Source organism: Nocardioidaceae bacterium (genome assembly GCA_018672315.1).
Classification (GTDB): domain Bacteria; phylum Actinomycetota; class Actinomycetes; order Propionibacteriales; family Nocardioidaceae; genus TYQ2.
Genome location: CP076053.1, coordinates 2,627,185 through 2,684,242, shown reverse-complemented (window position 1 = coordinate 2,684,242; position 57,058 = coordinate 2,627,185). Strand labels below are relative to the sequence as shown.

Annotated in this window: 54 protein-coding genes and 1 tRNA gene (2 of these 55 running past the window's edge); 18 read left to right on the top strand and 37 right to left on the bottom strand. The window is 71.9% G+C overall.

Annotation, left to right across the window (positions count from 1 at the left end; genetic code table 11):
* Both KLP28_12980 and KLP28_12975 read right to left on the bottom strand, forming a co-directional pair.
* Positions 1-77, bottom strand: the 5' end (the start) of a protein-coding gene (locus KLP28_12980; GenBank protein ID QWC84472.1) for a GntR family transcriptional regulator. 580 nt of this gene lie to the left of the window's left edge; 77 of the gene's 657 nt are visible here — the first part of the coding sequence; its start codon is at positions 75-77; its stop codon lies off the left edge, out of view.
* A 178-nt stretch (positions 78-255) separates the two neighbouring features.
* Positions 256-774, bottom strand: coding sequence for an SRPBCC family protein (locus KLP28_12975; protein QWC84471.1), 519 nt, complete (start codon positions 772-774; stop codon positions 256-258).
* Positions 775-869: 95 nt separating this feature from the next.
* On the opposite strand from KLP28_12975, the gene KLP28_12970 reads away from it, so the two are divergent.
* The 4 genes from KLP28_12970 to KLP28_12955 all read left to right on the top strand — a co-directional run bounded on the left by KLP28_12970 (position 870) and on the right by KLP28_12955 (position 4,175).
* Positions 870-1,103: a hypothetical protein gene (locus KLP28_12970; protein ID QWC84470.1), complete on the top strand. Its 234-nt coding sequence runs from the start codon at positions 870-872 to the stop codon at positions 1,101-1,103.
* Between the two features lie 81 nt (positions 1,104-1,184).
* The gene (locus tag KLP28_12965; GenBank protein ID QWC84469.1) at positions 1,185-1,847 is read left to right on the top strand and encodes a response regulator transcription factor; all 663 of its coding nucleotides are present in this window, start codon (positions 1,185-1,187) and stop codon (positions 1,845-1,847) included.
* A 3-nt stretch (positions 1,848-1,850) separates the two neighbouring features.
* Positions 1,851-3,548 carry a GAF domain-containing protein gene (locus KLP28_12960; protein QWC84468.1) on the top strand — a complete coding sequence of 566 codons (1,698 nt, stop codon included), beginning with the start codon at positions 1,851-1,853 and terminating at the stop codon, positions 3,546-3,548.
* A gap of 183 nt (positions 3,549-3,731) precedes the next feature.
* Positions 3,732-4,175 (top strand): pyridoxamine 5'-phosphate oxidase family protein, encoded by a 444-nt coding sequence (locus KLP28_12955; protein QWC84467.1) that lies wholly within the window; start codon positions 3,732-3,734, stop codon positions 4,173-4,175.
* Between the two features lie 35 nt (positions 4,176-4,210).
* Here the strand turns inward: KLP28_12955 and KLP28_12950 are convergent, their stop codons facing one another.
* The 4 genes from KLP28_12950 to KLP28_12935 all read right to left on the bottom strand — a co-directional run bounded on the left by KLP28_12950 (position 4,211) and on the right by KLP28_12935 (position 8,062).
* Positions 4,211-5,146, bottom strand: a complete 936-nt coding sequence (locus KLP28_12950; GenBank protein QWC84466.1) for a universal stress protein — start codon at positions 5,144-5,146, stop codon at positions 4,211-4,213.
* Between the two features lie 675 nt (positions 5,147-5,821).
* The gene (locus KLP28_12945; GenBank protein ID QWC84465.1) at positions 5,822-7,057 is read right to left on the bottom strand and encodes a PLP-dependent transferase; all 1,236 of its coding nucleotides are present in this window, start codon (positions 7,055-7,057) and stop codon (positions 5,822-5,824) included.
* 5 nt (positions 7,058-7,062) lie between these two features.
* The gene (locus tag KLP28_12940) at positions 7,063-7,368 is read right to left on the bottom strand and encodes a hypothetical protein (protein QWC84464.1); all 306 of its coding nucleotides are present in this window, start codon (positions 7,366-7,368) and stop codon (positions 7,063-7,065) included.
* 82 nt (positions 7,369-7,450) lie between these two features.
* On the bottom strand, positions 7,451-8,062 hold the full coding sequence (locus KLP28_12935) for an XRE family transcriptional regulator (GenBank protein QWC84463.1): 612 nt from the start codon (positions 8,060-8,062) through the stop codon (positions 7,451-7,453).
* A 246-nt stretch (positions 8,063-8,308) separates the two neighbouring features.
* Between KLP28_12935 and KLP28_12930 the strand changes: the two genes are divergently transcribed.
* Positions 8,309-9,895, top strand: coding sequence for an Lsr2 family protein (locus KLP28_12930; GenBank protein QWC84462.1), 1,587 nt, complete (start codon positions 8,309-8,311; stop codon positions 9,893-9,895).
* Between the two features lie 206 nt (positions 9,896-10,101).
* Here the strand turns inward: KLP28_12930 and KLP28_12925 are convergent, their stop codons facing one another.
* From KLP28_12925 to KLP28_12915, 3 genes are all read right to left on the bottom strand, one after another.
* Positions 10,102-11,337: a hypothetical protein gene (locus tag KLP28_12925; GenBank protein QWC84461.1), complete on the bottom strand. Its 1,236-nt coding sequence runs from the start codon at positions 11,335-11,337 to the stop codon at positions 10,102-10,104.
* A 134-nt stretch (positions 11,338-11,471) separates the two neighbouring features.
* Positions 11,472-11,948, bottom strand: a complete 477-nt coding sequence (locus KLP28_12920; GenBank protein ID QWC84460.1) for a hypothetical protein — start codon at positions 11,946-11,948, stop codon at positions 11,472-11,474.
* Between the two features lie 297 nt (positions 11,949-12,245).
* Positions 12,246-12,319 (bottom strand) — tRNA-Met (locus tag KLP28_12915).
* A 152-nt stretch (positions 12,320-12,471) separates the two neighbouring features.
* Here KLP28_12915 and KLP28_12910 point away from each other — a divergent pair.
* The gene (locus KLP28_12910) at positions 12,472-13,410 is read left to right on the top strand and encodes a helix-turn-helix domain-containing protein (GenBank protein ID QWC84459.1); all 939 of its coding nucleotides are present in this window, start codon (positions 12,472-12,474) and stop codon (positions 13,408-13,410) included.
* 10 nt (positions 13,411-13,420) lie between these two features.
* Here KLP28_12910 and KLP28_12905 read toward each other — a convergent pair whose 3' ends face one another.
* Positions 13,421-13,948, bottom strand: coding sequence for a hypothetical protein (locus tag KLP28_12905; GenBank protein ID QWC84458.1), 528 nt, complete (start codon positions 13,946-13,948; stop codon positions 13,421-13,423).
* 90 nt (positions 13,949-14,038) lie between these two features.
* On the opposite strand from KLP28_12905, the gene KLP28_12900 reads away from it, so the two are divergent.
* The gene (locus tag KLP28_12900; GenBank protein ID QWC84457.1) at positions 14,039-15,271 is read left to right on the top strand and encodes an NAD(P)/FAD-dependent oxidoreductase; all 1,233 of its coding nucleotides are present in this window, start codon (positions 14,039-14,041) and stop codon (positions 15,269-15,271) included.
* Positions 15,272-15,392: 121 nt separating this feature from the next.
* Here KLP28_12900 and KLP28_12895 read toward each other — a convergent pair whose 3' ends face one another.
* From KLP28_12895 to KLP28_12875, 5 genes are all read right to left on the bottom strand, one after another.
* Complete coding sequence (locus KLP28_12895) at positions 15,393-16,004, bottom strand: YitT family protein (protein ID QWC86979.1); 612 nt, start codon at positions 16,002-16,004, stop codon at positions 15,393-15,395.
* A gap of 90 nt (positions 16,005-16,094) precedes the next feature.
* Positions 16,095-16,409, bottom strand: coding sequence for a hypothetical protein (locus tag KLP28_12890; GenBank protein ID QWC84456.1), 315 nt, complete (start codon positions 16,407-16,409; stop codon positions 16,095-16,097).
* Positions 16,410-16,531: 122 nt separating this feature from the next.
* Entirely contained in the window at positions 16,532-18,019 is a 1,488-nt protein-coding gene (locus tag KLP28_12885) for an amidase (GenBank protein QWC84455.1), read from the bottom strand.
* Positions 18,020-18,076: 57 nt separating this feature from the next.
* Positions 18,077-19,279 (bottom strand): VWA domain-containing protein, encoded by a 1,203-nt coding sequence (locus KLP28_12880; GenBank protein QWC86978.1) that lies wholly within the window; start codon positions 19,277-19,279, stop codon positions 18,077-18,079.
* A gap of 29 nt (positions 19,280-19,308) precedes the next feature.
* Positions 19,309-21,825: a hypothetical protein gene (locus KLP28_12875; protein ID QWC84454.1), complete on the bottom strand. Its 2,517-nt coding sequence runs from the start codon at positions 21,823-21,825 to the stop codon at positions 19,309-19,311.
* A gap of 135 nt (positions 21,826-21,960) precedes the next feature.
* Between KLP28_12875 and KLP28_12870 the strand changes: the two genes are divergently transcribed.
* Positions 21,961-22,677 (top strand): hypothetical protein, encoded by a 717-nt coding sequence (locus tag KLP28_12870; protein ID QWC84453.1) that lies wholly within the window; start codon positions 21,961-21,963, stop codon positions 22,675-22,677.
* A gap of 34 nt (positions 22,678-22,711) precedes the next feature.
* On the opposite strand, the gene KLP28_12865 is transcribed toward KLP28_12870, so the two are convergent.
* The 9 genes from KLP28_12865 to KLP28_12825 form a co-directional block, all read right to left on the bottom strand.
* Positions 22,712-23,842: an AAA family ATPase gene (locus tag KLP28_12865; protein ID QWC84452.1), complete on the bottom strand. Its 1,131-nt coding sequence runs from the start codon at positions 23,840-23,842 to the stop codon at positions 22,712-22,714.
* Between the two features lie 4 nt (positions 23,843-23,846).
* Positions 23,847-24,398, bottom strand: coding sequence for a hypothetical protein (locus KLP28_12860; protein QWC84451.1), 552 nt, complete (start codon positions 24,396-24,398; stop codon positions 23,847-23,849).
* Positions 24,395-25,894 carry a hypothetical protein gene (locus KLP28_12855; protein ID QWC84450.1) on the bottom strand — a complete coding sequence of 500 codons (1,500 nt, stop codon included), beginning with the start codon at positions 25,892-25,894 and terminating at the stop codon, positions 24,395-24,397. Before KLP28_12855 ends, KLP28_12860 begins: the two co-directional genes overlap by 4 nt.
* Positions 25,891-27,258: an SWIM zinc finger domain-containing protein gene (locus KLP28_12850; protein ID QWC84449.1), complete on the bottom strand. Its 1,368-nt coding sequence runs from the start codon at positions 27,256-27,258 to the stop codon at positions 25,891-25,893. Before KLP28_12850 ends, KLP28_12855 begins: the two co-directional genes overlap by 4 nt.
* Positions 27,259-27,313: 55 nt before the next feature.
* Positions 27,314-28,618: an MFS transporter gene (locus tag KLP28_12845; protein ID QWC86977.1), complete on the bottom strand. Its 1,305-nt coding sequence runs from the start codon at positions 28,616-28,618 to the stop codon at positions 27,314-27,316.
* Between the two features lie 123 nt (positions 28,619-28,741).
* Positions 28,742-30,094 (bottom strand): FAD-binding oxidoreductase, encoded by a 1,353-nt coding sequence (locus KLP28_12840; GenBank protein QWC84448.1) that lies wholly within the window; start codon positions 30,092-30,094, stop codon positions 28,742-28,744.
* Positions 30,095-30,115: 21 nt separating this feature from the next.
* Positions 30,116-31,312, bottom strand: a complete 1,197-nt coding sequence (locus KLP28_12835; GenBank protein ID QWC84447.1) for a hybrid-cluster NAD(P)-dependent oxidoreductase — start codon at positions 31,310-31,312, stop codon at positions 30,116-30,118.
* Complete coding sequence (locus KLP28_12830; protein ID QWC84446.1) at positions 31,309-32,640, bottom strand: aromatic ring-hydroxylating dioxygenase subunit alpha; 1,332 nt, start codon at positions 32,638-32,640, stop codon at positions 31,309-31,311. The genes KLP28_12835 and KLP28_12830 overlap by 4 nt, the downstream gene beginning before the upstream one ends.
* A gap of 24 nt (positions 32,641-32,664) precedes the next feature.
* Complete coding sequence (locus tag KLP28_12825; protein QWC84445.1) at positions 32,665-34,737, bottom strand: NADH:flavin oxidoreductase; 2,073 nt, start codon at positions 34,735-34,737, stop codon at positions 32,665-32,667.
* Between the two features lie 73 nt (positions 34,738-34,810).
* Between KLP28_12825 and KLP28_12820 the strand changes: the two genes are divergently transcribed.
* The gene (locus KLP28_12820) at positions 34,811-35,731 is read left to right on the top strand and encodes a LysR family transcriptional regulator (protein ID QWC84444.1); all 921 of its coding nucleotides are present in this window, start codon (positions 34,811-34,813) and stop codon (positions 35,729-35,731) included.
* Between the two features lie 206 nt (positions 35,732-35,937).
* On the top strand, positions 35,938-36,114 hold the full coding sequence (locus KLP28_12815) for a hypothetical protein (protein QWC84443.1): 177 nt from the start codon (positions 35,938-35,940) through the stop codon (positions 36,112-36,114).
* Between the two features lie 615 nt (positions 36,115-36,729).
* Here KLP28_12815 and KLP28_12810 read toward each other — a convergent pair.
* Positions 36,730-38,214, bottom strand: a complete 1,485-nt coding sequence (locus KLP28_12810) for an NAD(P)/FAD-dependent oxidoreductase (protein QWC84442.1) — start codon at positions 38,212-38,214, stop codon at positions 36,730-36,732.
* Entirely contained in the window at positions 38,211-38,942 is a 732-nt protein-coding gene (locus KLP28_12805; GenBank protein ID QWC84441.1) for a TVP38/TMEM64 family protein, read from the bottom strand. Before KLP28_12805 ends, KLP28_12810 begins: the two co-directional genes overlap by 4 nt.
* A gap of 171 nt (positions 38,943-39,113) precedes the next feature.
* Here KLP28_12805 and KLP28_12800 point away from each other — a divergent pair, with 171 nt between their 5' ends.
* Entirely contained in the window at positions 39,114-39,680 is a 567-nt protein-coding gene (locus KLP28_12800; GenBank protein ID QWC84440.1) for a type 1 glutamine amidotransferase, read from the top strand.
* Positions 39,681-39,721: 41 nt separating this feature from the next.
* Here KLP28_12800 and KLP28_12795 read toward each other — a convergent pair whose 3' ends face one another.
* Positions 39,722-40,933, bottom strand: a complete 1,212-nt coding sequence (locus KLP28_12795) for a RimK family alpha-L-glutamate ligase (protein QWC84439.1) — start codon at positions 40,931-40,933, stop codon at positions 39,722-39,724.
* A 50-nt stretch (positions 40,934-40,983) separates the two neighbouring features.
* Between KLP28_12795 and KLP28_12790 the strand changes: the two genes are divergently transcribed.
* The 5 genes from KLP28_12790 (at position 40,984) to KLP28_12770 (ending at position 46,009) form a co-directional block, all read left to right on the top strand.
* Positions 40,984-41,514 carry a RimK/LysX family protein gene (locus KLP28_12790; GenBank protein QWC86976.1) on the top strand — a complete coding sequence of 177 codons (531 nt, stop codon included), beginning with the start codon at positions 40,984-40,986 and terminating at the stop codon, positions 41,512-41,514.
* Between the two features lie 33 nt (positions 41,515-41,547).
* Positions 41,548-42,585, top strand: a complete 1,038-nt coding sequence (locus KLP28_12785) for a succinylglutamate desuccinylase/aspartoacylase family protein (GenBank protein ID QWC84438.1) — start codon at positions 41,548-41,550, stop codon at positions 42,583-42,585.
* A 127-nt stretch (positions 42,586-42,712) separates the two neighbouring features.
* Complete coding sequence (locus KLP28_12780; protein ID QWC84437.1) at positions 42,713-43,780, top strand: hypothetical protein; 1,068 nt, start codon at positions 42,713-42,715, stop codon at positions 43,778-43,780.
* Between the two features lie 129 nt (positions 43,781-43,909).
* Entirely contained in the window at positions 43,910-44,593 is a 684-nt protein-coding gene (locus KLP28_12775; protein ID QWC84436.1) for a response regulator transcription factor, read from the top strand.
* Between the two features lie 66 nt (positions 44,594-44,659).
* Positions 44,660-46,009, top strand: a complete 1,350-nt coding sequence (locus KLP28_12770) for a threonine/serine exporter family protein (GenBank protein ID QWC84435.1) — start codon at positions 44,660-44,662, stop codon at positions 46,007-46,009.
* A gap of 96 nt (positions 46,010-46,105) precedes the next feature.
* Here KLP28_12770 and smpB read toward each other — a convergent pair whose 3' ends face one another.
* From smpB to KLP28_12735, 7 genes are all read right to left on the bottom strand, one after another.
* Positions 46,106-46,606 carry an SsrA-binding protein SmpB gene (gene smpB, locus KLP28_12765; GenBank protein QWC84434.1) on the bottom strand — a complete coding sequence of 167 codons (501 nt, stop codon included), beginning with the start codon at positions 46,604-46,606 and terminating at the stop codon, positions 46,106-46,108.
* 4 nt (positions 46,607-46,610) lie between these two features.
* Positions 46,611-46,943 carry a thiamine-binding protein gene (locus KLP28_12760; protein ID QWC84433.1) on the bottom strand — a complete coding sequence of 111 codons (333 nt, stop codon included), beginning with the start codon at positions 46,941-46,943 and terminating at the stop codon, positions 46,611-46,613.
* Between the two features lie 10 nt (positions 46,944-46,953).
* Positions 46,954-50,085, bottom strand: a complete 3,132-nt coding sequence (locus KLP28_12755) for a UPF0182 family protein (protein QWC84432.1) — start codon at positions 50,083-50,085, stop codon at positions 46,954-46,956.
* A 90-nt stretch (positions 50,086-50,175) separates the two neighbouring features.
* Entirely contained in the window at positions 50,176-50,733 is a 558-nt protein-coding gene (locus tag KLP28_12750) for a hypothetical protein (GenBank protein QWC84431.1), read from the bottom strand.
* Positions 50,724-51,776 (bottom strand): PDZ domain-containing protein, encoded by a 1,053-nt coding sequence (locus tag KLP28_12745; protein QWC84430.1) that lies wholly within the window; start codon positions 51,774-51,776, stop codon positions 50,724-50,726. The genes KLP28_12750 and KLP28_12745 overlap by 10 nt, the downstream gene beginning before the upstream one ends.
* A 74-nt stretch (positions 51,777-51,850) precedes the next feature.
* Positions 51,851-52,060 carry a hypothetical protein gene (locus KLP28_12740; GenBank protein ID QWC86975.1) on the bottom strand — a complete coding sequence of 70 codons (210 nt, stop codon included), beginning with the start codon at positions 52,058-52,060 and terminating at the stop codon, positions 51,851-51,853.
* Positions 52,061-52,177: 117 nt separating this feature from the next.
* Positions 52,178-52,591: a molybdenum cofactor biosynthesis protein MoaE gene (locus tag KLP28_12735; protein QWC84429.1), complete on the bottom strand. Its 414-nt coding sequence runs from the start codon at positions 52,589-52,591 to the stop codon at positions 52,178-52,180.
* Positions 52,592-52,650: 59 nt separating this feature from the next.
* Between KLP28_12735 and KLP28_12730 the strand changes: the two genes are divergently transcribed.
* Both KLP28_12730 and KLP28_12725 read left to right on the top strand, forming a co-directional pair.
* Positions 52,651-54,072: a zinc-dependent metalloprotease gene (locus KLP28_12730; GenBank protein QWC84428.1), complete on the top strand. Its 1,422-nt coding sequence runs from the start codon at positions 52,651-52,653 to the stop codon at positions 54,070-54,072.
* Complete coding sequence (locus KLP28_12725) at positions 54,069-54,629, top strand: NUDIX domain-containing protein (GenBank protein ID QWC86974.1); 561 nt, start codon at positions 54,069-54,071, stop codon at positions 54,627-54,629. The genes KLP28_12730 and KLP28_12725 overlap by 4 nt, the downstream gene beginning before the upstream one ends.
* On the opposite strand, the gene KLP28_12720 is transcribed toward KLP28_12725, so the two are convergent.
* From KLP28_12720 to KLP28_12710, 3 genes are all read right to left on the bottom strand, one after another.
* The gene (locus KLP28_12720) at positions 54,619-55,191 is read right to left on the bottom strand and encodes a M48 family metallopeptidase (GenBank protein ID QWC84427.1); all 573 of its coding nucleotides are present in this window, start codon (positions 55,189-55,191) and stop codon (positions 54,619-54,621) included. The genes KLP28_12725 and KLP28_12720 overlap by 11 nt on opposite strands.
* Positions 55,192-55,251: 60 nt before the next feature.
* Entirely contained in the window at positions 55,252-56,310 is a 1,059-nt protein-coding gene (locus KLP28_12715; GenBank protein QWC84426.1) for a PHP domain-containing protein, read from the bottom strand.
* A 154-nt stretch (positions 56,311-56,464) separates the two neighbouring features.
* Positions 56,465-57,058: the 3' portion of an enoyl-CoA hydratase/isomerase family protein gene (locus KLP28_12710; GenBank protein ID QWC84425.1), read on the bottom strand. It continues 210 nt past the right edge of the window; only the last 594 of its 804 coding nucleotides appear in the window; its start codon lies off the right edge, out of view; the stop codon is at positions 56,465-56,467.

The following is a 57,058-nucleotide window of genomic DNA, read 5'->3' as shown; positions in this document are numbered from 1 at the left end:
CCCTCGAGGATCATCTGCCGCAGGACCGAGACCGTCCGGTCCGCGTACGTCACCTCGCCGCCGAGCGGGGACGGCATCGTCCGATCGCCCACTGCCGCTCCTCCGGTCGGGACCGCCGCTCGCGGCGGATCTGCGCTTCGTCGCCGCCAGGCGACTCCGCGGGAAAGGTACCCGATCCCCTCGGTCTCACGACGCATCTGCGCCGCCCGGATAGGTACGGAATCGGTCGGAGATCGCGGCCCCGGGACGACGGCGTCAGCTCGGGGATCGCTCGCCGTTCTCGAGCTCGCGCTTGAAGCGCGCGAGCGTACGAGCGATGTTGCCGCGCTGGAACCGCGCGAACGTCGTGCCGGTCGCGACCTTGTCGAAGGCCCGCGCGGCCCAGTCGGGCCACGAGGTGCGCTCGTCGATCCACGTCTGCTGCACCCGGACGCCGGTCTCGGTGGGCTCGAAGCGGTAGTCCCAGGTCGCCACGGGAGCCTTCAGCCACGGCTTGCGTACGCCCCAGGTGTCGACGGTGAACGCGAAGTGGTGCGGGGCGTCGGCGGCCGTCACCACACAGCTGGTCTGCCAGCTGACACGGCCACGGCGGTTGCGGCCGGTGAACCGGTCCCCGACGGTCAGCGCCTTGCCCGGCTCGGCGTCGGCCCCGCGGTTCTCGGGACTCCAGCGTCCCATCTGGGAGACGTCGCTGAAGGCTGCGTACGCGACCCCGGGTGCGACGGCGACCTCGACGGAGTCGCTGACGGTCATGGGTCGAGAGGTGCGAGACATGCGGTGACCATAGACGTGGAGCGCCCGGCGCCCGTGTCCCCCGCCGTCGACCCCAGGGGCACGACGCGGTCGATGAGATCGAGACCGGCCTCTGCGTGGGTCGACCTCAGGATCGACCGGTCGCGCGGCCCGGTGAGCAGCTCGTGCGCCACGGCACTCGCCGTGGCGTGGTCGAGGTGAGCGGTGGGGGTGGTGGCGCAGTGGTGCGGGTCGTCGTCGACGAGACCGACCTGACCGCGTACGTCGTCGAGCCGGAGCCGACCACGGCGACCCCACGCTCCTCCGAGGATGTGCCGGTGGCTGACGACCGGCTTCTCCAGGGACGGTAGGAAGCCAGGAGGGCGCCGCCCATGGTCATCGGTCCCGATCACGATGGACGGAGGTCCCACGAGCGCTACTACGATGACCGCATGGTCGAGCCGTCGGCGCCGGAGGAACGCCTCGTGCGCGTCTTCCTCCTGGACGACCACGAGGTCGTGCGCCGCGGCATCCGGGAGATGTTGGCCGATGAGCAAGGGATCGTCGTGGTCGGGGAGGCAGGCTCCGCGGCCGAGGCCGTGCCCCGCATCCTCGCGCTCCGTCCCGACGTCGCCGTCCTCGACAACCGGCTTCGCGACGGGACCGGGATCGACGTGTGTCGGGAGGTGCGTTCGCGTGACCCCGAGATCCGAGCGCTCATCCTGACCTCGTACGACGACGACGACGCGGTCTTCGCCGCGATCATGGCCGGCGCCGCCGGGTACGTCCTCAAGCACGTGCGGGGAGTGGACCTCGTGCACGACATCCGTCGGGTCGCCGCGGGGCACTCGACCCTCGACCCCGATCTCACCGCACGGGTCTTCGACCGGGTCCGTCACGGTCCGCCGGTGGACGAGGAGCTCGAGCGTCTCACCGAGCAGGAGCAGCGTCTGCTCGAGCTGATCGGCCGCGGACTGACGAACCGGGAGATCGCCTCCGAGCTCTTCCTCGCCGAGAAGACCGTACGCAACTACGTCTCGACCATGCTGGCGAAGCTCGGGCTGGGCAGTCGCACCCAGGCGGCGATCTTCGCCCAGAAGCATCCACGCCGCTGACGCATGAGTGACCGCCCCGACCCCAGTCTGCGACGCGTCGACATCGACGAGCGGCTGGACGGACTGTTGGGTCGTACGGGCGGCCCGCTCTCGGAGCGGGAGCGCATGCGTCTCCTGCTCGACGCCGCCGTGGCCACGACGAGCGACCTGTCGCTCGACGGAGTCCTGGCCCGCATCGTCCGACTGGCGGGAGCGATCGTCGAGGCGCGGTACGCGGCGCTGGGCGTGCTGGCGGAGGGGGGCGACCGCCCGCTGCGTACCTTCGTCCACCACGGCCTCGCGGTGAGCGTGGCCTCCGACATCGGGGACGCACCCCACGGACTCGGTCTCCTGGGTCTGCTGATCGATCGACCGGAGCCGCTGCGGCTGCACGAGATCGCCGAGCACCCGGCATCCTTCGGATTTCCTGCGCACCACCCTCCGATGCGCTCGTTCCTCGGCGTCCCGGTCCGCAGCCGAGGACGCGTGTTCGGCAATCTCTACCTGACCGAGAAGGCGGGGGGAGGCGAATTCACGGCGGAGGACGAGGAGATGGTGGTGGCGCTAGCGGCCGCCGCCGGTGTCGCGATCGAGAACGCACGGCTCTACCAGGAAGCACGCCACCGGCAGCACTGGTTGGAGGCCACGGCCCTCGGCACCAGTGCGCTCGCCGGTGACGGGGCGACCTCGGAGGTCCTCGACGCGCTGGCGCACCGCGCGATGCTCGCGGCCGACGCCGACAGCGCCTGGTTGGTGCTCCGGAGCAGCCACGGGCCCTCGCGCGTGGCGGCGCTCGCAGGGGCCCTCCCCGGCGACCTCGACGACCTGACGCGCCCTGGCACGTCGACTGCGCAGATCCTCTCCGAGGCCGACGCAGAGGCCGACGCCGGCGGACTCGCCGGATCCCTGGAGCCGAGGGGGCCTCTGGGCGGTCCCCAGCTGGTCGTCCCCCTGCGGACCGATGGTGCCGCGCTCGGCGTCCTGGGCATCGCCTGGGCGCACGAGCGTGCGGGGGCCGGTCACGACCTCGACCCGGACCTACCACGGCAGCACGCGCACCAGCTGGGGCTGGCTCTGGAGGTCGCCCGGGCGCGCGACAACCAGCAACGGCTCGCCGTGCTCGAGGAGCGTGACCGGATCGCGCGAGACCTCCATGACGTGGTGATCCAGCGGCTGTTCGCCGTGTCCCTCGGCCTGGACTCCTTGACGCGCAGGCTCGAGGACCCTCAGACCGCGGGCAGGGTGTCCCGCGCGGTCGACGAGCTCGACCAGACGGTCAAGGACATCCGTCGCACCATCTTCGCCTTGAACGTCCCAGCTCATGCCGGTGACGTGCAGTCACGGATCTCGCTTTTGGTGGAGCGCGCCCGAGCCACGCTGAAGTTCCGTCCCTCGCTCACCTTCGAGGGGCCCGTACGCAGCGTCGTCGTCGGGGAGGTGGCTGAGGACGTCCTCGCAGTCCTTGCCGAGGCTCTTTCGAACGCCGGCAGGCACGCCAGTGCGGACACCGTCGAGGTCACGGTCGCGGCCGGCCGCCAGATCTGTCTGACGGTGACAGATGACGGCGCCGGCTTCGACGACACGCGGGTCGCTCACAGCGGGCTCGAGAACTTGCGACGGCGAGCCGAGGACCGTGGCGGGACTCTCGAGGTCCGGTCTACCCCCGGTCGGGGCACGCAGGTGGTGTGGACCGTGCCGGCCCCGCCGAGACACGGGCGCTGAGTCCGGCCCCGCTCCACCCACTCCGGATGGCTGCGGTCACGGGACGCCGGTCCCTGTCGGTGAGGACCCACGTCACTACCGCCGGGCCGCGGGCGCGGACAGCCTGAGGGCATGGGCGCAGGTGTCTGCGCAGACCACCCGCGGACGGCATCCACCGTCGCGCGGAACCGCAGAGGAGTCGTCATGACCCGCCAGCACCAGTTCGTACGTCACGGAGGGTGGCCCGAGGAGCTCACCGAGACCACGTGTCGCCAGCTCTTGGCAAGCGGATCCGTGGGCAGACTCATCTGGCGGGGCGCCGAGGGGCTCAGCGCCCAGCCGGTGAACTACGTTATGGACCAAGGAGACATCACCGTCCGTCTCTCCCCGTACTCGCTGGCAGGACGCGAGTGCGGCTCCGCCCCCGTCGCCTTCGAGGTCGACCACGTGGATCCCGAGCTGCGTCTCGGCTGGAGCGTGCTGGCTCGTGGTCGCGGCAGGCGCGAGCACCTTTCCGTCCCGAGCAGGCAGGTGGACGTGTGGCCGGCCGGTGTCAGGCTGATGTTGTTGCGGATCGAGATCGATCGCCTGACCGGTCGCAACCTGAACGCTCCCGCGACAGCGGGAACCCGGACGCAGTGGCCGTGACCAGCAATGCGGCTACCGAGGCGAAACCGCCGGGGTCAGGGAGTGGGGACGATCGCCACCGTGGTGTTCGCGTGCTCGAGGACCGTGGTGGCAAGGCCGACGCGCAGCGCGGCCAACGGACCTGAGTGACGAGACCGACCCACCACCACGAGCGAGGCCTCGGGGTCCGTCGACAGCAAGGCCGACGCGGCTTCCTCACCGCGAACCGTACGAGTCACCTGCACGTCGGGGAACTTCTCCTGGTATCCCGCGACGACTTCGGCGAGAAGTCGCGTGGCGTCCTCGGTGTCACGTGCGTCCCCGAGGGTGTGGAGTCCGACGGCGAGTGCCACCTTGTCGACGTGGGTGTGCAGGACCGTGAGAGGGAGGCGTTGCACCGAGGCCTCGCTGAATGCGAAGTCGAGGACGGAGCTCGCTGAGGAACCCGCGTCCACGCCGGCCACGATCCCACCTCGATGGCCAGCGCCACCCGGGCGCACGACCACCACCGGACACTCGGCCCGCCGGCTGACCGTCGCCCCGACCGAACCGAGGAGCATCGACCTGACCGGACCACGCCCTCGCGACCCGAGCACGACCATCCAGGCATCGTGAGCGGCCCTCAGCAGAGCGTTCCTGGCGTCGTCGCGCGAGATCAGGGCGCGCACGTCGAGGTCAGGCTGCAAGGCAGCAGCGCGCTCGGCCGCCTCGTCGGCGACCCTCTGCGCGTTCGACTCGAATCGTCGTACCAACGTGTCCCGGTCGATGCCGTCGGCGTAGACGAGCGCCTGCGAATAGGCGGCAGCCAGGTTGACCGCGTGGAGCACGACCAGGACCCGGCGCTCCTTGGCGGCGCGACCCGCGGCCCAGACCAGGGCATTCTCGGAATCGGACGAGCCATCCACGCCCACCACCACCGCGCCGGTCATGATGTCGCGGAGGTCGTCGTTGTCGGCGAAGGTCACGTGGCCCGGGGCAGAGTCGAAGTCCATGCTCGAATGCTCCCGGCGATCGCTCGACCTCGACAGGGACACGGGTCACCGACAGGAGGGACATCTGCCCCACGGAGATGCCTACGACGGCCAACCCTGTCCGCCTCGGCACTCGCCTCCTGGGCTCATAACCCAGAGGTCGAGAAACAGCTGGCAGTGCGCTGTGCCGACGGCGCCTCGCACAGGACGACACCACCTCAACGACGCGAACGAGGCCCTCTCCGTTGCCGGAAAGGGCCTCTTGGCTGCGCCGATGCGCTGAGTAGCGGGGGGACCTCGCAGGTCTCCGATTGCTGTGTTCGTCGTTGCTGCCGGCACGCTCCCCCTGGCGCGTGCACTGGCAGATGCCACCCTCCGGTCATGCCCGGATCCAACCACGCGGAGCCGGACCAGAGCGCAGGCAAGACGTTGGACGGACATCCGAACGTGAAACGACGTCTCGAGCCGGTCTCTGCTCAGCCGCGCGGCTCACCTAGCTATCCTCGCCCGATTCTCGCGTACGAGGTCAAGCCGCGCGACCGCAACGTCACCTGTGCCGGTACCAGCCATTTCAGCTGCACCTCCCGGGCCGGGCTCCACTGGCGCTGTAGACGCGGTGGAGCAGTCGCTCGCCATGGCGGCCGCCCGACCATTGCGACGCGTGGGGAGACGTAGAGCCCTCGCGGTGAGCCTTCGTCATCGCGGCGGACCGTAGACCGCGGTCAGTGCCGCGTCGAGGTCAGCGATGAGGTCGTCCTTGGCCTCCAGTCCGATCGCGAGCCGGATGAGGCCATTGGCCTGGTAGACGGGGTCGAAGGAAGCAGCCGGGCCGTCCGGGTACTCCTCGTAGACGATGAGAGTTTCGTCGTGACCTAGCGAGACGGCCGAGGTGATGATGCGTAGGTCGTTGACGAACCGGACGCGTTCCTCATGGTTGCCGGCCAGGGCGAAGCTGACGACGCCGCCGTAGCCATGCCGTAGCTGAGCCGCGGCGATCTCGTGCTGAGGATGGTGTTGCAGGCCTGGGTAGCTGACGTGGGCGACGCGGGGGTCGTTGTGAAGGAAATCAGCAACAGCCTGGGCGTTGGCGCAGTGCCGCTCCAGGCGCAGCGGGAGGGTGGTGGACCCGCGCATGATGAGCCAAGCGTTGAACGGGGAGATGGCGCCGCCCGCGTGCCAGAGGGCCCCGCGGCGGACTTCCTCGACGAGGTCCGCGGCGCCGATGACAGCCCCGCCCATGGCGTCGCCGTGCCCGTTGTAGTACTTGGTGAGGGAGTGCATGACGAGGTCGGCGCCGAGGTCGAGCGGACGCAAGAGCGGCGGCGGGGTGAAGGTGGAGTCGACCGTCAACCGGGCGCCGGCGAGGTGGGCGATCTCGGCCAGGGCGGCGATGTCGGCGACGCGCAGATCGGGATTGGCGATGGCTTCGGTGTGGATGACTCGGGTGTTGGGACGGACGAGGCGGCGGACGGCCTCGAGATCGGTGATGTCGACGAAGTCGACGTCGATGCCTAGCTTGGCCGGGAAGAGGGTGGCAAAGAGCCCTTCGACGCGCATGTAGACGACGTTGGAGATGAGCGCGTGGTCACCGGGGTTGAGGAGGGTGAAGAACGCGGCGTGCAGGGCGGCCATGCCGGTGCCGAAGACGGCTGCTGCCTCGCCGTGCTCGAGTTTGGCGAGCTTGATCTCCAGCCCGAGCTGGTTGGCGCCGTGCTCGCGGGTGTAGACGAGACCCTTGAAGTCAGGGGTGTCGATCGTGGTCGGATCGTCGGGCAGCAGGTACGAGTTGGCCATGACGATCGGGGTGCGGATCGCGCCCGTGGTCCCGTCGGGTCGGTTGCCTCCGTGCACGGCCCAGGTGTCACCTGCGACGCTGTCGTAGTCGTGCTTGTCAGGCCGGCGGCCGTCTCCGGCGCTATGCGTGGTGGTCATCGTCGTCACGCCTTCAGTCGTCCGTCGCCGTAGGTGGCGCTGATCTCGCTGATGACAATGCGGTAGCCGTCGTACCAACGCGAGGCTTCATTCTTGGCCCTTCGGTGCGGGGCGAATTGGGCGAGCTGGGCTAGCGATGTCGTGTCCGCGAAGTAGTAGACGGCGTTGACGAGGTCGCGCTCGGGCGAGAGCCAGGTCTCGGTGCGGTCGAACCCCTGAAGGTTGCGCGCGAAGTCGTCGATCTGGGCGTCGAGTCGATAGAACTCCTCGTCGTAGGCTCCAGGCTTGAAGATGAACTGGGCGCAGATCAAGGCGTTCTCCTTGCTGATCGGTGGCTCGGGAAGGTGGGCTTCGGGGGGCAGGGAGCGGACCTGCTGGCCCGGCTAGGGCCTGTCAGGGCTGGCTGTCGCCCCGGCCGGCGGGTCCGACGCCGGGTTCGTAGACGGCGAGCGTGAACCGGGCGGGGGTCTCGCCGCCGTTGGCGTAACCGTGCGCGATGTCACCGGGGAACGCGACGGCATCCCCTATCCCGAGAGTCACGGCCTGGTCCCCGGCATGGACGGTGACGATGCCTTCGAGGACCTGGATGAGTTCTTTCGTGTCGGAGGTGTGGGCCTCACTGTCGTGCCGATCGCCGGGTGCCAGCGACCAATCCCACAACTCGACGACGTCAGGGGGGCCGGTCCCGGCAACAAGCACGCCCCGGCCGCCGTTTGTGCCGGTCCACAACGCAGCACCATGGCCGGCCCGGGTGACGGTGACAGGCTTCGGCTCCGGGGGCGCGACCAGCGAGGGCAGTCCGACACCGAGGGCGTCGCTGATTCGCAGCAGCGTCCCGACGCTGGGGTTGGCGGCACCCTGCTCGACGTTGATCACGGCCCGTCGGCTCATGCCGGCAGCGTCGGCGAGCTGATCAAGGGTCCACTTGCGGTCCTGGCGCTCTTGCTTGACACGGCCGCCGATGGCCAGCGCGAGCGCTGCGGTGTCGTCATCCACGTGGTGCATTGTAGTGCACTTCTAGTGCACTTCAATCGCTCGATCAGGAGATCTCCTAGTGCCACCGAAGGCTGATCGTCACCTGCAGACTCCCAAGGGCTGGCGAAGAGCAGACGCCCGTGATGAACTACCGGGCCACTGCACCGTGCCACCTCGGGGGTCGCTATGGGACTGAAAGATCGTCTACGCCGGGCCCTCAACCCGCAAGCCACCATCACGAACCCGCCTGCTGCATCGTCTCCGTCCCGGGGAGTCTTGGGCCCGCCGTCCGCGGGATTCGCCGTCCTCGACGTCGAAACCACCGGCCTGTCGCCCACCAGCGACCGCATCATCGAGATCGCCGTTATTCGCACCGACCCGCACGGCCAGGTGCTAGGCGAGTGGACTACCCGCCTGAACCCCGACGGCCCGGTCGGCGCCACCCACATCCATGGGATCACCGAGCGAGACGTACGCCACGCCCCACGATTCGCCGACATCGCCCGCGACCTCTCCTCGACGCTGGCAGGGGCGGCCGTCGCCGCTCACAACGCCAAGTTCGACCTCGCCTTCTTGCGCACCGAGTACGCCCGCGCCGGGTGGCGGCTGCCGTACCTGCCCTCGCTGTGCACCCTGGAAGCGTCCGGGCACCACCTACCCGGGCTGCCGCGACGTCGCCTGCCCGACTGCTGCGCCGCCATAGGGCTTCGCGTCGAAGATGCGCACTCTGCTCTCGGCGACGCCCGGGCAACCGCTGCCCTCCTCGCCGCGTTCATGCACCCCGCCTGGGGTCCCCCGCCCCGCCGCCAAGACCTCGACCTGCTCGACGCCGGTACCACCGTCTCCTGGCCGTCTGGCCCCGAGGCCGACGCTGCATTCGTGTGGACGGAGCTTTCGCGGATGCGCACCACCGAAGGCCGCACCCAGCGATCGACGTTGTCTGCACAGGCACAGCGCAACATCTCTCGCAACCAGGCAACTGCTCCAGCCGCGCCGCTTGTGCAGCTCCTGGAACGGTTCTCCCTCGTCGACGCCCTCGACGAGGGGGCGCCCGAAGGCACCCTCGCCTACCTGGAGAAGCTCGCCGAGGTCCTCGAGGACTACGAGCTGACCACTGAGGAGAGCGAAGCACTCGCCGAAGTCGCAGCCGTCCACGAGCTCGAACCGGACGCCGTCGCCGAAGCCCACCGGGCGTTTCTGCTGTCGATGGCGAGCCAGGCTGTCGGCGACGGCAGGATCTCCCGAGCAGAGCGAACCGAGCTCAACGCCGTCGCCGACCTGTTGGCCGTGTCCAAGTCCCATGTCGCGATCGCGCTGGACCGCGCCAGCGCCCACCGACACGATCATCTCGGCCAAGGGCTCGCACCTCTGCCGGCCGTCTGGGACCTGGGGGAGCCTCTGCGGGTCGGCGACAAAGTCGTCTTCACCGGCTGCGCCCAGGAGCAGCGGGCCGCGCTCGAGGAGGCATCCGAGGCCGCAGGTGTGCGCGTCGTCGGCGGAGTGTCCGGGGTCGTCGCGCTCCTCGTGACAGACGGGACGATGGACGGCACCAAGCTTGCCAAGGCTCGCGAGCTCGGCACCCGACAGGTCGACCCCGCCACCTACCAGCGGCTGCTCGCCCACATCCAGCCAGCCAGGCCCACGACTCACCGGCGAGACACGCTGCTCTCTGCGACGTCTCCGACGCCGGCGCGGCCGAAGCAACCGCGCGCTGGTGCGCGGGTCGTCACAACCGACACTGAGCCGGCCGTGATCCGTGCATGGGCCCGGCAGAACGGTTACGACATCGGAGAGCGTGGGCGGATCCGGGCTGACATCCTTGAGGCTTACACGCGATCTCAGGTCGAGGGGATAGACCCCTGACCCGGAGAGCAATTGCGCAGACGAGTTCGGCCTTTGCTCGGGCATCGACTTGGACCGCTGGACGCTGTCAGCGAACTTTGCGCGCAGACCATTGCGAGGCAGGGCTGGCTGAGCACTCTGCGGTGTATGCCATCGACTCCGCCTGCAACTGCTGACCGCCTGCTCGCGCTCGCAAACTGCATTGCGGCCGGGGACAAGCCGCTGGATCAGCTGGTCGCTCTCGCCGCGCTCGTAGACCTTCTCGAGACGATGAAGACCCCCCTGGCTCGGGACGCACGCAGGCGCGGGGGGCACTGATCTCCCGTGGCGGCCTGGAGAGCTGACCTGTAGCTGGACTGCCCGGAGCTGTCGTCGTTGCCGATGCCGGGGATCAGGCGCGCGGTGTAGTCGACCTTTCCGGTGGCCGGGTCGGTATGGAAGACCGCGACGAGGTCGTCGATGAGGTCGCCGAGCAGCATGGGGAGCGGGACGAGTCGGGTCCCGGCAGCCGTCTTGGTGCCGATTCGGCTGTGGACCGTCAGCAGTCGGCCGGTGTCAGGGTCACGGTGCTGGGTGACCCGTCCACCTTGTGCTGTGACGTCGAGCCATGGTCGCCCCTCCCCGTCTCGGGAGTAGTCGAAGACGTGGAGGCCGAACTCCTCGCCGACACGGAACCCGAGAAGGCGGCCCATCCATAGGCAGACCTGGTGGAGGGGGCTCAGCGATGCGGCCAGTTGGCGGACCTGCCGGAGGTCCAAGGGACTCGGCACCGGCTTCTGCTGGCGTTTGCGCCGTGGGCCAAGCGGTTCGATGGCCTGCAGGTCGCAGGTTGTCAACGGCGGCCGGGCACGATCGATGGCATAGCGCAGATCGCGCAGCACGTTCGTAGCGGTGTTGCGCTTGAGTCCGTGAGCGGTCTCGGGTTCGGTGAGCAGGCCGGCCCGGCGTAGGTCCGCGGCGAGGATCAGGGGTTGGCCAGTCCTCACGTCGGGGTGGACCTCGAGGTCTCCCGCGCTGGTCGCGTCGGCGACCGCATCCCGGCCGCACAGTCGTGTCGCGTCGTCGACGCTGAGCCAGATCGCGCTGGCTGCCCGGCGTCCGAGACGGTCGCCGGCCACGGTGGCCGCCGGGAGGACGAGATCCCCGGCCAGGATGCGGGGTAGGCGCTCGAGGTCGGTGACCTTCAGCTGGGACACCCCGCGGCGCTCGGCGGGCGCGGTGTGGGAGAGCTCCACCAGGAACGGCACAACGTAGCGGCAGACCTCCGAGGCCACGTCGCGGATCCGGTCACCGTTGGCCTTGCGGTGGACGCCGTAGCGGCGCAGCAGCTCTTCGAGGAGGATCTCGGCGAGCCGGAAGTCGTCGGGGTCGATGTCTGCGAAGAGATTGTCGACCAGGTCGGCGTCGTCGTTGGCTTGGTTGACCAGCACGACGAGATCGCTCTCGGACTCGCTGAGCGCCACGGGGAGTCCGTGACATAAGAGCATGAACCCCTCGGCGGGCCCAGCGCCCGGCCTGCGGTGCGTCCCAGGCTCGACGCAAGTGGCCGGCTCGGTGCCCTCGGAACGCTCGGTGACCAGCGCGAGGTGGCGGGGGTTCATCGGGGGCTCCGAGCGAGCTGGGTCAGCAGTGCGGTGAGCTGCTTGACCGTCTCGTCGAGCTTGGCGATCTGCTTGTCCTTGACGGCCAGCTGATCGCGCAAGGTCTCCTCGGAACGGCCCAGGTGCTCCAGCCTTCCCTCGAGCCGGGCCAGCTCGGCCGTCAGCGACCCGACCTCGTCGCGAGCTCGGGTCATCGCGACCGACTCCGCCGGGGTGGCGCCTCGACGCAGATCCTCGGGCGCGAGCCGGCCGAGTGCCAAGAAGTCATTGGCGTTGACCAGCACGCGGCCCTTCTCGTCGGTACGGGTGTCGAGCGAGTGGCGCTCGACGTCGCGGCGGATCGTGTCGACGCTCCGGCGGGCCAGGGTGGCCAGGTCCTCGCGGGTGATCCATTCGCCACTGGCCGGACTGCTCGGTGTGGGTGCGGCGGTTGTCACGCAGGTGCTTCTCGGGCGGGTGACCTGGTCGGTCACGGGTGCCAAGCACCGGTCCGGCACCGCCACTGGCGTGCAATCCCTGCACAGGCAACGTCGATGCACCATCGGTGTGCCACCCCGGCGCCACGCCCCGATGAGGCATCGCCGCAGGTCAGAAACGCATGCACCACCCTCGCAGCCGACATGTGCCCGCGCAGGGCGGCCGCATCTGACCGCGAACTCGGCACCCGTCGTCCTGGACGCGAGCGCATCCGCACGCCCCGGGAACGGGCCAAGGCCCCCAGGTGAGCCTGAGGGCCTGACGCACAAGACCGCAATCGCAGTCTTGAAAAGTAGCGGGGGCAGGATTTGAACCTGCGACCTCTGGGTTATGAGCCCAGCGAGCTACCGAGCTGCTCCACCCCGCGTCGGTGAGACCAACGTTAGCGGGAGGCGTACGCAGCATCAAATCGGGGGGTCCTCCGACCAGACGGCCGTCCCGCGCGCGGTGCCTGAGGCGCGACTCTCCCGCCACACCCCAAAGGAGGGGTCGTTGCGCGCCGCTCGCTACATTCGAGGGGTGCGTGCCACTCTCCTCTGCGTCGACGGGATGTTCGACTCCGGCCTCGCCGTGACCCTCGACATCTTCTCCACCGCCAACGCCCTCGCGGAGCGCCCGCTCATCGAGGTGGTCACGGCCAGCGCCGGCGGCCAGATCCGCACCGGCCACGGGCTGCGTCTGGCCACGACGCCGGTCGAGGAGGTCGAGGCCGCCGACCTGGTGCTGCTGCCGGCCATCGGCCTGGTCGACGCAGACACGGTCATCCGTACGGTCTCCGGGCACGCGCTGCTGCCTCAGGTGCGCCGCCTCGCCGCTGGAGGCGCCACGGTCGCCGCGGGCTGCTCGGCCACCTTCTTCCTCGCCGAGGCCGGCCTCGCCGACGGCCACACCGTCACCACCAGCTGGTGGCTCGGACCCGACTTCCGCAGGCGCTACAGCCGCGTGGACCTCGACGACTCCCAGACCCTCATCAGCGACGGCCGCATCCTCACCGCCGGCTCCGCCTTCGCCCACATCGACCTGGCGCTGTCCGTCGTACGCAACCTGTCCCCCCAGGTCGCCGACGACGTCGCCCGTCGTCTGCTGATCGGTCGCACCGCGTCGCAGGCGACGTTCGCGGTCCCCAGCCAGCTCGCCGCCTCCGACCCGACGGTCAGCGCGTTCGACGCCTGGGTACGCCGCCACCTCGCCGACCCCAAGCCGCTGCGCGACGCCGCCCGCGAGCTCGGCGTCAGCGAGCGCACCCTGCAGCGCGCCACCCAGCAGGTGCTGGGCCTCAGCCCCGTCTCGTTCATGCAGCAGGTGCGCCTGGACCAGGCCATCCACCTGCTGCGCACCACCGAGCGCTCGGTCGAGCAGATCGCCGAGGCGGTCGGCTACCGCAACGCGGGCTCCCTGCGGTCGCTGCTGCGCGCACGACGGGGCACGTCCGTACGCGAGGTGCGCGACCGCCGCTGAGGTCTGCCGGTCAGGCGCTCGTCCCGGGCAGCAGCGACTGCAGCTCCGCGAGCCGCGCACGGTGGTCCGTCCACGGCGTCACCCCGAACTCCGCCCGCAGGAGCTCGATCACCAGCAACTCGTCGGGTTCCAGCTCGTCCTCAGGCTCGGTCAGCTCCTCGACTCCCTCGTCCAGGTCGTAGCCGAGCGCCCCGACCCCTGACCCGTTGCTCTCGAGCAGCAGGGCGAAGAACTCGCGCATGTCCGCCCCGACCACGACGTACGGCGTGTCCGAGAGCGGCGTGTAGAGCACGACCGCACCGTTGTCGAGCAGGCTGAACTCGTGCTCGGTGCCGTCGGCGGCGAACGACCGCCCGATGCGGGGCGGGCAGTCGGCCCACTCACCGTGCTCGGACGGATCGCCGAGCAGGATGTTGTAGCCGTCGAGCCCCTGGCCGAAGGCCTCATCCGTACGCGCGAGCTCCTCGAGCCTTGCGAGGTCGGCCTCGCTGCTGCTCCCTGCGTCGGACGGTCGGTCCTTCTTCCGGAACGGCACCATGCGGTCATCGTACGAACCGCCGCGCGTGACCACGGTCGCTCCGCCGGAGCGGCGCGTGTGGTGCCCGTGGCGCCCGGGCACGGTCAGGTCATGCACAGCGACTACGACCACCTGATCCTCGGCGGCGGCCCCACGGCCGACGCCGCCGCCACCGCCATCCGCTCCGCCGGCGACACCGGCACCATCGCGATCCTCACCGACGAGGAGCACGGGCCCTTCCCGCGGCCGCCGCTGAGCAAGTACCTCTGGCTCGACGAGTCCACCACCGTGGCGAACCAGGACCCGGAGACCTCGGAGAAGACCGGCGCGACCGTGCACCTCTCAGACCCGGTCACCGACGTCGACACCTCCGCGAAGCAGGTCACCACCGCCTCGGGCGACACCTACGGGTACGGCCGCCTCCTCATCGCCACCGGCGCCCACCCGAACACCCTCGAGGACCTCCCCGCCGGCGACCGCGTCCTCTACTACCGCACCCGCGCCGACTACGAGCGGCTCGCGGCGATCATCGACGCCGCCGACTCCCCCGCGGACCTGCACGTCGCCGTCGTCGGCGGTGGCTACATCGGCACCGAGATGGCCGCGGCGATGCAGCAGCAGGGCTGCCGCGTCTCGCTGCTGCACCCGGGCCGACTCGTGGCCGACCACATGTTCCCGGCCGAGATCGCCCAGACGCTCACCGACCGGCTGATCCAGGCGGGAGTCGACGTACGCAACGGCGTCGAGATCGCCGGCGGCACCCCGTCGGGCGACGGCGTGACCCTGCGCAGCAAGAGCGGTGAGGAGCTCACCGCCGACGTCGCCGTCGTCGGTCTTGGCGTGTCCCCCTCGACCGGGTTCCTCCACGGCGTCGTGGACCTCACCGAGGACGGCGGTGTCGAGGTCGACGGTCACCTGGCGACGTCGGCCTCCGACGTGTACGCCGCCGGCGACGTCGCCTCCTACCCCGACGCCGTGCTGGGGCGTACGCGCGTGTCCCACATCGACAACGCCGACCAGCAGGGCGCTGCCGCGGGGCGCATCCTTGCCGGGTCGGACGAGACCTACGACTACACGCCGATGTTCTGGTCGGACGTCTTCGACCTCGGCTACGAGGCCGTCGGAACCCTGGACGCCTCGCTCGACACCTACGTCGAGAGCGAGTCGGGCACCGACGAGGACGGCAACGACCGCAGCGCGAAGGTCGTCTACTACGCCGACCAGGACGGCGTACGCGGCGTGCTGCTGTGGCGCGGCGCCGGCGACATCGAGAAGGCCAAGGAGCTCATCAAGAAGGGCTCGCGGCCGGCCGACCTGAGCGAGCTCGCCGGCTCGCTGGCCTGACCGCCGAGAGGGCACAGACGTCCGCCGAGAGGGCACGAAATTTCGTGCCCTCTCGGCGTCATTTGTTGCCCTCTCGGCGTCATTTTCTGCCCTCTCGGCGTGATTGTGTGCCCTCTGGGCGTCAGGCGCGGTAGCGGCCCGGGCGGTGGTTCATCGCCAGCACGAGGTTGAGCACCACGGCGCCGGCGGCCGAGAGCAGCACGATCTCCCACGGGGCGACCGCGAACGCCACGAGCACCACGGCGACGTCCAGCGCCATCTGCACGTAGCCGGCCGACAGCCCGAACTGCTCCTGTGCCACCAGCGCCAGCACGTTGAAGCCGCCCAGGCTCGACCCGTGCCGGAAGACGATGAGCAGTCCGATGCCGATGATCAGGTCACCGGTGAGGACCTTGTGCCACGCATGGTCGTCGGTGAGCGTCAGCACCGACTCGTGCAGAGCGCTGAAGGCACCGACGAGCACGACCGAGGCGAGCGTACGCAGCGTGAAGGCGCGTCCCTTCCGTGTCCACGCCAGCGCCAGGAACGGCAGCGTCAGCACCACGAAGACCACCGCGAAGCTCAGTCCCGTCGCGTAGCCGATCAGCAGTGCCAGGCCCGCGGTGCCTCCGGTGACCGCGCCGACCGACCCGAGCAGGGTCAGACCCAATGCCGTGACGAAGGTGCCGACCACGACGCCGGTGACGTCCTCGAGCCGCGAGTGCGGGACCGTGGCGACACCACCGGCGGGAATCGGCGGCGGGACGTGCGACGCGTCGTGATCGGAGGAAGCGCTGCTCACCGCTCTACTCTTTCGGCGACAGTTGACGCTCGCAAATCGAGATCATCGCCGGGCACGTGTCCGCCGCGCATCGATCAGCAACCCCACCGCTGCCGCCTGCGCGAGCCACGGGATCAGAACCACCGGAGTCAGGAGTCCGTTCAGTGCCAGCGGCACTGTCGAGACTGCGAGCGCAACACTCGCCGTGATCAGCCCCGCCGGCCGTCCTCGCCACACCAGCCATGCGGTCAGGGGCAGCGCGACCTGGAGGATCAGCAACGATCCGAGGACCAGTACGTACAGGACCGGCTCCCCGTCGAGCCAGCCTGGATCCCGGCCATCGACCGAGGCCGAGACGGACTCGAGGATCTCGCCCACCAACCGCCACCCGACCGTCACGGCCATGACGACGGCGACAACGGCGTACGCCCCGGCAACGGCACGCTCGGCCGTGGTCGGCTTCTGACCAGGTACGCGCGCGGGGAGCGACCCCGCCACCCTCACAGCGCCGGGTGCTTGTCCCGCCACGGCGAGGTCTCCTCCAGCTGCGCGGCGAGCCGGATCATGCGCGGCTCGTCGTTCAGCGACCCGACCAGCTGCGACCCGATCGGCAGGTCGCCCTCGCCCCAGAACAGCGGCACCGACATGGCGGGACGACCGGTGAGGTTCGCCAGCTGGGTGTACGGCACCCAGCCCAGGTTGTCGTTGATGATCGTCTGCACGATCGGCGTGAAGCGCAGCGTGCTCGCCACCCTCGCCTTCAGCAGCCCCTTGAGCACCAGTCGTGCCGGGAACGGCGTGTCCAACGCACCGATCCTCGGCGGTGGGGTCGCCGTGGTCGGGGTGAGGAGGAAGTCGTACGCGCGGTGGAAGTCCGCGAGCCGGCGCAGGTGCGTGTGGCGCCGCTGGATGGCCTTGACGTAGTCGGTCGAGGAGGTGGCTCGGCCGAGCGCCGCCATCATCAGGGTGTCGTCCTCGAACGCCTCGTCACCGACCGGCTTGCCCGCCGCCTCCGCCGCCGCCTTGGCGTTGTCGACCGTCACGGCCGCGTTGACGAACCAGGTGGTGAGGAAGTCCGCCGCCAGCGCGGCGTCGTCGAACGGCTGCTCGTCGAGCTCGACGACCTCGTGACCGAGCTCGCGCAGCACCTCCGCGCAGGTCGTCATCGCAGCGCGCGCGTCGGGGTGCACGTCGTCGTTGATCGAGCTGGCGGCGCTCATGCCGATGCGCAGACGACCCGGGTCCTCCCCCACCTCGTCGGTCAACGGGCGAGGGGGCAGCGCCGCGACGTACGGGGACTCCTCGGCCGGTCCCATGAGCACGTCGAGCATCCCGGCGGTGTCGCGGACGCTGCGCGAGATCACGCCGTCGGTGGACGTGCCGCCGATCGCCTCACCCATCGTCGGTCCCGAGGGCACCAGCCCCCGTGACGGCTTCAAGCCGAAGAGGCCGCAGGCCGAGGCCGGGATGCGGATCGAGCCACCACCGTCGGAGGCCGCCGCGCAGGGGATGATGCCCGCCGCCACGGCCGCCGCCGCGCCGCCGGAGGAGCCACCGGGGGTGTGGTCGAGGTTCCACGGGTTGCGCGCGACTCCGAGGTGGGTGGACTCGGTGATGCCCTTGGCACCGAACTCCGGGGTGTTGGTCTTGCCGAAGACCACGAGGCCGGCGTCGATCCAGCGGCGTACGACGGTCGCGGACTCCTCGGGCACCACCTCCGCCTGCGACCGCGACCCGCCCGTGGTCGGATAGCCCGCGACGTCCTGCATGAGGTCCTTGACCAGGAACGGCACGCCGGCGAACGGCCCCGCCTGCTGCTCCTCGGTGCTCGGGAAGGTCGGCTCGACCGGCGCGACGATCGCGTTCAGTCGTGAGTTCACCTGCGCGGCGCGGCTCTTGGCGTCGTCGAGCAGCTCGGACGCGGTCACCTCACCCGCGCGGACCTTCTCAGCGAGGGCGGTGGCGTCGTGGTCGGCGTAGTCCTTCATGCGGCCGAACCTAGTGGTCGGGGCGCCCGCGCACACCCGGTCGACGTCACACCTGCGTCACGTGCTGGTCTCGGTCTCCGGCTGCGCCACCGCGAAGCCACGCGAGGAGGCCCACTGCGCCACGTCGCGCCGCTCCACGGCCGCGGCCATCAGGTCGGGGAAGGCGTCCGGTGCGCACGAGAACGTCGGCACCCCCGCGGCGGCCAGCAGGGCCGCCATCGCCGGGTCGTACGCCGGAGCACCCGCGTCGCTGAGCGCCAGCAGCGCCACCACGGTGACCCCTGATTCGACCAGCGCCTTGACCCGGGAGGTCAGCACGCCCGGCGTCCCGCCCTCCATCAGGTCGCTGATGAGCACGAGCACCGTGTCCTCGGGACGCTCGACGAGGCCCTCGCAGTAGGTCAGCGCCCTGCCGATGTCGGTGCCGCCGCCGAGCTGCACCCCGAAGAGGACCTCGACGGGGTCGTCGAGCTCGTCGGTCAGGTCGACCACGGAGGTGTCGAAGGCGACCAGCCGTGTCGTCAACGAGCCGATCGAGGCCATCACGGCACCGAACACCGACCCGAAGACCACCGACTCCCCCATCGAGGCGGACTGGTCGAGGCACACGATCACATCGCGCTCGACCCGGGGCGTACGCCGGGCGTACCCGACCAGCCGCTCCGGCACGACGGTGCGGTGACTCGGCTGGTAGTGCCGCAGGTTCGCCGCGACCGTGCGGCCCCAGTCGATGTCGCCGGGACGGCGAGGCCGGCGCGTACGGGCCGAGCGCTGCAGCGCGCCCGTGACCGCCTGCACGACCTTGGCGCGCAGCCGCTCCTCGAGCTGCTCGGTCACCGCTCGCACCACCGAGCGAGCGGCCTCGCGCGAGGCCTCCGGGATGACCTGGTTGAGGCTCAGCAGGGTGGTGACCATGCCGATGTCGGGCTGCACCGCCTCCATCGTCTCGGGCTCGAGCAGCAGCTGGTGCAGGCCCAGACGGTCCATGGCGTCGGCCTGCATCACCTGCACCACCGAGGAGGGGAAGTAGGTGCGTACGTCGCCCAACCAGCGCGCCACCTGCGGCGAGGACCTGGCCAGGCCGCCGGTGCGGTCGGCGTCGTAGAGCTTCTCCAGCGCGGCGTCGCGCTGCTGGTCGTCCTCGTCGAGGTCGGGTCCCGCCTCGACGTCGTCGTCCAGCCCCGAGGGCTCCAGCGACTCCTGCGCGGCGCTGCCGAGCACCAGGCGCCACCGGGTCAGCCGGTCACGGGATGCGAGGATCTCGCCGGTCTCGGGGTCCACGTGCGGGCTCACGAGGCCACCTCCCGCCCCATCCAGCGGCCCAGCGCGTGCAGGGCGGCCAGCTCGTGCGCGGGCAACAGGTGCGCGCCGCGTACGGGTTCGGCCGGGTCGTCCTCGTCGATCGGTGTCACCGGTGGCACCTCGTCCACGGCATCAGCACTGCCGTCAGGAAGCCACGCCCCCGCGCCGCCGGACCCCGACCACCCTCGCCGCGACCCCAGACGGTGGGCGCCGCTGCGCAACCGGCGCCCGACCTGGTCGCGCTCCGGCCCGCTGAACCGGGAGAACGAACGCCGCAGCAGCGGCAGCAGGTCCTCGAACGCGGCCTCGTCGATCCCCTCCACCCAGGCGTCGACGATGTCGAGCACGTCGTCGTCGTGCAGGAGCAGCAGCACGTCACCGTCGACGAACCCGTCGAGCCAGGCCGCCGCCTCGGGTGCGGGCACCGCGGGTGAGAGACGGCGCGCGAGGCGTACGGCTGCCTCCTCGCCCGCGAGCCGACCGGCGTCGAGGAGGAGCCTGTTGACACGTCCGGAGAGGCCACCGGGCACACCGTCGTCCTCGGCCACACCCTCCAGCGCCGCGCCCCACTGACCCGTCAGCCGGTCCCCCACGCCGTCGGCCTCCGCGCCGAGGAGCGCGATGCCGCGGTGCGCCGCATCCACCCGCGTGCGCAGCTCGCCCGCGGCGTCGGGGTCGAGCCCGTGGCAGGCGGCACGCAGACCGACGGTGGCGCGGGCCACGACCGTGCGCAGCACCTCCAGCACCGCCGCGGTGTCGACGGCGCGCACGTCGCCGTAGCGTCGCGTACGCGCCAACGGCTCGATCGCCGCGAGCAACGAGCCGACGTCGTGCTGCCGCGCGGTGGCCCGCCCGAGGGCCGCCACCACGTCGTCCAGGGCGTCGGGGAGGTCCGCGGTCAGGCAGCGCTCGACCATCGCGGAGAGCTCACCGAGGTCATTCGTACGCCCGGCGAGGCGTCTGGCCTTCGCCGCCGCCGCGTCCGGGACCGTCGTGCCGTGGAGGCCTGCCTCGACGACGGCGACGGCGAGCTCGGGGTCCCAGCGCACCTTCCACGCCTCCCGGAACGTGCCGAGCGTCGCGCCCGTCTCCGTCGGACGACCCCAGTCGATCTCGAGCAGCCGCAGCTGGTGCAGCAGGCGCGACCGGTCGCGTCCGGCTTCTCGGCGCAGATCGAGCTCCAGCGTCGTCGCCGACGCCGACACCTTCATGCGCAGCGCCTTCTGGCGACGGGTCAGGTCGGCCATGAGCGGGACGGCCGGCACACCGTCGGGCACCTGCCCGAGCGCCTGACCGACCACGAGGTTGCGGTGGATCAACCGCAGCGGCAGCTCGGCACCGTCGCACAGCACCGCCTGGGTCGCCTCGCTCAGCTCGGGGAGCCCCACGGCCGGACGACCGCGGACGGCCGCCAGCGTCGTGGCCAGCCTGGTCGCCTCGACCACCGAGGCGGGGTCGGCGTCGTAGCGCTGGGCGCGGAGCTCCCGCGCGACGCGTACGAGCCAGGTCTCCGCGACCGTCTGGGGACCGTCGGCCTGCCAGGTGGTGAAGAGGTGCTCGTACCACCCCGGTGAGGTGACCCCGGCGCCGTAGCCCGAGGCGGTCGCGAGTCGGCCGGCCGTCCACGGAGCCCACGTGGCGCGCACCTTCACCTTGGGTCGCTTGGCCAGCAGCCTGTTGTCGGCGGCCGCCGTCGGGAATCGGTCGAGCTGCAGCGCCGGGGCGTGGAAGGCGCCGCACACGAAGACGATGCGCTGGCGCCCCTCCTTCAGGCTCGCCCGCACCACCCGGCGCATGGCGGCCTCGCGCAGCATGTTGGCGGGGTCGGTCGCCGGGGCGTCGGTCTCCTCGTCCTCCTCCTCATCGGCGGTGCGCAGCGCATCCATCGCCTCGGTGATGGCGGCGAAGCCCGCGAGCGACGACTGCCCGGCCCGGTGTGCGCGTTGCTCGACGGCGTCCTCCCACCACCGCTCGGCGTCGTCGTAGCCCGCCAGCGAGGCCAGGGTGCCGATGGGGTCGGCAGCGTACGAACGGCGCCTCACGCGCCGTCGGTGCGAGGGCCCCTCGCCGGTGTCGTCGCCCGTGTTGTCACCGGGGGCGGGGAGCACCGGCACGTCCCCGCCCGCGTCGGGCGCGAGGAAGTGCGTCGCGGGCAGATCGGCGAACCGCACCGGCACCCCGTGCGCCAGCGCCCACCGCAGCGCCACCCACTCCGGGGAGAACGAGGCGAAGGGGTAGAAGGCCGCGCGTCGCGGGGCGTCGGCGACGTAGACCAGCGCCGCGAGCGGCGGCACGAGACCGGGATCGGCGACGTGGCGCACGAGGTCGTCGAGCTCGGGGGGCCCTTCGATGATCACCTGGTCGGGCCTCACCTCCTCCAGCGCCGCGAGCACCGAGCGGGCCGACCCCGGCCCGTGGTGGCGTACGCCCAGCACCGTCAGCTCGTCGACGAACAACGCACCGTCCGCCGGGGCAGCGGTGTCGTCGGGTGCCGTCGCGCTCACGGGTCCATCCTGACCGACCGCACCGACAGGGCCAGGATCACGGCTCGACACCGGCGGTCTCCGATCGCTCGACCGGCTCTGTCGGCGGTCGTACGCTGCTGCCCTGATCCGTCACCCAGCTCTCGGAGGGCCGCCATGATCTCGACAGACGAGCGCGTCGAGATGCAGAAGAGAGGGCGCAGGGAGCATCGGGCCCGGTGGATGTCGCGCGTGCTCACGGCGGGGCTCATCGCCTGCGCGGCCCTGGTGCTGGTCCTCGACGGGCTCATCGGCAACGAGATCATGCTCATCGGCCTGCTGGTCGCCTCAGGCGCCAACGTCTTCACGAGACGCTGGCCGGACTGGCACGTCGTCGCCCGCGGGCCTCGGATGACCATGAAACGGTCACCACTTCCGATCGCAGCAGCGACTGTCTTCGCCCTGTCCATCGGTATGGCGGGATCACGGATTGCACGCGGATCCGACCCCCCGGCGGAGTTCAGATGGACCACACTGCCGACGGCGTACGCCCCACTCGTCGTCATCCTGCCGCTGCTGTGGTGGTTCCTCCGCGCCGAGATCGTGCTCGACCGGGAGCACGTACGCCGTCGTCGTCGCTTCTCGAGGACGGCTGTCGCGTGGTCGGAGATGGCGCCGCTCCGGTTCACCCCCGACGGCGCCGTGCGGGTGGAGCCGCTGAGCGAGGCGAGCGTCGCCGGGGGCTGGACCGACGACGGGTTCACCGTGCCGACGTTCGACGCCGACCTCTACCCCAGCGACGTGCGCGACGCACTCGCCCACTGGGCCGAGCATCCGGAGGACCGCGCCGAGCTGGGCACTCCGGCCGCGACCGCACGGTTGCGCGCCACCTGACGGCCACCTGGGACGCCTGCTCGGCGCGCCGGGATCACGACCCCGACGTGCTTCCCAGGTCTCGGCACGCGCGGTAGAGGTCGCGCCACTCGGGCCGGTCCTTCACGACCGTCTCGAGGTACTCCCCCCACACCACCGAGTCGGCGACCGGGTCCTTCACGATCGCCCCGACCAGGCCCGCGGCGATGTCATCGGCACCCACCGTGCCGTCGCCGAAGTGGGCGGACAGGGCAACGCCGTTGGTCATCACCGAGATCGCCTCGGCGGTGGACAGGGTCGCCGACGGCGACTTGAGCGTCGTACGCCGGTCGGCCGTCGCCCCCGACCGCAGCTCGCGGAAGATCGTCACCACCCGCTCGACCTGGGCCAGCGACTCCAGCTCGGCCGGCAGGTCGAGCGAGACGCCGAGCTGCTCCACGCGCCGGCGGACGATGGTGACCTCGTCCTCGAGGGAGTCAGGGAGCGGCAGCACGACGGTGTTGAAGCGACGCTTGAGCGCGGAGGACAGGTCGTTGACACCCTTGTCGCGGTTGTTCGCCGTCGCGATCACGTTGAACCCGCGCCGTGCCTGCACCTCGGCCTGGATCTCGGGGATCGGCAGGGACTTCTCGGACAGGATCGAGATGAGGGCGTCCTGCACGTCGGCGGGGATGCGGGTGAGCTCCTCGATGCGTACGAGTGACCCCGACTCCATCGCCCGCATCACCGGGCTGGGCACCAGGGCCCCACGGGTCGGTCCCTCCGACAGCAGCCGCGCGTAGTTCCAGCCGTAGCGCAGCGACTCCTCCGGCGTGCCGGCCGTGCCCTGCACCACCAGCCCGGAGTCGCCGGAGACCGCCGCGGCGAGGTGCTCGGCGACCCACGTCTTGGCCGTGCCCGGCACGCCGAGCAGCAGCAACGCCCGGTCGGTGACCAGCGAGGAGACCGCCACCTCGATCAGGCGGCGCGAGCCGACGTACTTCGGGCTGATCTCGGTGCCGTCCGCCAGCGTGCCACCCATCAGGTACGTCGTGACGGCCCACGGACTCAGCCGCCACTGCGGCGGACGCGGCCGGTCGTCGACCTCGGCCAGGGCGGCGAGCTCGTCGGCGTACGCCTGCTCGGCGCGCTCACGCAGGATCTCGCCGGGCACCTCGACGTCGCTGTGCTGCTCCCCCGTGCTCATGTCCTCATCCTCCACGAGACCACCGACGCTCCGAGAACACCCAGGCCTGGGACCACACGGCGGCGACGCCCGCGGCGAACGTGACCACGAGGAGCACGCCGCTCGTCACGAGCTGCCAGGTCGGCTCGCTGTCGAATCCCAGCAGCTGCGCCGTCGTGAGCGCCGAGAGCGCGATGACGGCCCACCCCGCGGAGAAGCGGTCGCGCAGCCGGTCCTGCACGGTCGGCGCGTACGGCTCCCTGAGCAGCCCACCGACGCGCCCTGCCAGCCACCGGGACTCGGCCCGCGACCACAGCCAGGTCGCCGCCAGCAGCGCGTACAGCAGACCGGCCAGGTCCCCCGCGACGAGCAGGGCAGCAGCAGTGCCGAGGAAGCCGACCCCGAGGAAGACGGCCAGCACCCGACCGGTCGTGCCGCGCGCCGACCGGACCAGGGACCTGCCGATGTCGGGGTCCTCCTTCACGGCACGGCGCAGCCGATCGGCCGGCTGGTTGCGCGACCAGAGCGCCAGCAGCACGAACACGACCGAGGTGACCGTCGGGAACACCCAGGTCATCGGAACGCCTGCGCGATCGTGCCCCGCATCTCGATGCCTCGCCGCACGTCGTCGAGCGCCGCGACGTGGGCCTGCGAGAGACGCAACGCGTGCGCCTTCACGAGCAGGTCGAGCGCGGAGCGCGGCAGGCGCTCGAGCAGCACGGGGATCAGCTCGCGCACGTCCTCGGCGCGGACGGACGGGTGCATGAGCGCCCCCGTCACCGCGCGCGCGAGTCCGTCGGGCCACCGGCCGCTCAGCTCCACGACCGTGTCCCCGACCCGTCGCAGCGCCTCGACCTCGCCGTCGCGGACGATCGAGCCGAGGTGGGCGACCGCAAGCCGTGACCGGGACCCCTCGTCGAGCAGGGCCAGCAGGCGGGGCTCCCAGACGCGCTCCAGCAACGGCTCGCACCAGACACGGCCCGCCTCGCTGCCCTCGCCACCCTCGGCGACGGCGCCGTGGACGAGCCCCGCGACCACGTCGTCGTCCGCGGCCGCGACCACCTGGGCCGGTGTCCACCCGGTCGCCTCGCCCAACGTCGCGAGCGGGGCGGCGGCGACGAGGACGCGGACGCGCCACCGCGCCGGGTCGACACCTCGCGGCGCCGCCGTCGCGAGACCGTCCCGACGGCCCGCGGCATCGGGTTCGGGCGGGTCCTCGACGCTCAGGCGGCGACGGCCGAGCGAGCGCGAGGACGACACCAGCGGCTCCAGGGCCGCTCGGGCGCGGGCGGCCCGGGCCGAGGCAGGCAGACCGTCCAGCAGCCGCCACGCCGTCTCCCGCGCCGCGGGCGACCGGTCGTCCAGCGCCCTCTCCGCGAGAGCTTCGTCGTTTGCTCCCAGACCGTGCTTCAGGACCGGCAGCAGGGCGGCGCGTACGCGGCCGGGCTCCTCGTCCCAGCAGGCCTCCAGCCACCCACGGGCAGCAGCGGGATCGCGGAGCCGCAGCCTCTCGAAGGCCTCCACCCGACGGGGCAGCGGCAGGTCGCGCCAGCAGGCGTACGTGGGGGCCGCGCCCTCGTCCTCCAGCGCCACCTGCCACGCGGGGTTCATGGCGCAGATGCGGCGGCCGGCCTCGCCGAGCACGGGCTGCAGCGCCGTCCGCACCGCGGCGTCACGCAACGCGACGTCGAGCACCCGCGGCAGCACCTCACCGGGAACGCGGCAGAAGTCCTCCTCGCACGCCCGCAGCCACACCACGACGAGCCGGCGGGCCAGCCGCTCGGGAACCGGCGGGTTGTCCAGCAGCAGCCGCAGCAGCTGCACGGCCACCTCGGGTGCGGCCGCCCGCTGCTCGGCCGCGACGTCGACGCGCTGCGGTGGCGACAGTCGTACGGCCGGCGGTCGGGACCTCATCGACGCGCCCAGGGCGACCTGGTCGAGCAGACGCCGTGCGCCCTGCTCCGACACCTCGATCCCGAGGTCGGGCGGGTCGGGGACGCCCCGTCGCGCCGTGCCGAGCAGCGCCGCGCTGGAGACCTCGTGCCACCAGTAGGCCAGGTCGGGGTCGTTCACAGCGCCACCAGCTCCTCGCGACCACGCGTCTCCACGAGGGCGGAGAGCAACCTGAAGCGTCCCGCCTCGAGCTCGCCGAACACCGGTCCGGGCGCGCCCCCCGACCGTGCGATCCACGCCCACGCCGCGGCGTCGCCCTCGACGACCAGCGCGTCGCCGGCCTCGTCGACGACGTGCAGCCGGTCGTGCGACACCTCGAGTCCCGCGTACGCGAGGGTGCCCGGCACCCGCTCCACGAACGGGTTCCGCTCGCGCGCCTGCGCCGCCCGGTCGAGCAGGTCGGACACCGACCCGGGTCGCGGCAGCGCCGTGCGGCGACCCAGCGACAGCGGCGCCTCGGCGAACACCGCCCGGCGCAACGTCGAGCCCGGGTAGCGCGCCACCCGCCCCTGCACCAGCGACCCGACCGGCCTGGCCTCCCGCATCGGCTGCGACCCACCGGCGAAGTCGAGCACCACGACCGTCTCGTGGGTCTGCTCGCCCCACATCCAGGTGCGCTGCTCGCGCACCCGCCCGTCGTCGGTGTGGTGCACCCCGAGCACGACCCAGTCGTCCTCGACGGCGTCGGCGGCCAGCACCTCGGCGGTGGCGTACGACCACCCGAGCACCGCCCGCAGGTCCCCCATCTGGGCCGGGGACAGACGCGTACGCCGCTGCCAGACCTGCGTCGCCGCCCACCACCGCCCGACGGCGGGCAGCAGGAGGTCGGCCCAGTCGGACCGTTGCGGCAGCTGCTCGGCCAGCCGTCGCATCTCATCGGCCAACCGCGGCACCTGGGCGTCGACGAGCCGCGCGGCCGCGGCGTCCCAGAACGCGTACGGGCGCCCGCGCGCCTCGGCCAGCCCACCGCGGACGAGGTCCTCCAGCCACAGCTCGAGCTCGGCCAACCCGGAGGTCATCAGCTCCAGCCGGGCCTCACGACGCTTGGCCTGGGCCGGGGTGTCCTTGACAGGTCGCTGCGTGGTGGGCTCGCGGGCGGTCTCCGCCCCCTCGGCGTGATTCTGTGCCCTCTCGGCGCGATTTCGTGCCCTCTCGGCGAGGGTCCGGGCGCGGCGTCGGGCAGGGTCGTCCAGCGGCAGCTCCTCCCCGGCGCGCAGCAACCCCTCGCTCCAGAGCAGAAGCAGCGCAACGGCGTGCTTGCACGGGTGCTTGCGGCTGGGGCACGAGCACCGGCACGCAGGCGCGGCCACGTCGATGCTCACCTGGTACGGATCGCCGCCCGTGCCCTGGCACCGCCCCCACAGCAGGGTCTCCGAGGCGCCCGTGCCCGACCACGGGCCGGGGCGCGCGAGAGCGATCGCCGCGGCGCGTACGCCCTCGTCCGGCGCAGCAGCGAGCGCACGGGCGCGGGACCAGGCATCCATCAGGGCCCAGTCTGGCCCACGCCCCCGACAACTCCGCCCGCGCCGGCGGCACAGGTCAGGACGGCTCGTCGCGCGTCCGTCGCCGCGCGGGACGCCACGGTCTGGCGAGAGCGAGCTGCGCCGCAACCCAGTCCGGGTCCTCGTCGCGCAGGTAGGCCCGCGCCTTCTGCCGCCACCGCCACACCTGCACGAGCCCGAGCGTCCACAGCACGTACTGGAAGCTCATGGCGACCTTGAACGCCTCCGGGGTGTACGCGTCCGAGGTCCCGGGCGTCTGCCAGTCCAGCAGCAGCCCGATCACCACCACGAGCACCAGGCTCGCGGTGAAGCCGCCCTGGTTCACCACGCCCGTCGCGCTCGCGACGCGCTCGGCCGGGTTCGACGTCCGCGCCAGGTCGAAGCCGATCACCGAAGCCGGCCCGCCGATGCCGGCGACGACGACGAGCACGACCAGGAGCCAGAAGGGCGCGGGCCCGGGCCACAGCAGCACGACGGTCCACGTCACGACGATCGCCGCGACGATGCCGAGCACGAGGTTCGAGCGCTGCCAGGGACGGGCGGCCGTCCGCATGCCCAGCAGCGGCCCCGCGGCGATGACGGCGACGACCATGATGCTGAGAAGCAGTCCGGCCTCGGCCGGCGTACGCCCCTCCCCGCGCACGAAGAAGGGGTAGCCCCACAGCAACCCCAGCGTCGTCGCGGAGAACTGCGTGACGAAGTGCATCCAGAACCCCAGCCGGGTCCCGGGGTGGGCCCAGGAGGCGGCGAGGCTGCCGCGCACCTGCGCGAGCGAGAGCGCCTGACCGGAGACCGACCGCGCGCCCGGGGCGTCGCGCACCACGAGCAGCAGCAGCACGGTCACCAGCACCCCGGCGAGGGCCGCGGTCAGGTAGGCGGGGGTCCACCCCAGCTGCGCGAGCGCGTACGTCATCGGCACCGCCGCCACGAGCGCCCCGCCCTGACCGATCACCGCCGTCAGCTGCGTGACCACCGGGACGCGTCGCCCGTCGAACCAGGTCGCAACCAGCCGCAGCACGCAGATGAACGTCAACGCGTCGCCGACCCCGACGAAGGCCCGCGCGACGAGCGCGGCGGCGTAGGAGTCCGCGAACGCGAACGCCGCCTGCGAGACCGTCATGAGGACCGCGCCCGCGACCAGCACCCGACGGGGACCGAAGCGGTCGACCAGCAGGCCCACCGGGACCTGCAGCCCGGCGTACACGACCAGCTGAAGCGTCACGAACGTCGCGAGCTGGCTCGCGCTGATGCCGAAGCGGTCCGCCGCGACCAGCCCCGCCACCGCCAGGGAGCTGCGGTGGAAGACGGCGAGGAAGTACGCCGCGACGGCGACCGTCCACACCGCGTACGCCCGTCGCCCCCGTCCTACGGAGCCGCCCCCGGAGCCACCCACGGAGGCACCCGCGGGGCCGGCACCGGACGCGGCAGGATCACTCACCCGAGAAGGGTAGACAGCCTCAACGGCTCACCCGAGCACGGTCCGGGTGCTGGAGTCGTTGACCGGCCGCTTCCGCGAGAACGCCCCGAGGTCGATCTTGAGACCGGTGTGCGCACCCACGTAGGTGACCGGCTCGGCATCGTGGTCGGCGCCGTCCTCGACGGCGTCGACGATCGCGGCCAGGAAGCAGCCCGCGATCGGAGCGTTCTTGAACTGGTTGCCGCTGGTGCCCATCGCGACGTAGAAGCCGGGCGCCTCGGTGCGGTCGTAGATCGGCGTCCAGTCGTCGGCGACGTCGTAGACCCCGACGACACCGCGCGGCTGGTTCGGCACCCCGAGCTCGGGCAGCCGGCGGGCGGCCCGCATCACCTGCGCGGTGTGCCGGGCGGTGGTCACGTGGGGGGCGGCGTCCTCGGGCTTCTCGACCCAGTCGAAGGGGTCGCAGTGCGGCTCGGTGCCGCCCACGACCCAGGCGCCCGCGGGGCCCGGACGCATGTACGTGCCGAGGTCGATGTCGAAGACACCGGGCCCGGGGGCCGCGTCGGTGCCGTAGCCGGGCGGCTGCGTCACCTGGTGCACCTCCTGGCGCAGCGGGCGCACCCCGATGGTGAAGTCCGACCCGATCCCGGCCATGGCGTTGAACGCCCCCGACCAGGGTCCGGCCGCGTTGACCACGACGGGCGCCTCGACCCGGCGTCCGTCGGCGAGGTCGAGGTGCCAGGTGCTCCCCCGCTGCTCCACCGCCACGACCTCGGCCCGGTAGGCGGTGCGGGCACCGTGGTGCCGGGCGGCGTACGCGAGGTTGTCGGCCGCGAGGCGCGGGTCGTCCATGTAGCCGGCGTCGGGGGTGTACAGCGCGCCGAGGGTGGCCGGGGCGTCCTCCCAGAACTCCTCGGACTCCACCGGCTTGTTCGGCCAGTACGCCCCGGTGTCGAGGTGCGGGAACCGGGCGGCGAGGGCGGCGGCGTCGAGGTACTCGAAGGGCACCCCGGCCGCCCGCAGCAGATCCCGGCTGGCCTCCAGGGGTACGGCGGGCACGTCGAGGTGCAGCATGCCGGTGCGGTGGAACCGCGACAGCGCCGGCGCCTCGGGGGCCGGGAGGTCGGCCACACCCAGGTGGTCGGCCCACTGCTCCCACATGAACTTCGCCTCCCAGGAGGTGGCGACGGTGTCGAAGGTGGAGTAGAGGAACCGGATCACCGCGCTCGACGCGCTCGTGGAGCCGTGCCCGGCCCCGGGGCCCTTGTCGAGCACGAGCACGTCACGACCGCCGCGGGCGAGCTCGAGGGCGACGGCGGAGCCGATCACGCCGGAGCCGACGACGACGGCGTCGGCGGTCAGGGCGTGGGAGCTGGTGGGGGTGGTGGGGCTGCTGGTCATGGGGGTCCTCGCGGGTCGTGGTCAGGCGTCGACGACGATGTCGCCGTCGGGGGTCGAGCAGCACGGCAGGAAGGCTCCGGCCGCGATCTCGCGCGGGCGGATGCCGCCGCTGTGGGACATGTCGACGCGGCCGTCGAGCAGCGTGATCTTGCAGGTGCCGCAGAGGCCGGCTCCGCACGAGGACGGGATCGCGAGCCCGGCCTGCTGGGCGGCCTCGAGCACGGTGGTGCCGGGCGGGCAGCGCAGCTCCAGGCCCGAGCGGCCGAAGCGTACGAGCGCCTCCGTCGGCGCGGCGGCGAGCTCGGGCCGCGGCTCGGGCACGACGGCGACGGGGTCGACGGGGTCGACGGCAGGCTCCGGCGGTGCACCGACGGCCCCCAGCACGAAGCTCTCCTCGTGGCAACGGGCGGGCTCGACACCGAGCCGGGCCAGCGTCGCCCGGACCCCCATCATGTAGCCGGGCGGACCGCAGCTCAGCACCTCGCGGTCGGCGAGGTCGGGCACGAGCGTGGCGAGCAGGTCGTCGGTGAGGCGGCCGCGTGGGCCGTACCAGGTGCCCTCGGGGTCCTCCTCGCAGATCCAGTGCACCCGCAGCCGCGGCAGCGTCACCGCAAGGGCCTCGACCTCCGCGCGACAGACCAGGTCGGTGGGCGTCCGCGCGCTGTGCACCACCACGACGTCGAGGTCCTCGGCGAGGTCCGCGATCGTCCGCAGGGTCGACAGCGTCGGGGTGACCCCGCTGCCGGCGGACAGCAGCAGGTAGCGCTCGGCCGGGTGCTCCGCGACCGCGAACGAGCCCAGGGGCCCGCGCACGTGGACCCGGTCACCCGGACGGCACTCCTCGTGCCACCACGCCGTCATCACCCCGCCCGGCATCCGCTTGACCGTGAGGGTCAGCAGGTGCGGCCGGGTCGGCGGCGAGGAGATCGTGTAGCACCGCTCGGTCCACGCACCGTCGACCTCACGCCCCACCACGACGTACTGGCCGGCGTCGAAGGCCAGCCTGCTGCCGGAGACGGTCGGCTCGAGCACGACGGTCAGCACGTCGTGGGTCACCGGCACCACGCGGCGTACGACCATCTCCTGCTCGAAGGCCTCCTCGGCCGGCAGCACGTCGCGCCCCAGCGCGGTCGGCAGGTCCGGCACGATCCGCAGGGCCGGGCCCTCCTCCAGGCCGACGGCGGGCGCCCAGGTGGTCGGGATGTCGGCGTAGGTCATCGCAGTGCCTCCTCGCGCATGCGCGCCACGTACCAGGTGACGAAGTCGTCGACCTGGCGCTCGCCGTCGGTGTAGGGCCCGGGCACGTACGCGGGGTCCGCGACGCCGGCCTGGGTCAGGCCGACCAGGGCGGCGTCCTGCTCGTTGGTGCGTCGCCACACCTCGGTGAGCTCGTCGACGTCGTAGTCGACGCCCTCGACGGCGTCGGCGTGCACCAGCCAGGTCGTACGCACCAGCGTGCGGTCCGGCGCGACGGGCAGCGCGGCGAAGGTGACCACGTGGTCGCCCAGCGCGTGCACCCACACGTTGGGCTGGGCGTGGAAGGTCACGCGGCCCAGCCGCGCCTCGTCGATGTCGCCCAGCAGACGTTGCACCAGCCGCGAGCCGTCCCGGCTGAAGGACTCCCCCGCACCGTCGAGCGCCTCCCGGGCAATGCGGTACGCGAACGCCGGCTCCACGAGGTCGTCGACCAGGTCGCGCGGGTAGCCGCGGGTGCGGCACACCGCGGAGAGGTCCTCCTCGGCCGCCTTGTACCGCTGGTGCGCCGGCATCAGCCGCGGCGGCACCTGGTCGTCACGCAGCCCCCAGGTCGGGAAGAACGTGCGCAGCAGCTCGGGGTGCCCGTCGCAGTGGTAGCACTCCCGGTTGTTCTCCATCGTGAGCTTCCAGTTGCCGTGCTCGACGAGGTCGACCTGCGCCGCGACCTTGGCGCGGTCGAGCGCATGGGGTGCCAGGTAGGGGGCGATCGTGTCGATCGCGCCGCCGGGTGCGTCGAGGTCCTCCGGCGGCTCGTGCGCCAGGCAGATGAACAGCAGCCCGCCCACCTCGCGCACGTGCACCGTGCGCAGCGACAGGCACGCGGGGTCCGGGCCGCCCTCGGCGACCGGCGCCAGCTGCGGGGCGTGCAGCAGCCGACCGTCGGTGCCGTAGGTCCAGTGGTGGTAGCCGCACACCAGGTTGCCGACGGCTCCCCGCGGCTCGGTGACCAGCCGGGACCCGCGGTGGCGGCACACGTTGCGGAAGGCCCTCACCTGCTCGTCGTCGTCGCGCAGCACGATCACGCTGATCACGCCCAGCTCGACGGTCAGGTAGTCACCCGCCTCCGGGACCTCGGCGACCGACCCGGCGAAGACCCACTGGCGGTGCCACAGCAGTCGCAGGTCGAGCTCGAAGAGGTCCGCGTCGGTGTAGCAGGCACCCGGGAGCGGCCGACCCGGCGTCCGTGCGTCGAGCAGCCCCAGGAGGCGGTCGCGGGAGGCGTCCCCGGTGCGTACGCCGCTCAGGTCGCGGCGGGTGGTGCGCTCGGGCGCCGTGGTGAGGGTGGTCACGGGTGTCTCCTGGTGCTGTCGTGGTCAGACGGTGAGGCAGAGGCGGAGGGCGTCGTAGACGGCCGCGTGGATGTTGCGGCTGGCGACGGCGTCCCCGATGCGGAACAGCTGGTAGGTGCCGGCGTCGTGGCGCACGACCTCCTGCGGCGCCCCGGCCAGCAGCGCGTCGTGGTCGACCTCGCCGAGGTTGGTCGAGCCGGGGACGAGGTCGCGGTAGAGCTCGTCGTTGGGCAGCGTGCCGTGCTCGACGACGACGTGGTCGACCACGCGCTCGACTATCGCGCCGAGGTCGGTGCTGTAGTCGGTGGCCAACGTGGCGACGAGGCGTCCGCCCTCCTCGGGGCGGGCGCGGCGTACGCCCACCAGGCGCCGCGCGAGCGTGGTGGTGACGTCGTGCTCGGCGAAGACCTTCAGGTACGCCGGGCTGTTCATGCTGCCCACGCCGATGCCGAGGCTGCGCTCGGGTGTGCTGATCTCGACCGCCAGACCGGCCCTGGCGAGCACCTCCGCGGCGTCCAGGGCGGGTTCGCCGCCGTGGTCGTCGTGCACCAGCACCCGGTCGCCGGCTCGGAGCCGGGCGCCGGTGCCGCCGAGCACGTCCCAGGTGTCGAGCACGAGTGCCTGGTCGGCCTCGGGCAGCCAGCTGCGGTTCGGGGAGCCGCCGGTGGCGACCACGACGACGTCGGGCTCGAGCGCGAGCACGTCGGCGGCCTCGGCGTACACCCCGAACCGGAAGTCCACCCCGGAGTACTTGGCCTCCGAGAGCCGCCAGTCGACGATGCCGACCAGGTCGCGGCGGCGCGGCGAGGACGCGGCGACGAGCACCTGCCCGCCGGCCCGGTCGGCGGCCTCGAGCACGGTCACCCGGTGGCCGCGCTCGCCGAGCACCCGGGCGGCCTCGAGCCCGGCGACCCCGGCGCCGACCACCACCGCGCGGCGGCGACGGCCCACGGTCGGCGCGATGACGTGGGGCATCGAGCCCTCGCGGCCGGTGGCCGCGTTGTGGATGCACTTGGCGTCGCCGGACTCGTAGATCGCGTCCAGGCAGTAGGACGCACCGACGCAGGGGCGTACGCGGTCCTCCTCGCCGCGTGCGACCTTGGCGACCAGGTGGGGGTCGGCGAGCTGCGGCCGGGTCATCCCGACGAGGTCGAGCAGCCCATCGCGGATGGCGTGCCGGGCGGTGGCCACGTCGCCGATGCGCGCGGCGTGCATGACGGGCACGTCGACGCGGGCCCGCACCTGCCCGGCGAAGTCGAGGAACGGCGAGGACGGTGTCCCCATCGACGGGATCGTCGCGGCCAGCCGCGCGTCGGACTCCAGCCCGCCCTTGATGACCGAGAGGAAGTCGATGCCGCGGTCGGTGTAGCGGCGCAGCACCTCGACGGCGTCGTCGAGGCCGAGGCCGCCGGGCAGGTCCTCGTCCATCGCCATCCGTACGCCCACGACGAACTCGGGGCTCACGGCCGCCCGGATCGCCTCGATGACCCGCAGCGGGAAGGTGAGCCGGCGCTCGGCGTCGCCGCCGAACTCGTCGTCACGGTCGTTCGTCGCGGGCGAGGCCCAGGCGTCGAAGAGGTGGCTGTACGCCTCGATCTCGATGCCGTCCATGCCGGAGGCCTCACAGCGGGCCGCCGCCTCGGCGTAGTGCCGCACGATGCGGTCGACGTCCCAGGCCTCGGCGACCTTGGGGAAGGACCGGTGCTGCGGCTCGCGCCTCGCCGAGGGGTAGACCAGCGGCAGCCAGTCGCCGGTGAAGTTGCTGGTGCGCCGGCCCAGGTGGGTGACCTGGCACATCACCGCGGCCCCGGCCTCGTGACAGTCCTCGACCAGGCGCGCGAGCCACGGCACGACCTCGTCCTTGTAGAGCAGCATGTTGCCGAACGCGGGCGGGCTGTCGGGGCTGACGACCGCCGAGCCGCCGATCATCGTCAGGCCGACGCCGCCGCGGGCCTTCTCGAGGTGGTAGAGGCGGTAACGGTCCTTGGGCATCCCGTCCTCGGTGTACGCCGGCTCGTGCGAGGTCGACACGACGCGGTTGCGCAGCTGCACACCCTTGAGGTCGAAGCCGTCCAGCAGCGGGTCGAGGTGGGCCATGCGGCCAGTGTCGGACCATGCGGACTACCACGACCAGCGCAGCGATCTGCACACGATCGTGCAACGATTGCGCATGATCGACACGCGCCTGAGAGTGCTGCAGGTGGTGGCGCACCGCGGTACCCTCGCGGCCGCCGCGCACGACCTGGGCTACACGCCGTCGGCTCTCTCGGCCCAGCTGCGCACCCTCTCCCGCGACGTCGGCACGCCGTTGCTGCAGCCCGAGGGCCGACGACTGCGTCTGACACCCGCGGGCCGCGTGCTGCTCGAGCGGGCCGACGCGCTCTTCGCGGAGTGGGCCGAGGTGCACGCGGCGGTGCTCGCGGCCGGCGGGACCGGTCTGGGCCGGTTGCGGCTGGCCGGCTTCTCGACCGCCGCCTCCGCGCTGCTCGCCGAGGTCGCGACCTCCGCACGCGACGAGGCCGTCGAGACCACCGTGACGGTCATCGAGGCCGAGCCGCTGGCGTGCTTCGAGATGCTGCTCGCCGACCGGGCGGACATCGCGGTGGTCGTCGCCGGCGGGCCCCTGCCGCCCTCGGACGACCCCCGCTTCGAGCAGCAGCCCCTGCTGGTCGACACGCTCGACCTCCTCGTGCCCGCGGGCCACCGGCTCGCCGAGCGGGAGTCGATCTCGCTGGTGGAGGCCGAGCACGAGCCGTGGATCACCGACCGTCCGGGCAGCACCTACTCCGACCTGACGCTGGCCGCCTGCTCGGCCGCCGGGTTCGTGCCTCGGCAGGCGCACCAGGCCCTGGAGTGGGACACGGCCGCCTCGCTCGTGGCGGCGGGCCTCGGCGTCGCGCTCATCCCCCGGCTCGCTCGGCTGCCCTTGGTCGGCTCGCTGGTGCGGGTGCCGCTGCGCGGCGAGGGAGCGCCCGTACGCCACGTGCGCACCGCCGTGCGTCGAGGCACCAGCTCTCAGCCGGAGATCGCCTGGGGGTTGCAATGCCTGCGGCGTACGGCCGACCGTCTCACGGCCGAGACGACCGCCTGAGGTCGCTCACGGCCGCGCGGCGACGGATGGGCGTGACGAACGCTACGCGCTCCGGCGAGCCGTGTGGCACTGCAGGGAGGACACGGTGGCACCCACGCGACTCGATTTCGGGACTCCACATTTTCGTTCCGGTGACATTTTCTCACGGCGCGCCACGGTCAGTTCTTGTACGTGTCGGGCCGATTTATCGCAGTACCGTCACGCGCATGTCATTGGATGTCCTGGCCCTGATTCTGCTTCCGGTCTTCTTCATCTTGGTCTGGCTCGGAAGCAGAGCCCTCGACGTCGCAGTCGGCAAACCGCTCGCTCAAGGAATCACGCTGATGGTGCTGGCACTCGTGGTCGGCCAGGCCGCCTTCTCGGTGCTCATCGCCATCGCTTGATTCGTCGCCCCGAAACGCCGGAGACACGGGCGATGCAAGCAGTCTGAACCAGATCCGGCGACGTGCTGATCGCTCGCGCGTTGCCGCCCCGGTCCATCGTGCGGGTAACTTGTCGCCATGGTCGGCATCGGGTTCGTCGAGTTCCTGGTGCTCCTCATGTTCTTTGTCGCAGGCGTTGTCTACGTCGTCCTGCGGTCACGTCCCGACTAGGACTCGCATGAAAGGCCACGATGAGTGAGCGGACCCATCGCCAACGTCCGCACTTTTTCCGGTTGTTCTGGCCGTTTTTCTGGTCTGCCATGGTTCCACCGATGGGCCTCGTCGTCTCACTCTTTGCGCTGCTGAGATCGCGGACCACACGTGAAAAGCGCTTCGCGATCGCGGCACTCGTCCTTTCGACCGCAGGGACGGTTGTCGTCGCGCTACGCATCGCGGCGCTCTCTTGAAGGTGCCCGGTTGCACAGACATGTCGACCCCTGATGCTGACGCAGGCTGGGTGCGAGGCAGGTCGCCGCATTCTGCACCAAGCTGGCTTGACGACCCCTTACCGTGCTTTCGGCCTCGCAACGCGATGCTACCGCTGTGCACGGAGCGATGCGGCTCGCGCTCGACGGGTCAGGTGAGCTGGTGGTGCTCGGGCTTGAAGTCCTTGGTCATGCGCCGGAAGTTGAAGGTGAACCCGGGGAACATCGCGACGACGTGGCCGTCTGCAGACTTGTACCAGCTGTTGCAGCCCCCGTGGTACCAGACCGTGCGGCGCATCTCGGAGTGGATGTGGCTCGTGTAGTCGTCCTCGGCCTGCAGGGTCGGTTCGATCGCCGTCGCCCCCTCGGCGAGCACCCGCTCGACCGACTGCCGGATGTACTCCATCTGCGACTCGATCAGGAAGATCGCCGAGGTGTGCCCGATGCCGGTGTTCGGACCGGTGACGATGTACATGTTGGGGAAGCCCGGCACCGTCGTGCCGAGGTAGGCCCGAGGGAACTCGTCCCAGTAGTCGCCGAGCTTGAGGCCGTCGCGTCCGATCACCGGGTAGGCGATGAGGCCGTCGGTGGCGTCGTAGCCGGTGGCGTACACGATGGCGTCGACCTCGACGTGACGGCCGTCCGTGGTGTGGATGCCGGTCTCGTCGAAGCGGTCGATCCCCTCGCCGTGCTCACCGGAGTAGAGCGTGCAGTTCTCGGCGTCCAGGGCGGGATAGAGGGCGTTGGAGAGGATGATGCGCTTGCAGCCGATGCGGTAGTCCGGCGTCAGCTTCTCGCGCAGGCGCGCGTCGGAGACGTGGTCGTCGATGTTCGCCTTGGCCTTCCGCTGGGCCACCAGGCGCAGCATCGTGTCGCTGTACTTGAAGCCGATGATGCGCGTCTCCAACCCCCAGTAGATCGCCGTCCGCACCGCCCGGTGCACCGCGTCGACCCCCAGCAGACGACGCTCGAACGGCGAGAACTCGTGGTCGGGGCGTGGCATCACCCAGTGCGGCGTGCGCTGGAAGACGTGCAGCTCGGCGACGTCCGGCTGGATCGCGGGCACGATCTGGGCAGCGCTCGCGCCGGACCCGATGACGGCGACGCGCTTGCCGCGGTGGTCGAAGTCGTGGTCCCAGTCGTTGCTGTGGAACTGCACGCCCTCGTAGGTGGCGCGCCCGGAGAACGGCGGCACCACCGGCGTCGACAGCGGGCCGGAGGCGTTGACGACGAAGCGAGCCCGCCAGGTGCCGGCGGCCTCGGTGTACACCTCCCAGAGCTGGTCGTCCTCGAGCCACGTCAGCCGCGTCACCTCGGCGTTCAACCTCGTCTTCTCGCGCAGCCCGTGCTTGTCGATGACGTGGTTCGTGTACTCCTCGAGCTCCTCCTGGGTGGAGAACATGCGCTCCCAGGCGTACGGCTCGCTGGAGATGGAGTAGAGCGGGCTCTGCACGTCGACGGCCGCACCCGGGTAGGAGTTCTGCACCCACGTACCCCCCATGAAGTCGCGACGCTCGAGCATCACGAAGTCCTCGACGCCGGCCTTGCGCAGCGTCATCGCCGCCGTCTGGCCACCGAACCCCGTGCCGACGATGAGGGCGGTGTACGCGCGGTCGTTCGCGGGGCTGCTGGTCATCGATCGTCTCCTGGTGCGTGTGCCGACGCGTCTGCGTCCGGGTCCGTCGCCCGGTCGGGGTCGATGCCCTCACGACGGAGCATCCGGCGACCCACATACCCACCGACGAGCGTGAGCAGCACCAGACCGGCGATCGCGGCGAAAAGCCCCAGCGGGTCGGCGCCGTACGCGCCGACCGCGGCGTACGCGACCGCCCCGGGCACGATGCCGACGGCGGTGCCCAGCACGTAGTCGCGGCGCGTGAGGCTGGTCAGACCGCTCGCGTAGTTGACCAGGAGGAACGGGAAGACCGGCGTCAGCCGGATCGCGACCACCGCGAGGAACCCGTGCTGGGAGAGCACCCGCTCCACCGGCTCCAGTCGCCCCCGGGTCAGGCGGTCGACGGCGTCGCGGCCGAGCAGACGCCCGATCTCGTACGCCGCGACGGCGCCGAGCAGCGCCCCGAGCAGCGCGTACGCGGTGCCCTCGACGAGACCGAAGAGCGCCCCGCCGGCGATGGTCAGCAGGCTGGCCGGCGTCGGGAACAGCGTCAGCACCCCGTACGCCACGACGTACGCCACCGGTGCCAGGGCCCCGTAGCCGCGCACCTGCTCCCGCACCTCGCCGACCGACGGCAGGACGCCGCTTAGCCCCGCGACCGCGACGACGGCGACCAGCGCGAGCAGGCCGACGACCTTCCCGACGTCGGACCGCGTCCACCGCCTCCGCCCGCCGCCGCCACCTGTCACGACGCCGAGTGTGCCAGCGGGCCGGGCCACCCGCAGGTGTCGTCGCGACCGCGACGCGCTCCGACGCGTTGACGACAGGGCCGGCGACAGCGCCGTCGACGACGTTCGCGGACCCACGAGGCGGGGAGGTGCCACGACGAACCCGGAACCTCCAGACCCTGAGGAGACACCATGGCCCAGCGCCTCGAGTCCACGACCATCGCGATCCTCGTCGCCGACTCCGGCGTCGAGCAGCCCGAGTTGACCGCGCCCCGCGAAGCACTCGACGCCGAGGGGGCCCGCACCGTCCTCATCGCGCCCGGCGGGGGCACGGTGCAGGCGTTCACCTCCGACGTGAACCAGGCCGACACCTTCACCGCCGAGCAGTCCGTCACCGACGTGCGCGCCGAGGACTTCGACGGCCTGGTCCTGCCCGGCGGCACGACCAACGCCGACAGCCTGCGGATGGACGCCGACGCCCTGACGTTCGTGCAGGGCTTCATCGACGCGGGCAAGCCGGTCGCGGCCATCTGCCACGCCCCCTGGACGCTGGTGGAGACCGACACGCTGCACGGCAAGACGATGACGAGCTTCCCGAGCCTGCAGACCGATCTGCGCAACGCCGGCGCCACATGGGTCGACGAGGAGGTCTTCACCTGCCCGGCGAACGGGTGGAAGCTCGTCACCTCGCGCGACCCCGGCGACCTGGACGCGTTCTGCGCCGCCGCCGTCGAGGCGTTCGCCGAGTCGAAGGCCTGAGCGGACCCGCCGCCCGGGGCGACTGGTCGGGAGGCCCCCGATCAGTCGCCCGAGGGCTCCGGGGCCGCGTCGTGGATGGGCTCGGCGGGCAGCTTCTTGACCTTCGCCCGCCGCTTGCGCCGGCTCGGGATCATGCCGCGCATCTCCTCCAGACGGCCGAAGCTGAGCAGCCGGTCCCCCGCCTCCAGCACCTTGTCGACGCTGGGGTTCGGGATCACCTGGGTGCCCCGGTGCAGCGTCAGCACGGTGATGTCCTTGTCGCGCAGACCGGACTCGCCGAGCGTCTTGCCGACCATGTCGCTGGGGGCCTGCACCGCGATCTCGGCGACGCCGTAGCCGGTGGAGACCGTCAGGCGCTGGCGTACGTCGATCTCGGGGAAGGCCACCTGGTTGTCGACGTAGTCGACGATCGCGCCGGCGACGTCCAGCCCGGTCGCCGCCTCGATCCCCTCCAGGCCCGGTGAGGAGTTCACCTCCATCACCAGCGGACCGTCGTCACCCTCGAGCATGTCGACCCCGGCGACCCGCAGCCCCATGATCTGCGCAGAGCGTACGGCTGCGCGCTCGAAGGCGGGGTCGAGGTTCACGCGCTCGACCGACCCGCCGCGGTGCACGTTGGAGCGGAACTCGTCGCCCTGCGCCACGCGACGCATCGCGGCCACCACACGGTCGCCGACGACCAGGGCGCGGATGTCGCGGCCCTTGGACTCGGTGATGAACTGCTGGATCAGCACGTTCTGCTTCGTGGACTGCAGCGTCTCGACGATGGCCTCGGCCACCTTCAGGTCGGGCGCGAGGATGACACCGATGCCCTGGGTGCCCTCCAGCAGCTTGATGACCACGGGAGCGCCACCGACCCGCTTGATCGCAGGGATGACGTCGGCGCGGTCACGCGCGAAGGTCGTCGCCGGCATCGCGATCTCGTGGCGCGAGAGGATCTGGCTGGCCCGCAGCTTGTCGCGGGAGTTGGAGATGCCCCACGAGGTGTTCGGCGTGTAGACGTCCATCTGCTCGAACTGCCGCACCACCGCGGTGCCGAAGTAGGTGATGGAGTTGCCGATCCTCGGGATGATCGCGTCGTAGGTGCTCAGCCGCTTGCCGCGGAACTGGAGGTCGGGCTCGCTGCCCGACAGGTCGATGCCGAATCGGAGGGTGTCGAGCACCTTGACCTGGTGGCCCCGGTCGAGGGCTGCGGTCCGCAGGCGCTGCGTACTGTAGGAGCCGTAGGCGCGGGAGAGCAGGGCGAGCTTCATTCGTTCCTCGTAAGGTCGTCGAGAGCAGAGGATGGTCCGTGACTGACAGCGTGCCAGGTCGCAGCGACGTTCACACCGGCGAGACCGACGACGAGGGCGACGACCCGGTCGAGGCCGCACAGGACCCGCAGGTCGCGGGCTGGCGCGAGTGGGTCACGCTCCCCGACCTCGACGTCGCCTGGGTCAAGGCGAAGCTCGACACGGGCGCGCGTACGTCCTCCCTGCACGCCTGGGACATCGAGGAGTTCGAGCGCGACGGCCGGGTGTGGCTCCGCTACACCGTGCTGCCGTGGCAGGACTCCAGCGAGGACCAGGTGCGGCTCGAGAGCCCGTTGCACGACCAGCGCGCCGTCCGCTCCTCCTCCGGCCACGCCGAGGAGCGCCACGTGGTGACGATGCTGGTGCGGCTGCTCGACCGCACGGTCACCGCCGAGGTCACCCTCACCAACCGTGACGACATGGGTTTCCGCATGCTGGTCGGACGAGAGGCTCTGCGGCAGGGGTTCCTCGTGGACTCCTCCCGCTCCTACGTCGGCCCGCGACCTCCGCTCGCGCTGCGCCGCCGCAACCGCGGCCGCTGACCCGGCCCCTTCCCCGAGATCCCGGAGACGTCGATGGCCCGCGAGTCCTTCCAGATCGGTGACGTGCGCGTCCGTGCGGGCCGTGACCAGTCCGTGCAGCTGCCGATCACCCGTCTGGTGACCGGCGCCGAGGTCGACCTGCCCGTGCGCGTGCTGCACGGTCGCCACGACGGTCCGACCGTGTGGATCAACGCCGCCATCCACGGCGACGAGGCCGTCGGCGTGGAGGTGGTCCGCCAGGTGCTGGCCGGCCTGGACCCCAAGACGCTGCGCGGCACCCTGCTGGCCGTCCCGATCGTCAACGTGCTCGGCTTCATGACCGGCTCGCGCTACCTGCCGGACCGCCGCGACCTCAACCGGTCCTTCCCCGGCTCACCCCGCGGGTCGCTCGCCTCGCGCATCGCCCACCTGATGATGACCGAGGTGGTCGCCAAGGCCGAGGTCGGCATCGACCTCCACACCGGGTCGGACCGGCGTACGAACCTGCCCCAGATCCGCACCGACCTCGACGACGCCCGCTCCCGCGAGCTTGCGATGACCTTCGGCACCCCGGTGGTGATGCACGCCAAGCTGCGTGACGGCTCGTTGCGCGGCGCCGCCGGCGCCGAGGGCAAGGTCGCGCTGCTGTACGAGGCGGGCGAGGCGTGGCGCATGGACGGCTGGGCGATCGACGCCGGCGTCCGCGGCGTCCTGCGCGTGATGGCCTCGCTGGACATGATCGACGCGCCGACCGACGACGAGGCGTCGGTGACGCGGCAGTCCCGGCGGTCCGGCTGGGTGCGGGCCCGCGGCACCGGCATGCTCCACCTCGACGTCGCCCTGGGGGCCGAGGTGTCCAAGGGCGAGCGGCTGGGCGGTCTCTTCGACAGCTTCGGCAAGCGCGTACGTCTGGTGCACGCCGACCGCGACGGCATCGTCGTCGGTCGCACGGAGGCGCCGCTGGTCAACTCGGGGGACGCCGTCGTGCACATCGCCGAGGTCGAACCCCTGCCCGCCGCGGCCGAGGAGACCGCTCTCCCGACGGTGCCGGCGGTGGAGTCCGTGGGATGGGTCGAGCCCGCCGACGCCTGACCAGACGCCTGACGAGACGCCTGACCTCGACACCGAGACCTGGGGGGTTGACCGTCGGCAAAGACTGTGCATGCGCACCGCGGGACGCGGGTAGAACGCTTACGTCGTCGTCTCCGGAGGTTCCCGCATGTCCTCAGCGCCGCTCCCCCGGGCCGTCCGCCTCGCCCGTCCCGCCCGCGCGGGCACACCGCGGTTGCTGCTTCCCACGCGGGGCTCGCGCCGCGTGGCCCGCCGGCTGACCGAGCTGGCCCGGGCCCTCGGCACGACCACCGAGCAGCTCGACCTCTCGACGGCCGCCGCAGCCGCTGACCTCGACGGCATCGAGCACGTCCACCTGGTCGGCAGCGACCGCACCCTCGGCCGCACCCCGGCCGACGCCGCGGACCTGGTCGAGGGTCTCGCGGCGCACCACCGGGTCACCCTCACGCTCGAAGACCTGCCCCGCGAGCGCGGCGGTCCCGACTTCGTCGCGAGAGCCCGCGCCCACCGTCGCATGGTGCAGGCGTCGCACGGCGTCGTCGTGGACTCGGCGTACGAGCAGGGATGGCTGTGCCGCCTGGTCGGCTCGCCGGCCACCGGCACCGTCGTGATCCCCCCGGCGGCGGCGCCCGTCGAGCGCCCCGCCTCGCCCCTCACCCGTCGACGGGGGCCGCTCGTGCTCGGCGTCGTCGGTGAGGTGTCCGCCGACAGCGGGCACCGCGACGTGCTCGAGGCCGCGGCCCTGCTCCACCGCACCGGACGAGCGCCCCGCGGCGTACGCGTCACGTGCCTGGACACGTCGCTGTCGGCCTCCGGAGCACCCGGCCAGCGCCTGCTGGAGGACGCCGTGCGCCTCGGTGTCACCGTCGACGACACCGGCGCTCTCGACGTCGACGCACTGACCCGCGCGTGCGGCACCGTCGACGTCCCGGTCGTCCCCGACGGCTCCCCCTCTCGTGGCGACGCCGTGCTCGACTGGTCCCGGGCCGGGCGACGGCCCCTGGTCGCCCGCCACCGGTACAGCCAGGAGCTCGCTTCGATCCACCCCGGCAGGGCGACCCTCGTGTCCACCACCGAGTCGTGGGACGGCGCGATCTCCCGAGCGCTGGATTCCCCCCGCTCGACGTCGGTCGAGGCCCCGGGCGCCGTCGGTCTCGGCGTCGCCGACGCCGCCGCGGCGTACGCGTCGTTCTGGGCGCAGCTCGACCGCCGCTGACCCGGCCCCCGGCGCGACTCGTGGCCTGAGGCCGAGTGCGCCGAGGCGATTGCGTATCGCTCCGTCCGCAGGTTGAATGAGTGGCGCAAGCGTTGTCTCGCTTGTGCGCCGCTCACCGTGGGGAGAGAGATGACCGCGAGACCGCCCGTACGCGTCGCGCTCGTCAACGACTACGAGGTCGTCGTCGAAGGCGTCGCGAGCATGATGCGCCACCACCGGGACCGAGTCGAGGTCGTGGAGCTCGACGCCTCCCCGGGAGGCACGGCGGGCACCCTGGAGGAACGGCGCATCGACGTCGCGCTCTTCGACACCTTCGCGCACGGACGCGTCGACGGTCACATCGTCGACGACCTCCTCGAGCGTGACAACGTCGACGCCGTCGTCGTCTACTCCTGGTCCCAGGACGACGTCCTCGTCTCCAGCTGCCTCGAACGCGGAGCGAGGGGATTCCTGTCCAAGGCCCTGCCCGCGAGCGCGATCGTGTCGGCCCTGGAGTGCATCCGCGCCGGGGAGACCGTGGTCCGACCCGAGCCCGCGCGACCCACCTCGACGGTCGCCGGTGACTGGCCCGGCCGCGAGGAGGGACTGACCCCTCGCGAGGCCGAGGTGCTGGCCCTCATCACCCGGGGTCTGAGCAACGAGCAGATCGCGCTGACCACCCAGCTCTCACCGAACTCGGTCAAGAGCTACATCCGGGGCGCCTACCGCAAGATCAGCGTCACCTCCCGGACGCGGGCGGTGCTGTGGGCCCTGGACCACGGCTTCTCCGGCGAGCGGGCGGACGCCTCACGCCCCCGTGCGACACGCCACTGACAGGACCCGCCACGCCACGCGGGGACCAGGCTGTGCGCCGCAGTCCCGAGTTGTCACCATGGACCCGTGACACCCACCGACGAACCCCTCGGGGTGCCGTCGCCTCGTGAGGTCCATCGGGCCCTGGACCTGGCCCTCCGGGTCGGGGACATCCTGCTGTCCTCCGGCGCCGGCGCCGCCGACGTGCACGCCACCATCCGCGCCCTCCTCGACCACGCCGGACTGCGCCGCGCCGACGTCGACGTCACCTTCACCTCGCTGCGGCTGGCCTACCAGGCCGACCCCGAGGACATCCCGGTCTCGCTCTCGCGCGTGGTGCAGGCCCGCGAGCTGGACTACGACGAGCTGACCAAGACGCACCTGCTCGTAGGGGAGTTCCTGCGCGGCGACCTCACGGTCACCGACGCCCGCGCGCAGGTCGCCCGTCTGGCCTCGCACAAGCCCTGGGTGCCGCGCTGGGCCGGGGTGCTCGCCTCGGCCGTCTTCGGCGGTGGGGTGGCCCTGCTGCTCGGCGGAGGCCTGGACGTCACCGTGGTCGCAGCCGTTGCCGCGGTGGCCGTCACCGTGCTGCAGACCGAGATGACGCTGCGCGCCTGGCCCGTGTTCTACGTGCAGGCCGCCTGCGGTGCGCTCGCGACGACGATCGCGCTCGGCGTCACCGCCCTGCCCTTCGAGGTGCTCCAGGGCCTGCGTCCCTCGCTGGTGCTGACGGCCAGCATCGTGCTGCTCCTGGCGGGCATCGGCTTCCTCGGTGCGATCCAGGACTCCCTGTCGGGCTTCTACCTCACCGCGGCCGCCCGCGTCCTCGAGGCGGTGCTGGCCACCGCCGGCCTGATCGCCGGCGTCGGCGCCGGTCTCGAGCTCGCGCCGGTCTTCGGCATCGAGTTCGCGAACGTCACGCCGGGGCGCACCATCGCGCCCGCCAGCCTCGCGCTGGCGTTGGTCGGCGGTGTCGTCGCCGCGGCGGCCTTCGCCTTCATCTGCTCCGCGCCGGTACGCGCTCTGCCGGCCGTCGCGCTCACCGCGGTCCTCGGTCAGGGAGTCGCCGCAGTCATCGACGCCCCGGGGAGCACGCTGCCCTGGGCCGCGGCCCTCGCGGCCGTGGCGATCGGTGCGGTGAGCCACTCCGTCGCCGGACGCGTACGGGTGCCTCCGCTCGTCGTCGTGGTGCCCGCCCTGGTGCCGCTGCTGCCGGGACTGCAGATCTTCCGCGGCATGAACTTCATCTCCGAGGGCGACGTCGAGGGCATCCTGCAGCTGTCGAACGCGCTCGCCACCGCGATCGCCCTCGCGGCCGGCGCGATCCTCGGTGAGTACCTGGCAGCGCCGCTCAAGCGCAACGCCCGTCGCATCGAGCGACGCGTCGAGCAACGGCTGTCCGGCCCCCGGCACGTCGGCGTGCTCGACCACCGCTGACCCCGCGAGAGGTCACTTCCCGCGAGGGGTCACTTCCCGCGAGGGGTCACTTCCCGCGAGGGGTCACTTCCCGCGAGGGGTCACTTCCCGCGAGGCTCAGCCGCGCTTGAGCCGCCGGCTCATCTCGGCCTCGACCTCGTGCCGCGCATCGCGTTCGGCCAGGGCACGTCGCTTGTCCCAGGTCTTGCGCCCCCGGGCGAGGGCGACCTCGATCTTCGCGCGTCCCTCGGTGAAGTAGAGCCGCAGCGGCACGACCGTCAGACCCGCCTCGCGCACCGCACGCTCGACGGCGTCGATCTCGCGGCGGTGCAGCAGCAGCTTGCGCTTGCGCCGGGTGGCGTGGTTGTTCCAGGTGCCCTGGGCGTACTCGGGGATGTGCACCTGGTGGAGCCAGGCCTCACCGCCGTCGATGTCGACGAAGCCGTCGACGAGCGAGGCGCGGCCGGCCCGCAAGGCCTTGACCTCCGTGCCGGTCAGCACCATGCCGGCCTCGTACGTCTCCAGGATCTCGTAGTCGTGCCGGGCGCGCCGGTTGGCGGCCACGAGGAACGCCCGCGGGTCCTTGGGTCCCTTCTGTCGCCGCTTCGCGCGCGACACGACCTCAGACCTCGGGCGCGGCGGTCGCGGCGTCGGACCCGAGGTGCTCCTCGACCCGCGCGACCTTGGCGTCGATCTGTCCGGTGAAGCCCGGGCGTACGTCCGCCTTCAGCACCAGGGACACGCGCGGCGCGACGTCGGCGACGACGTCGACGCACTGCTTGACCACGGTCATGACCTCGTCCCACTCCCCCTCGATCTCGGTGAACATCGAGCTGGTGCGGTGCGGCAGACCCGAGTCGCGCACCACGCGTACGGCCGCCGCGACGGCGGCGCTGACGCTCCCGGAGGAGTCAGCACCGCCGCCCGACGGAGCCACGCTGAAGGCGACGAGCACGCCAGTCCCGTCAGCCGTTGCCGTCGTTGCCGGCCGCGGCGTCCGCGTCACCTGCACCGGCGTCGCCGCCGCCTGCCGACCCGGCGTCACCGTTGCCCGCACCGGCGGCCCCGTCTGCGCCGTCGGGCGCCACGGCCTCGTTCTGCGCCGAGGTCAGCGCCTGCGAGACCAGGTCACGAGCCTGGTTGTTCAGGTTCTGGTAGCGGGCCAGGTTCTGGTTGGCGAGCGCCGCGTCGGCCTGGGCGAACAGGTCACTCGCCTGAGCCAGCAGGGCCAGAGCCTCCTGGGAGATCGCGAGCGGATCCCCGCCCCCCGGCTGCTGCGGGTCCTGCGGGTCGCCGTCGCCCGGCTCCAGCGGCAGGTTGTCGACGCCGAGGTTGCCCTCCTCGTCGAGAGCATTGCCCTCGAGGCCGAGCACGTCGTTGAGCGCCTCGGTCAGCGTCGCGCCGTAACCCGCCTGGTCACCGAAGGAGACCAGCACGAACCGCAGCACCGGGTAGTTGCCCTCGCCGGCCTGCCGCAGGGTGTAGAGCGGCTGCACATAGAGCAGACCCTCCCCCACCGGCAACGTCAGCAGGTTGCCGTAGATGGCCTCGGAGGTGCCGTTGCGCGTGAAGGGCAGCAGCGCCTGCTGGATCTCCTCGTCGGAAGCGAACGCGTTCGCGATCTGCGAGGGACCCTGCACCTGGGTGTTCGACGGCAGCCGCAGGATCCGCAGCTGGCCGTAGTCGCCGGGTTGCGCCGCGTCGGCGTCGACCGAGATGAACGACGCGAGGTTCTCGCGGTTGGCGGGCGTGTAGACCGAGGTCAGCGAGAACACCGGGTCCGGCGTCTGGTCGTCCTGGCGCGGCGTCGCGACCGAGAGGCGGTACGGCGGCTGCAGGTTGCCCGTGGACTGCGGGTCCTCGGGGATGTCCCACCGGTCGGAACCGTTGTAGAAGGTCAGCGGGTCCTCGACGTGGTAGCTGGCCAGGATGTTGCGCTGCACCTTGAACAGGTCCTCGGGGTAGCGCATGTGCTCGAGGATCGGCTCCGGGATCAGGTCGCGGCGCTCCACGGCGTTCGGGAAGACCGACTGCCACACGTCCAGGATCGGGTCCTGCTGGTCCCACTCGTAGAGCGTGACCGCACCGCTGTAGGCGTCGACCGTGGCCTTGACCGAGTTGCGCATGTAGTTGACCTGGTCGGTCGGCAGGGTCGCGAACTGCGCGCGGGGGTCCTGGCTGTCCGAGGTCATCTCCGAGAGCGAACGCAGCTCGGAGAGCGGGTAGCGGTTCGACGTCGTGTAGCCGTCGAGCACCCAGGTGATGCGGCCGTCGACCGCGACCGGGTACGGGTCGTTGTCGAAGGTCAGCCAGGGAGCCACCTTCTCGGCCCGCTCCAGCGGCGTGCGGTTGTAGAGGATGCGGGAGTTCTCGTTCACACGGCCCGACAGGATGATGTTGGGCTCGGAGAACTTCAGGGCGTACAAGGCCTTGCGCCACAGCGACCCGACGCCGACGCCGGCGTCGCCGGCGTAGGTGTTGTTGGCCGGCACCTCCCCGGCTCCGGAGCCCTCGGGCACGTTGATCTCGACGTCCTGACCGCCCGGCTCCTTGCCGACGATCGAGTAGAGCGGCGAGAACTCACCGAAGTAGACCTGCGACTGGTAGCCGTCGGCTCCGTTCAGCTCGCTCAGCTCACCGCGCGGCGGGATGTTGATCTCGGCCCAGGCGGGCTCGTCGCCCTGGATGACCGGCTCGTCGTCGGCGTTGCGCTGGTTGCCGTACGCCGCGATCATGCCGTAGCCGTGCGTGTAGACGGTCGCGAGGTTCGTCCAGGACTGCTGGTCCTCGGGCAGCCCCGCCTGGTTCAGCTCGCGCACCGCGACGACCATGTCGCGGTCCTGGCCGTTGACCTCGTAGCGGTCGACGTCGAGCACGTCGGGCACGGTGTAGTAGCCGCGCACCTGCTGCTTCTGCTGGAAGGTGCGGTTCACCTGCGAGGGGTCCTGCAGCCGGATGCCGGGCAGCGACTGCGCGCTGTCGGAGAGCTGCTGCGGCGACAGCGACGTCTCCGCGTTGTAGCGCACGACTTGCGTCCCTTCGACGTCGTACGCCGCTCTCGTGGACTCGATGTTGCGGGCGATGTACGGACGCTCGCGGTCGGGCTCGTTCGGACGCACCTGGAAGCTCTGCACCGCGGCGGGCCAGATGAAGCCGAGCAGCACCGCGGACAGCGCCAGCAGCGCGATGGACACCGCCGGCAGGGTCCACGTACGCCGGAAGACGTTCGCCAGCAGCAGGATGCCGCAGATCAGCGCGATGACCATGAGGATGTTCTTGCTGGGCAGCACCGCGTTCTCGTCGGTGTAGCGCATGCCGGTGAACGCGGCGTCCTGCAGGGTGCCCTGGGCGTTCAGCAGGTCGAAGCGGTCGAGGTAGTAGTCGACGGCCTTGAAGATCAGCAGCAGGCCCAGCAGCACCGAGGTCTGCGCGTGCGCCGCACCGGAGAACCGGTCGGCCTTCGACTGGAGCCGGATGCCGCCGTAGAGGTAGTGCACGGCCGCTGCCGAGATCAGCGCGAGCACCAGCGCGGTCATCGTGAAGTCGACGAGGTAGTGGTACCAGCTGAGGTCGAAGACGTAGAAGCCGGCGTCGCGACCGAAGAACGGCTCGGTGACCCCGAACTCGCCGCCGTTGCTGGCCAGGAGGTAGTCACGCCACTGGCCGGCCCCCGAGGCACCGGCGAAGACGGCCATGATGCCCGCGACACCCAGCAGCAGCCACTTGCCGATCGGCTCCACGGCGTCGCGGTAGCGGTCGAGGTTCGCCTGCTCCATCGACGCAGGGCGGAACACCGGGCGGAAGCGGTAGGCCAGGTAGATGTTCGCACCCACGACCACGCCCATGAACAGGCCGAAGACCACGAAGAGCCCGATGCGGGTCAGCAGCAGCGTGGAGTAGACCTCGGAGAAGTCCACGGAGGCGAACCACAGCCGGTCGGTGTAGATCGAGGTGAACGTGGACAGCAGGGTGAAGGCCAGGAGCAGCACCCCGATCGTCCAGATCAGGGCGCGCGAGCGCGGGGGCGCTCCGCCGGAGGACGGGGCGGTGCGGGTGCTGCCCCCGGAAGGGGGTGCATCGTCGAAGTAGCCGCTCACGTGGGTCGGTGTCTCCTCGGGTCAAGGCTCGGGGATGTCAAGGCTAGGTCAGGGGCGGTTCGTACGCCCGGAGCAGTCGTCCGGGGGCGTTCAGGCGGGGGCGTCTGCGAAGGTCTCGCCGAGCAGCCGCACCAGGCCGGGCACGACGTCGGCGCCCTCGATCACCTGCGCGGCCTCATCGTGGGCACGCAGGCGCAGCGCGCACCAGCTCTGCACGTCGTCGTCGGGCGCCGGCCGCAGCACGCCGACCACCAGACGCACCTCCTGCGCGTCGGGGTCGGCGGCGGCCGTCTCGGCGTCGAGCTGCTCGCCCGCGTCCGGGCGGGCCATCACCAGACGCTCGACCACGGCCACGGCGCCGACCACCGTCGGGGGCCAGTCGAGCTGCACGAGCAGCTGCTCGAAGTCGCCGGCGGGATCGAGCTCCTGCTCCACCGACGTCAGCCCCCCGGCCTCGGGGTCGAGCCCCATCTGCTCGGCGAGAGCCGGGGCGGCGGCGAGCAGCTCGGCGGTGTCGGCCAAGGCGTAGAGCCGCGGCGGGGAGTCCCACCCCTCGCCGGCGACGTGCGCCTCGATCTCGCGGACGGCGGAGCGCAGCGCGACGGCCGTGCCGCTCTCCTCGGTCGGGGGGTTCTCGCTCACGGGCACCTCGGCAGGTCGGCGTCGGGGTCCTCGGCCCAGGTCTGCAGCGCAGCCAGGGCCTGGTCGAAGTCGTCGGCGCGGACCAGCCGCATGCCGTCGGGGGTCGGGGCCGCCGTGGCCGCCGCACAGTTGTCGGCCGGGACGAAGAACAGCGAGGCGTCGGCCGCGTCGGCGCCCAGGATCTTCTGGGCGATGCCGCCGATCGGTCCCACGGAGCCGTCGTCGGCGATCGTGCCGGTGCCCGAGACGACCTTCCCGTCGGTCAGCGACCCGGGGGTGAGCGTGTCGTACACCGCGAGGGCGAACATCAGCCCGGCGCTCGGCCCGCCGACGTTGTCCGCGACCGCGACGTCAACCTCGTAGGGGAACTGGTAGCCGGGGCCGACCACGACACCCAGCTGGGCACGGCCGGGCTCGTCCGGCGGGGCCTGTACGGTCACCGGGAGGGTCAGCAGCTCACCGTCGCGGCGCACGCGGACCTGCACCTCGTCCCCGGGCTCGAGCCGCTGCACGGCGCGCACGACGTCGGCGGCGGCGCCGATCTCGACGTCGCCGACGGCCACGAGCTCGTCGCCGACCTTCAGGGCACCGTCCGCGCCGCTGCCCGCGGCCACGTCGAGCACCTCGGTCGCCTCGGGCACGGTGTCGCCGGCCGCCCGCATCGCGTTGGCGATCGCCGCGTCCTGGGAGGTGACCATCTGGATGCTGGACTGCCGCTCGGCCTCCTCGGCCGTCTCGTCCTCGCCGTAGACGACCTCGCGCGGGAACACCGCGTCGGTCGAGGACGCCCAGGCGGCGAGCAGGTCGAAGACGTTGAGGCGCTGCTCGGGGGAGGTGACCGAGACGGTGGTGAACCTGAGCTCGCCGTCGTCGCGGTAGGCGCGGTGGCCCGCCACGGTCACGATCTCCTCACCGGCGCTCGCGCCGAGCACGTCGAAGGTGGGACCGGGTCGGTAGACCACGAACGGCACGGGCGCCGCGACGGCTGCGACGACGAGGACGCTGAACAGCCCGAGGGCAGCCAGGCTCGATCGGATGCGCGCGTCCACGTGATGCACCTTCTCAGACGGAGGTGCGGCACCCCAGGGCGCGGGACCACCGCCACACCCTTCTCAGCCAGATCTCAGTCCTGGGGACCCTCGACAGGGCCACGGCCGATCCGTGAGGGGCGTACGGCGATGCCCGTGCTGCGGTCGTGGACCCGCGCCGGTCGCGGCTTGGTCGCACCGGGATGGGGCCGCTCCATGGCGGCGGCGAACCGCTGCTTCGCCGCGTCCGAACGGTCGACCTGCTCGTCACGCCGCGGACGCCCGGCCCACCCGGCCCACGCCATCGCGAGGGCCGCGACGGCACCGGCGGGCACCAGCCAGTACAAGATCTCCACGCGACCAGCGTACGAGCGTCGCGCCGCGCCCCCGGGGCGCCGCGCCGGTGACCGCCGGCAGCTGGGTCAGGGCGTGCCCACCCACTCCTCGGAGCCGTCGGCGAAGCGTTGGTGCTTCCAGATCGGCACCCGGTCCTTGAGCTCGTCGATGAGCATGCGGGCGGCGTCGAACGCCTCGCCCCGGTGGTCGGCGGCGCAGCCGACGACGACAGCGGCGTCGCCGATGTCCAGCGTCCCGGTGCGGTGCACGGCGGCGAGGCCCCGCAGCGGGTACCTGGCCTCCACCTCGGCCGCGACCTCCTCGAGGCGGGCCAGGGCGGTGGGGTGGGCCGAGTACTCCAGGCCCAGCACCGACTTGTCGCCGTCGTGGTCGCGGACGACGCCGACGAAGAGCACCACGCCGCCGGCGCTGTCGTCCTCGAGCGCGCGGTTCACCTCGGTCACGTCGAGAGGTGTCTCCCGGATCTCCACCAGCCGCATGGGAGGTCACGCTAGCGCCCCACGGGCCGCGGATGGCCCCGGCGAGTAGCGTCGGGACCATGAGTCACGGCCGCTTCAGCAACGAGGACCCCGACGACGAGCGCCCCGAGGAGGGCGGCTCCCCGGGGCAGGGCGCCTCGGGTGGCAACCCCTTCGCGGGCACACCCCTGGAGTCGTTGCTCGGCCCCCTGCTCGGCGGGGCCGGGTTCGGTGGTGCCGGCGGGCCCGGTGGTGCCGGTGGTGGCGGGTTCGGTGGGCCCGGCGGTCCCGACCTCTCGGCGCTCCTGGGTCAGGTGCAGTCGTTCATGCAGCCCTTCGAGGGACCCGTGAACTGGTCGCTGGCCAAGGACACCGCCCGCAAGAGCGTCGCCGCGGCCGGGTCGGACCCGGCGCCGACAGCGGCGGACCAGGCGAGCGTCGCCGACGCGGTGCGTCTGGCCGACCACTGGCTCGACGAGGTCACGGAGTTCCCCTCGGGCGTGCAGACCACCGCCGCGTGGTCGCGCGCGCAATGGGTCGAGCAGACCTCCGAGGCCTGGCACGCGCTCGTGCTGCCCGTCGCCGCGAACGTGGTCTCGGGCATGGGTGAGGCGATGCCGGAGGAGATCCGGCAGATGGCCGGCCCGTTCCTGCAGATGATGGGTCAGGCCGGCGGCGCGCTGTTCGGTCAGCAGGCCGGTCAGGCGATCGGCGGGCTCGCGGCCGAGGTGCTGACCGCGACGGACATCGGGCTGCCCCTGGGGCCGACCGGGCGAGCGGCGCTCGTGACGAGCAACGTGGCCGCGTTCGGTGAGGACCTCGACGTCAGCGCCGAGGACCTGCGCCTCTACCTGGCCGTCCGCGAGTGCGCCCACCACCGTCTCTTCGCCGGGGTGCCCTGGCTGCGGGAACGTCTGCTCACCGCCGTGGCGGACGTCGCGGGCGGCACGCACCTGGACCCCTCCGCGATCGAGCAGCAGCTCTCGGGACTGGACCCCTCGAACCCCGCCGAGATCATGGAGGCGCTCCAGGGCGGTCTCTTCGAGCCCACCCGCTCCCCCGAGCAGGAGGCCGCGCTCACCCGGCTGGAGACACTGCTCGCCCTGGTCGAGGGCTGGGTCGACGAGGTCACCGCGCAGGCGACGGGGACGCGCATGCCCGCTGCCGCGAAGCTGCAGGAGATCGTGCGCCGCCGCCGGGCGGCCGGGGGTCCCGCCGAGGACACCTTCGCTGCCCTGGTCGGGCTGCAGATGCGGCCGCGACGGTTGCGTGACGCCTCGGCCCTGTGGGGGTCGCTGCGCACCCGTCAGGGCATCGAGGCGCGTGACACCGTCTGGGCGCACCCGGACCTGCTGCCGACCGCGGCGGACCTCGACGACCCGCTGGGGTTCCGGGAGGACGTCACGGCACCCGAGTCGCTCAGCGACGAGGAGTTCGACGCCGAGCTCGGGCGACTGCTCGACGGTGACGACACCTCCGGTGGCGCGGGGGACGAGGACTGAGCGCCCACGCAGCGGCCGTGGCCACGCTGGCGCACCTCGACGCGTACGACGCGGGTCAGCAGGAGCTGCGGACGGCCTATCTCGACCACCTCGCACGGCACCCCGACGGGCTGCTGCGCGGCTGCCGTCCCGATCACCTCACCGCGAGTGTCGTCGTGCTCTCCGACGACGCCGAGCAGGTGCTGCTGACCCTGCACGCCAAGGCGGGCAGGTGGTTCCAGCTGGGTGGTCACATCGAGGAGCGCGACGCATCCCTGGTCGCGGCGGCGGAGCGCGAGCTGGCCGAGGAGTCAGGACTCGCGGGCCTGGCCGTGGACCCCCACCCCGTGCAGCTGGACGCGCACGCCGTCGACTTCTGCGGGGACTCCCCGGCACGTCACCTGGACGTACGCTTCCTCGCGGTGGCGCCGGTGGGTGAGAACCCTCCTGTCGCGAGCGAGGAGTCGCTGCGGGTGGCGTGGTGGCCGGTCGCGTCGCTGCCGAGCGAGGAGCCCTCGCTCCTGGCGCTCGTCGACGCCGGGCGCCGGCGTATGGGTTGTCCACCGCTCACGCGGTGACGGCTTCTCCCCCGGTCTCCTGGGCGTCCCCGGGCTCATCGGACTGCTGTGACGACGCGGCGCCGGACTGCTGGGCCGCGCACCACCCGTCGAGGAAACCCTTGGCGCGTTCGGCCTGGGGGTAGGCGTCGACCCAGGCCCAGAAGTCCGCGTTGTGGTTGGCCTCGAGCAGGTGGGCCAGCTCGTGCACCAGCACGTAGTCCAGCACCCACGGCGGCATCTGCTGCAGACGTCGCGACAGGCGGATCGAGGCGTCCGAGGGGGTGCAGGACCCCCAGCGTGTCGTCATGTTGTCGACCCAGCGCACGCTGTGCGGACGGGCCAGCCCGCCCAGGTAGGTGTCGCTGAGGCGCCTCGCCCGGGCGGTGAGCGCCGCGTCGCTGGGCCGCCGTCGCCGCTCGGCCCGGTCGAGCTTCGCGACCATCTTGTCGACCCACTCGCGCTCCTCGGCACGACTGAAGCGGGCGGGCACCATCACGACGACGCGACCGTCCTCCTTGTAGGCCTGGACGGTGCGCGTACGGCGACGCGAGCGGCGCACCTCGACCTCCATGTGATCCATCTTACCTGGTGAGAACCGGCGGTCTCGTGTGGCGGACGTCGTGGCGGGCCGCTGTGGGTGCTAAGTGCCGGCGGAAGCCCAGGTGAGCAGGCGCTCGCGGTCCCACGTGTTGACGATGCGCTCGGCCGGGACATCGGCAGCCACGGCGCGGGCGCAGCCGTGGTCCAGGAAGTCCAGCTGCCCCGGCGCGTGGGCGTCGGAGTCGATGCTGAAGAGGCACCCGGCTTCCAGGGCGAGCTCGATCAGCGCCTCCGGGGGGTCAGCACGCTCGGGACGTGCGTTGATCTCCACCGCGGTCTCGTGCGCCGCACACGCCTCGAAGACCGCCCGGGCGTCGAACTCCGAGGGCGGACGGGTGCCGCGTGACCCCTCGACCAGTCGACCTGTGCAGTGGCCGAGCACGTTCGTCATCGGGTCCGAGACGGCCGCGACCAGCCGCCGGGTCATGGCGGCTGCGTCCATCCGCAGCTTGGAGTGCACCGAGGCCACGCGCACGTCCAGGCGACCCAGCATCTCGCGGGTCTGGTCGAGCGACCCGTCGTCGAGGATGTCCACCTCGATGCCGTGCAGCAGCCTGAACCGCTCCCCCGCGTCGGCCAGGTGGTCGTTGAGCGCGGCGACCACGTCCGCCTGCCGCGCCAGCCGCTCGGCCGAGAGCCCGTTCGCCACCCGCAGGCGGGGCGAGTGGTCGGTGAGCACCTGGTACTCGTGCCCGAGCTGCATCGCGGTGAAGGCCATCTCCTCGATGGGCGATCCGCCGTCCGACCAGTCCGAGTGGGTGTGCAGGTCGCCGCGCAGGGCCGCGCGGATGGTCTCGCCCCCCGGCACCAGGGGCCCCGCGTGCTCCTGTTCCAGCGTCACCAGGCGGGGGGCACGTTCACCGCGCACGGCGTACGCCACCACCTCCGCGGTCGAACGCCCGATGCCCGGGAGGTCGGTCAGGCTGCCCGCCTCCACGCGGGCGGCGATCTCGTCGGCGTCGAGCGGCAGGAGCGTCGCCGCAGCCGTCCGGAACGCCTTCACCTTCACGGTCTCGGCGCGCCCGCGCTCGAGGAGGAAGGCCACCCGTCGCAGGGCGGCGACGGGCCCGGGAGCGTGGTCGTCGGCCGGTGAGGTCATGGCTGCGATCCTGCCCTGACCCCAGCGATTGACCCGCCCCTGCCTGCGGACTACCGTGGCCGCACGGACCCCCGGACGGGTCGCAGCGCTCGCAAGGGGAAGGCGGGCGCCGTGCACCGGACGGGGGTTCGGTGCGTCCCGAGCCGGATGCGCCTCAGCGTCCGGTGAAGCGAGGCGTACGCCGCTCCCGCACTGCCGCGAGACCCTTCTGCAGGTCGTCGGTGGTCATGGTGACCGGCTGCGCGAGCGCCTCCCACCGGATCGCCTCCTCGACGCTGCGGTGGCCGCCCTCGCGCAACGCGACGGTGGTGAGCCTGCTCGCCAGAGGGGCGGTGGCGGCGATGCCGGCCGCGACGTCGAGCACCGCGTCGAGGAACCCCTCGTCGGGCAGCTCCGCGGCCACCAGACCGATCGCCGCCGCCTCGGCGGCCTCGACCAGCCGCCCGGTCAGCAGCAGGTCGCGTGCCCGCATCGGGCCGACGGCGTCGACCAGCAGGTGGGTGGCGGCCATGCCGGGGTGCAGCCCGAGCTTGACGAAGGGGGCGCCCAGCTTCGCCGAGGAGGCCGCGTACCCGAGGTCGCAGGCCAGGGCGAGGCACAGCCCGGCCCCGATCACCGGCCCGTTGACCGCCGCCAGCACCGGCACCTCGATGCGCCGCACCGAGAGCCAGTCCCGGTAGAACGCCTGCATCCGCAGCCTCAGGTCGGCAGCGGTGGCGTCGGGCTCGGAGGCGAGCCACGAGACGTC

What these genes read in the sequence shown, in the direction of transcription:
- KLP28_12945 (QWC84465.1), bottom strand. Translation starts at nt 7,057, where the DNA reads ATGACCACCACGCATAGCGCCGGAGACGGCCGCCGGCCTGACAAGCAC.
- KLP28_12785 (QWC84438.1), top strand. Translation starts at nt 41,548, where the DNA reads ATGGCCCGCGAGTCCTTCCAGATCGGTGACGTGCGCGTCCGTGCGGGC.
- KLP28_12775 (QWC84436.1), top strand. Translation starts at nt 43,910, where the DNA reads ATGACCGCGAGACCGCCCGTACGCGTCGCGCTCGTCAACGACTACGAG.
- KLP28_12865 (QWC84452.1), bottom strand. Translation starts at nt 23,842, where the DNA reads ATGAGCACGGGGGAGCAGCACAGCGACGTCGAGGTGCCCGGCGAGATC.
- KLP28_12955 (QWC84467.1), top strand. Translation starts at nt 3,732, where the DNA reads ATGACCCGCCAGCACCAGTTCGTACGTCACGGAGGGTGGCCCGAGGAG.
- KLP28_12850 (QWC84449.1), bottom strand. Translation starts at nt 27,258, where the DNA reads ATGGATGCCTGGTCCCGCGCCCGTGCGCTCGCTGCTGCGCCGGACGAG.
- KLP28_12740 (QWC86975.1), bottom strand. Translation starts at nt 52,060, where the DNA reads ATGGCGTGGGCCGGGTGGGCCGGGCGTCCGCGGCGTGACGAGCAGGTC.
- KLP28_12885 (QWC84455.1), bottom strand. Translation starts at nt 18,019, where the DNA reads ATGAAGGACTACGCCGACCACGACGCCACCGCCCTCGCTGAGAAGGTC.
- KLP28_12835 (QWC84447.1), bottom strand. Translation starts at nt 31,312, where the DNA reads ATGACCTACGCCGACATCCCGACCACCTGGGCGCCCGCCGTCGGCCTG.
- KLP28_12840 (QWC84448.1), bottom strand. Translation starts at nt 30,094, where the DNA reads ATGACCAGCAGCCCCACCACCCCCACCAGCTCCCACGCCCTGACCGCC.
- KLP28_12815 (QWC84443.1), top strand. Translation starts at nt 35,938, where the DNA reads ATGTCATTGGATGTCCTGGCCCTGATTCTGCTTCCGGTCTTCTTCATC.
- KLP28_12720 (QWC84427.1), bottom strand. Translation starts at nt 55,191, where the DNA reads ATGGATCACATGGAGGTCGAGGTGCGCCGCTCGCGTCGCCGTACGCGC.
- KLP28_12975 (QWC84471.1), bottom strand. Translation starts at nt 774, where the DNA reads ATGTCTCGCACCTCTCGACCCATGACCGTCAGCGACTCCGTCGAGGTC.
- KLP28_12715 (QWC84426.1), bottom strand. Translation starts at nt 56,310, where the DNA reads ATGACCTCACCGGCCGACGACCACGCTCCCGGGCCCGTCGCCGCCCTG.
- KLP28_12810 (QWC84442.1), bottom strand. Translation starts at nt 38,214, where the DNA reads ATGACCAGCAGCCCCGCGAACGACCGCGCGTACACCGCCCTCATCGTC.
- KLP28_12795 (QWC84439.1), bottom strand. Translation starts at nt 40,933, where the DNA reads ATGAAGCTCGCCCTGCTCTCCCGCGCCTACGGCTCCTACAGTACGCAG.
- KLP28_12735 (QWC84429.1), bottom strand. Translation starts at nt 52,591, where the DNA reads ATGCGGCTGGTGGAGATCCGGGAGACACCTCTCGACGTGACCGAGGTG.
- KLP28_12860 (QWC84451.1), bottom strand. Translation starts at nt 24,398, where the DNA reads ATGACCTGGGTGTTCCCGACGGTCACCTCGGTCGTGTTCGTGCTGCTG.
- KLP28_12905 (QWC84458.1), bottom strand. Translation starts at nt 13,948, where the DNA reads ATGGTGCCGTTCCGGAAGAAGGACCGACCGTCCGACGCAGGGAGCAGC.
- KLP28_12800 (QWC84440.1), top strand. Translation starts at nt 39,114, where the DNA reads ATGGCCCAGCGCCTCGAGTCCACGACCATCGCGATCCTCGTCGCCGAC.
- KLP28_12950 (QWC84466.1), bottom strand. Translation starts at nt 5,146, where the DNA reads ATGGACTTCGACTCTGCCCCGGGCCACGTGACCTTCGCCGACAACGAC.
- KLP28_12900 (QWC84457.1), top strand. Translation starts at nt 14,039, where the DNA reads ATGCACAGCGACTACGACCACCTGATCCTCGGCGGCGGCCCCACGGCC.
- KLP28_12780 (QWC84437.1), top strand. Translation starts at nt 42,713, where the DNA reads ATGTCCTCAGCGCCGCTCCCCCGGGCCGTCCGCCTCGCCCGTCCCGCC.
- KLP28_12960 (QWC84468.1), top strand. Translation starts at nt 1,851, where the DNA reads ATGAGTGACCGCCCCGACCCCAGTCTGCGACGCGTCGACATCGACGAG.
- KLP28_12935 (QWC84463.1), bottom strand. Translation starts at nt 8,062, where the DNA reads ATGCACCACGTGGATGACGACACCGCAGCGCTCGCGCTGGCCATCGGC.
- KLP28_12965 (QWC84469.1), top strand. Translation starts at nt 1,185, where the DNA reads ATGGTCGAGCCGTCGGCGCCGGAGGAACGCCTCGTGCGCGTCTTCCTC.
- KLP28_12820 (QWC84444.1), top strand. Translation starts at nt 34,811, where the DNA reads ATGATCGACACGCGCCTGAGAGTGCTGCAGGTGGTGGCGCACCGCGGT.
- KLP28_12870 (QWC84453.1), top strand. Translation starts at nt 21,961, where the DNA reads ATGATCTCGACAGACGAGCGCGTCGAGATGCAGAAGAGAGGGCGCAGG.
- KLP28_12825 (QWC84445.1), bottom strand. Translation starts at nt 34,737, where the DNA reads ATGGCCCACCTCGACCCGCTGCTGGACGGCTTCGACCTCAAGGGTGTG.
- KLP28_12730 (QWC84428.1), top strand. Translation starts at nt 52,651, where the DNA reads ATGAGTCACGGCCGCTTCAGCAACGAGGACCCCGACGACGAGCGCCCC.